Source organism: Candidatus Neomicrothrix sp., from assembly GCF_035329545.1.
GTDB lineage: Bacteria > Actinomycetota > Acidimicrobiia > Acidimicrobiales > Microtrichaceae > Microthrix > Microthrix subdominans.
In genome coordinates, this window is record NZ_DAOLGP010000005.1 from 115,549 (window position 1) to 166,484 (window position 50,936).

At 68.6% G+C, this 50,936-nt stretch carries 49 protein-coding genes; 10 read left to right on the forward strand and 39 right to left on the reverse strand.

Annotated elements, in window-relative coordinates; translation table 11 throughout:
• Positions 1-3: 3 nt before the first annotated feature.
• Both sucD and sucC read right to left on the reverse strand, forming a co-directional pair.
• Positions 4-900, reverse strand: coding sequence for a succinate--CoA ligase subunit alpha (gene sucD, locus PKD89_RS04690; protein WP_287390358.1), 897 nt, complete (start codon positions 898-900; stop codon positions 4-6).
• Positions 901-923: 23 nt separating this feature from the next.
• Positions 924-2,069, reverse strand: a complete 1,146-nt coding sequence (gene sucC / locus PKD89_RS04695; protein WP_289012310.1) for an ADP-forming succinate--CoA ligase subunit beta — start codon at positions 2,067-2,069, stop codon at positions 924-926.
• A 303-nt stretch (positions 2,070-2,372) separates the two neighbouring features.
• On the opposite strand from sucC, the gene PKD89_RS04700 reads away from it, so the two are divergent.
• Both PKD89_RS04700 and PKD89_RS04705 read left to right on the forward strand, forming a co-directional pair.
• Complete coding sequence (locus PKD89_RS04700) at positions 2,373-3,311, forward strand: type IV toxin-antitoxin system AbiEi family antitoxin domain-containing protein (protein ID WP_324332288.1); 939 nt, start codon at positions 2,373-2,375, stop codon at positions 3,309-3,311.
• A 321-nt stretch (positions 3,312-3,632) separates the two neighbouring features.
• Entirely contained in the window at positions 3,633-4,406 is a 774-nt protein-coding gene (locus PKD89_RS04705) for an SDR family NAD(P)-dependent oxidoreductase (protein ID WP_289010677.1), read from the forward strand.
• A gap of 97 nt (positions 4,407-4,503) precedes the next feature.
• Here the strand turns inward: PKD89_RS04705 and PKD89_RS04710 are convergent, their stop codons facing one another.
• A complete protein-coding gene (locus PKD89_RS04710) occupies positions 4,504-5,280 on the reverse strand; it encodes an alanyl-tRNA editing protein (protein WP_287390364.1) in 777 nt (258 codons plus the stop codon).
• Between the two features lie 179 nt (positions 5,281-5,459).
• Here PKD89_RS04710 and PKD89_RS04715 point away from each other — a divergent pair, with 179 nt between their 5' ends.
• Complete coding sequence (locus PKD89_RS04715; RefSeq protein ID WP_287380114.1) at positions 5,460-6,011, forward strand: hypothetical protein; 552 nt, start codon at positions 5,460-5,462, stop codon at positions 6,009-6,011.
• Positions 6,012-6,014: 3 nt separating this feature from the next.
• Here the strand turns inward: PKD89_RS04715 and PKD89_RS04720 are convergent, their stop codons facing one another.
• The 21 genes from PKD89_RS04720 to PKD89_RS04820 form a co-directional block, all read right to left on the reverse strand.
• Entirely contained in the window at positions 6,015-6,953 is a 939-nt protein-coding gene (locus PKD89_RS04720) for an LLM class F420-dependent oxidoreductase (RefSeq protein ID WP_287380112.1), read from the reverse strand.
• A gap of 68 nt (positions 6,954-7,021) precedes the next feature.
• Positions 7,022-8,593: a class I adenylate-forming enzyme family protein gene (locus PKD89_RS04725; protein ID WP_289010676.1), complete on the reverse strand. Its 1,572-nt coding sequence runs from the start codon at positions 8,591-8,593 to the stop codon at positions 7,022-7,024.
• Complete coding sequence (gene pcrA / locus PKD89_RS04730) at positions 8,590-10,920, reverse strand: DNA helicase PcrA (RefSeq protein WP_287380108.1); 2,331 nt, start codon at positions 10,918-10,920, stop codon at positions 8,590-8,592. Before pcrA ends, PKD89_RS04725 begins: the two co-directional genes overlap by 4 nt.
• 190 nt (positions 10,921-11,110) lie before the next feature.
• Positions 11,111-12,529 (reverse strand): NlpC/P60 family protein, encoded by a 1,419-nt coding sequence (locus PKD89_RS04735; RefSeq protein ID WP_289010675.1) that lies wholly within the window; start codon positions 12,527-12,529, stop codon positions 11,111-11,113.
• 392 nt (positions 12,530-12,921) lie between these two features.
• On the reverse strand, positions 12,922-14,169 hold the full coding sequence (locus tag PKD89_RS04740) for an NlpC/P60 family protein (protein ID WP_289010674.1): 1,248 nt from the start codon (positions 14,167-14,169) through the stop codon (positions 12,922-12,924).
• A 258-nt stretch (positions 14,170-14,427) separates the two neighbouring features.
• The gene (guaA, locus tag PKD89_RS04745; protein WP_287380103.1) at positions 14,428-16,005 is read right to left on the reverse strand and encodes a glutamine-hydrolyzing GMP synthase; all 1,578 of its coding nucleotides are present in this window, start codon (positions 16,003-16,005) and stop codon (positions 14,428-14,430) included.
• Complete coding sequence (locus PKD89_RS04750) at positions 16,002-17,135, reverse strand: GuaB3 family IMP dehydrogenase-related protein (protein WP_287380101.1); 1,134 nt, start codon at positions 17,133-17,135, stop codon at positions 16,002-16,004. The genes guaA and PKD89_RS04750 overlap by 4 nt, the downstream gene beginning before the upstream one ends.
• A 125-nt stretch (positions 17,136-17,260) precedes the next feature.
• The gene (locus PKD89_RS04755; RefSeq protein WP_287380100.1) at positions 17,261-17,650 is read right to left on the reverse strand and encodes a hypothetical protein; all 390 of its coding nucleotides are present in this window, start codon (positions 17,648-17,650) and stop codon (positions 17,261-17,263) included.
• 68 nt (positions 17,651-17,718) lie between these two features.
• Positions 17,719-18,504, reverse strand: coding sequence for a CoA pyrophosphatase (locus tag PKD89_RS04760; RefSeq protein ID WP_287390378.1), 786 nt, complete (start codon positions 18,502-18,504; stop codon positions 17,719-17,721).
• Positions 18,505-18,645: 141 nt separating this feature from the next.
• Positions 18,646-20,286 carry a chaperonin GroEL gene (gene groL / locus PKD89_RS04765; protein ID WP_287380096.1) on the reverse strand — a complete coding sequence of 547 codons (1,641 nt, stop codon included), beginning with the start codon at positions 20,284-20,286 and terminating at the stop codon, positions 18,646-18,648.
• A 33-nt stretch (positions 20,287-20,319) separates the two neighbouring features.
• Positions 20,320-20,610, reverse strand: coding sequence for a co-chaperone GroES (gene groES, locus PKD89_RS04770; RefSeq protein WP_012223985.1), 291 nt, complete (start codon positions 20,608-20,610; stop codon positions 20,320-20,322).
• 135 nt (positions 20,611-20,745) lie between these two features.
• Positions 20,746-21,783, reverse strand: a complete 1,038-nt coding sequence (gene tsaD, locus PKD89_RS04775) for a tRNA (adenosine(37)-N6)-threonylcarbamoyltransferase complex transferase subunit TsaD (protein WP_287380094.1) — start codon at positions 21,781-21,783, stop codon at positions 20,746-20,748.
• Positions 21,784-21,797: 14 nt separating this feature from the next.
• A complete protein-coding gene (rimI, locus tag PKD89_RS04780; RefSeq protein ID WP_287380092.1) occupies positions 21,798-22,328 on the reverse strand; it encodes a ribosomal protein S18-alanine N-acetyltransferase in 531 nt (176 codons plus the stop codon).
• A 68-nt stretch (positions 22,329-22,396) separates the two neighbouring features.
• Positions 22,397-23,515 (reverse strand): CHAD domain-containing protein, encoded by a 1,119-nt coding sequence (locus PKD89_RS04785; RefSeq protein ID WP_287380090.1) that lies wholly within the window; start codon positions 23,513-23,515, stop codon positions 22,397-22,399.
• Between the two features lie 23 nt (positions 23,516-23,538).
• Entirely contained in the window at positions 23,539-24,483 is a 945-nt protein-coding gene (ligD, locus tag PKD89_RS04790; RefSeq protein ID WP_425591230.1) for a non-homologous end-joining DNA ligase, read from the reverse strand.
• A 108-nt stretch (positions 24,484-24,591) separates the two neighbouring features.
• Positions 24,592-25,173 (reverse strand): SAM-dependent methyltransferase, encoded by a 582-nt coding sequence (locus PKD89_RS04795; protein WP_287380086.1) that lies wholly within the window; start codon positions 25,171-25,173, stop codon positions 24,592-24,594.
• A gap of 1 nt (position 25,174) precedes the next feature.
• The gene (locus PKD89_RS04800; RefSeq protein WP_287380084.1) at positions 25,175-26,077 is read right to left on the reverse strand and encodes a hypothetical protein; all 903 of its coding nucleotides are present in this window, start codon (positions 26,075-26,077) and stop codon (positions 25,175-25,177) included.
• A complete protein-coding gene (locus tag PKD89_RS04805) occupies positions 26,074-26,781 on the reverse strand; it encodes a PIG-L family deacetylase (protein WP_287390392.1) in 708 nt (235 codons plus the stop codon). Before PKD89_RS04805 ends, PKD89_RS04800 begins: the two co-directional genes overlap by 4 nt.
• Before the next feature lie 5 nt (positions 26,782-26,786).
• Complete coding sequence (locus PKD89_RS04810; protein ID WP_287380080.1) at positions 26,787-27,632, reverse strand: glycosyltransferase; 846 nt, start codon at positions 27,630-27,632, stop codon at positions 26,787-26,789.
• 81 nt (positions 27,633-27,713) lie between these two features.
• Entirely contained in the window at positions 27,714-28,235 is a 522-nt protein-coding gene (locus PKD89_RS04815) for a DUF3253 domain-containing protein (protein WP_289010673.1), read from the reverse strand.
• A 192-nt stretch (positions 28,236-28,427) separates the two neighbouring features.
• A complete protein-coding gene (locus tag PKD89_RS04820; protein WP_287380069.1) occupies positions 28,428-28,670 on the reverse strand; it encodes a CsbD family protein in 243 nt (80 codons plus the stop codon).
• A 189-nt stretch (positions 28,671-28,859) separates the two neighbouring features.
• On the opposite strand from PKD89_RS04820, the gene PKD89_RS04825 reads away from it, so the two are divergent.
• From PKD89_RS04825 to PKD89_RS04855, 7 genes are all read left to right on the forward strand, one after another.
• A complete protein-coding gene (locus PKD89_RS04825) occupies positions 28,860-29,114 on the forward strand; it encodes a DUF7218 family protein (RefSeq protein WP_287380068.1) in 255 nt (84 codons plus the stop codon).
• 118 nt (positions 29,115-29,232) lie between these two features.
• Positions 29,233-30,003 (forward strand): YihY/virulence factor BrkB family protein, encoded by a 771-nt coding sequence (locus tag PKD89_RS04830; RefSeq protein ID WP_287380065.1) that lies wholly within the window; start codon positions 29,233-29,235, stop codon positions 30,001-30,003.
• A 108-nt stretch (positions 30,004-30,111) separates the two neighbouring features.
• On the forward strand, positions 30,112-30,624 hold the full coding sequence (locus tag PKD89_RS04835) for a mycothiol transferase (RefSeq protein WP_287380063.1): 513 nt from the start codon (positions 30,112-30,114) through the stop codon (positions 30,622-30,624).
• The gene (locus PKD89_RS04840; RefSeq protein ID WP_287380061.1) at positions 30,624-31,505 is read left to right on the forward strand and encodes a YihY/virulence factor BrkB family protein; all 882 of its coding nucleotides are present in this window, start codon (positions 30,624-30,626) and stop codon (positions 31,503-31,505) included. Before PKD89_RS04835 ends, PKD89_RS04840 begins: the two co-directional genes overlap by 1 nt.
• Before the next feature lie 4 nt (positions 31,506-31,509).
• Positions 31,510-32,622 carry a DNA topoisomerase IB gene (locus PKD89_RS04845; RefSeq protein ID WP_289010672.1) on the forward strand — a complete coding sequence of 371 codons (1,113 nt, stop codon included), beginning with the start codon at positions 31,510-31,512 and terminating at the stop codon, positions 32,620-32,622.
• A 95-nt stretch (positions 32,623-32,717) separates the two neighbouring features.
• Positions 32,718-33,269: a type 1 glutamine amidotransferase domain-containing protein gene (locus PKD89_RS04850; RefSeq protein ID WP_287380056.1), complete on the forward strand. Its 552-nt coding sequence runs from the start codon at positions 32,718-32,720 to the stop codon at positions 33,267-33,269.
• Between the two features lie 73 nt (positions 33,270-33,342).
• Positions 33,343-33,657, forward strand: a complete 315-nt coding sequence (locus tag PKD89_RS04855) for a hypothetical protein (RefSeq protein WP_287380054.1) — start codon at positions 33,343-33,345, stop codon at positions 33,655-33,657.
• A gap of 56 nt (positions 33,658-33,713) precedes the next feature.
• Here the strand turns inward: PKD89_RS04855 and tsaB are convergent, their stop codons facing one another.
• The 15 genes from tsaB to PKD89_RS04930 all read right to left on the reverse strand — a co-directional run bounded on the left by tsaB (position 33,714) and on the right by PKD89_RS04930 (position 50,476).
• Positions 33,714-34,409: a tRNA (adenosine(37)-N6)-threonylcarbamoyltransferase complex dimerization subunit type 1 TsaB gene (tsaB, locus tag PKD89_RS04860; protein WP_287380052.1), complete on the reverse strand. Its 696-nt coding sequence runs from the start codon at positions 34,407-34,409 to the stop codon at positions 33,714-33,716.
• Positions 34,403-35,047 (reverse strand): tRNA (adenosine(37)-N6)-threonylcarbamoyltransferase complex ATPase subunit type 1 TsaE, encoded by a 645-nt coding sequence (gene tsaE, locus PKD89_RS04865; RefSeq protein ID WP_324332290.1) that lies wholly within the window; start codon positions 35,045-35,047, stop codon positions 34,403-34,405. Before tsaE ends, tsaB begins: the two co-directional genes overlap by 7 nt.
• Positions 35,031-36,245, reverse strand: a complete 1,215-nt coding sequence (alr, locus tag PKD89_RS04870) for an alanine racemase (protein ID WP_289010670.1) — start codon at positions 36,243-36,245, stop codon at positions 35,031-35,033. Before alr ends, tsaE begins: the two co-directional genes overlap by 17 nt.
• Positions 36,246-36,467: 222 nt before the next feature.
• Positions 36,468-37,955: a bifunctional ADP-dependent NAD(P)H-hydrate dehydratase/NAD(P)H-hydrate epimerase gene (locus PKD89_RS04875; protein ID WP_289010669.1), complete on the reverse strand. Its 1,488-nt coding sequence runs from the start codon at positions 37,953-37,955 to the stop codon at positions 36,468-36,470.
• A 187-nt stretch (positions 37,956-38,142) separates the two neighbouring features.
• Positions 38,143-38,724 (reverse strand): holo-ACP synthase, encoded by a 582-nt coding sequence (locus PKD89_RS04880; RefSeq protein WP_287380045.1) that lies wholly within the window; start codon positions 38,722-38,724, stop codon positions 38,143-38,145.
• A gap of 19 nt (positions 38,725-38,743) precedes the next feature.
• Complete coding sequence (locus PKD89_RS04885) at positions 38,744-42,223, reverse strand: SIS domain-containing protein (RefSeq protein ID WP_289010668.1); 3,480 nt, start codon at positions 42,221-42,223, stop codon at positions 38,744-38,746.
• Positions 42,224-42,379: 156 nt separating this feature from the next.
• On the reverse strand, positions 42,380-43,759 hold the full coding sequence (locus PKD89_RS04890) for a phosphoglucosamine mutase (RefSeq protein ID WP_287380042.1): 1,380 nt from the start codon (positions 43,757-43,759) through the stop codon (positions 42,380-42,382).
• A gap of 40 nt (positions 43,760-43,799) precedes the next feature.
• Complete coding sequence (gene rpsI / locus PKD89_RS04895; protein ID WP_287390421.1) at positions 43,800-44,192, reverse strand: 30S ribosomal protein S9; 393 nt, start codon at positions 44,190-44,192, stop codon at positions 43,800-43,802.
• Between the two features lie 23 nt (positions 44,193-44,215).
• Positions 44,216-44,680 (reverse strand): 50S ribosomal protein L13, encoded by a 465-nt coding sequence (gene rplM / locus PKD89_RS04900; RefSeq protein ID WP_287380038.1) that lies wholly within the window; start codon positions 44,678-44,680, stop codon positions 44,216-44,218.
• A gap of 162 nt (positions 44,681-44,842) precedes the next feature.
• Positions 44,843-44,974 (reverse strand): hypothetical protein, encoded by a 132-nt coding sequence (locus tag PKD89_RS04905; protein WP_324332291.1) that lies wholly within the window; start codon positions 44,972-44,974, stop codon positions 44,843-44,845.
• On the reverse strand, positions 44,946-45,920 hold the full coding sequence (gene purM / locus PKD89_RS04910) for a phosphoribosylformylglycinamidine cyclo-ligase (RefSeq protein WP_324332292.1): 975 nt from the start codon (positions 45,918-45,920) through the stop codon (positions 44,946-44,948). Before purM ends, PKD89_RS04905 begins: the two co-directional genes overlap by 29 nt.
• A complete protein-coding gene (purF, locus tag PKD89_RS04915; RefSeq protein WP_289010667.1) occupies positions 45,917-47,560 on the reverse strand; it encodes an amidophosphoribosyltransferase in 1,644 nt (547 codons plus the stop codon). The genes purM and purF overlap by 4 nt, the downstream gene beginning before the upstream one ends.
• 78 nt (positions 47,561-47,638) lie before the next feature.
• A complete protein-coding gene (locus PKD89_RS04920; RefSeq protein WP_287380033.1) occupies positions 47,639-47,899 on the reverse strand; it encodes a hypothetical protein in 261 nt (86 codons plus the stop codon).
• A 43-nt stretch (positions 47,900-47,942) separates the two neighbouring features.
• Positions 47,943-50,237 (reverse strand): phosphoribosylformylglycinamidine synthase subunit PurL, encoded by a 2,295-nt coding sequence (purL, locus tag PKD89_RS04925; RefSeq protein WP_289010666.1) that lies wholly within the window; start codon positions 50,235-50,237, stop codon positions 47,943-47,945.
• A gap of 116 nt (positions 50,238-50,353) precedes the next feature.
• Positions 50,354-50,476: a hypothetical protein gene (locus tag PKD89_RS04930; protein ID WP_287380029.1), complete on the reverse strand. Its 123-nt coding sequence runs from the start codon at positions 50,474-50,476 to the stop codon at positions 50,354-50,356.
• Between the last annotated feature and the right edge of the window lie 460 nt (positions 50,477-50,936).

Below are 50,936 nucleotides of genomic sequence, written 5' to 3' on the forward strand. Positions count from 1 at the left end.
GAGCTAGAGGTTCTTCACGATCTCGACCATCAGCTCGCCGCATTCGGTCGGGTTGGCCCCCACCTTGACGCCAGCGGCCTCAAGAGCCTCCATCTTGGCGGCTGCGGTGCCCTTGCCTCCGGAGACGATGGCGCCTGCGTGGCCCATCTTCTTTCCGGCGGGAGCGGTCTGGCCAGCAACATAGGCGGCCACCGGCTTAGTCATGTGCTCGGCGATGTACTCGGCCGCTTCTTCCTCGGCGGAGCCACCGATCTCGCCGATCATCATGACGGCCGAGGTCTGCGGGTCGGCCTCGAAGGCCTCCAGGCAGTCGATGAAGCTGGTGCCGGGCACGGGGTCGCCACCGATACCCACGCAGGTGGTGACGCCGATGTTCTGCTGCTGCAGCTCGTACAGCGCCTGATAGGTGAGCGTGCCGGAGCGGCTGACGATGCCCACCGAGATCTCGCCGTCGACCGGCGCCTTGGCGATGTGACCGGCGGTGATGCCGATGTTGGCCTGGCCGGGGCTGATGATGCCCGGGCAGTTGGGGCCCAGCAGGCGCACGTCCGGGTAGTCGCGCTTCAACTTGTTGTAGAACCACGCCTCGTCCTGGGCGGGGACGCCCTCGGTGATGACGATGATCAGCTTGACGCCACCCTCGGCGGCCTCCATCACGGCGTTCTTCACGCCGGGGGCCGGGATGAAGATGCACGAGGTATCGGCGCCGGTCGCAGCGACGGCGTCGGCCACCGTGGCGAAGATGGGGATGCCATCGACGTCGGTGCCCGCCTTCTTGGGGTTGGTGCCGGCGACGACGTTGGTGCCGTAGTCACGGTTCAGCAGGCCGTAGTACCGACCGGTTGAACCGGTCAGACCCTGGTAGACGACCTTGGTGTTGGAATCGACGAAAATGCTCATGGTGGGTTCAGGTCTCCAGTAGCTCAGGCGCTGGCGGCGAGCTCGACGGCCTTGGCGGCGGCGGACAGCATGGTGGGTTCCATCTGCAACTTGTCGCTCAGGTGTGGCTTGAGCAGCTCGCGACCCTCGTCAGCGTTGGTGCCGTCGAGGCGGATCACCATCGGATGGGAGAGGTCGATGCGGCCGGCTGCCTCGATGATGCCATTGGCCACCTCCTCGCCGCGGGTGATGCCGCCGAAGATGTTGATGAAGATCGACTTCACCCGGGGGTCGTTGTCGAGGATCGTCAGCGCCGCGACGAACTTGTCGGCATCGGCTCCGCCCCCGACGTCCAGAAAGTTGGCGGGTTTTCCGCCAGCCTGGTTGACGACGTCCAGCGTGCTCATCGCCAGACCTGCGCCGTTGGCGATGATGCCCACCGACCCCTCGAGGCCGACGTACTCCAGGCCGGCCTGGTGGGCGGCCTCTTCGCGCTCGTCGCGCTCCTGGGTGGCGGCGTAGGCATCCCACTCGTGGCGGAAGTCGGCGTTGCCGTCAAGGGTGACTTTGGCGTCGAGTGCATGCACCTCGCCGGTGGGCTTGAGGATCAGCGGGTTGATCTCCACCAGGTCGGCGTCGCCGTCGACATAGGCGGTGTACAACTTGGCGAGGATGTCGACCGCGCCCTCGGTGGCGTCCGGGTTGAGGTTGGCGGCAGCCACCCAGTCCCGGATGGTCGCCTCGTCCAGGCCGTCGACCGGGTCGATCCAGATCTTGGCGATGGCATCGGGGTTCTCTTCGGCAACCGTTTCGATCTCGACGCCGCCCTCGGCGGAGAGCATGCCCAGGTGGGCCTTCTTGGCACGGTCGAGGGTGAAGCTGGCGTAGTACTCCTCGGCGATGTCCGAGGCCACCTCGATCCACACGACGTTGACGGTGTGGCCCTTGATGTCCATGCCGATGATGTCGGAGGCATAGGTGCGGACCTCGTCGGCGTCGTTGGCCAACTTGATGCCGCCGGCCTTGCCACGGCCGCCCACCTGCACCTGTGCCTTAACGACCACCGGGTAGGTGTTCAGCCGTTCGGCTGCCGCCACGGCATCGTCGACGGTGGTGACCGCCTCGCCCGCCGACACCGGAATGTCGAACGAGCCGAAGAACTGTTTGCCCTGGTATTCGAAGAGGTCCACGGCCCGAGCCTCCCAGGAAGGCCTCATGAAAGGCAACACGGCCCGCGTTCCGGTCCCCTCCGGGGCCCACCCCGAAACGGCGACAAGGTGACGCTCAACCCCGAAACTGCGACAAGGTCACGCTCAACCCCGAAACTGCGACAAGGTGACGCTCAACCCCGAAACTGCGACAAGGTGTGGAGCGAAGGTGTGGAGGTGTGCCGGTGAGTTTCATCGGCACACCTCCACACCTCTGCTCCACACCTCCGTCAACGGGTGCGGCAACCCGTGGGCGAACGGAGCCCGCTGCCCCACCATGCAGAAGTGGCGACTGCATCGAGTCCGAACCTTGAGGCGGCGACCCGCGACCGACGCTGGGTCGCCCTCGCCCGGCAGTACCGGGTGTTCAGCGCTGCGGACGCTGAGCGGTTCGGCATCAGCGGCGACGCCCTCCGTCAGCGCGCCTCGGCTGGCGGCCTGCTGCGGGTGGGGCGTGGCTGGTACGCCATGGCCGACCGGCCGCTGACCTGGACCCACCGGATCGACTGGGCCACCCGAGCCACCGGGGGCGTTGCCTCCCACCGGTCGGCGGCGGTGCTCTGGAAGCTGGAGGGATTCCAGGCGTCGAAGCCGGAGGTACTGGTGCCGTTCGAACGGCGGGTCCGTCCCGAGGGCGTGAAGGTGCGACGAAGCCGACGCTGGGATCGTGGCGAGCACACGACGAGAGACCAAATCGGCGTCGTCGGCCCCGAGGTGCTCGTCGGCCAGCTTGCTTCGATGTTGCCCCGGGCCCGGCTTCGAGCGGTTGTCGATCAGCTCATCCGCGAGCACCATGCCTCGCTGACGTCGCTGGCCCGGTTTCATCACGAGACCCCTCCCGGGACCGCCGGGCGGACCGTCCTCGGCGAGGTACTGGGGGAGTATGCGGAGGACCAGCGGGTACCGATGAGCGACTTCAGCCGCATGGTGGCCGACCTGTTGGTTGGTGCGGGTCTGCCCGAGCCTCTGCTCGAGCATCAGTTTTGGGACGACGACGGACTCATCCAGATGGTGGACCTGGCGTACCCCGGCGTGCTGGCGATCGGTCTGGACTCCCTTGCCCACCACCTGGATCGTGCCACGTTCATCGGGGACCGGCGGGCGCGCAACCGCCTCGAATTGCTCGGCGTGAAGGTGCTGCTGTTCACATGGTGGGACTACACCGAGCATCCCGAACGCCTGGTGGCCCAGGTGCGCGCCGCACTTGCCACCACCTCCGCCTGACGGCTCCTCGCAAAACCTGACACCCCTCCTGGGCACCTGGGTTGCTCAGCTCGAAGACACGAGCCCCAAGCCCTGGGCCCCCAATCAGCCACGTCCCGGGTCCGAGCCCTCCAGAACCCAGGCCGCCCGAGCCCCTCTACGGCGGGCCGGGCGAACAGCATCAGAGGGAGCCAAGGCTCCGAGACGGCGGATACAGTCGGAGAAACCAGCCCGCCTTACCGGCGGATGTCACGCCTCGGCGTCTCGAACGCTCCACCCAGAGCTCCGGTTGCGGGCCGATCGACCCCAACCCTCCGCTCACCACACAAGCCAGGAACGCCCATGGAACTAACCGGTAGCCGAGTACTGCTCACCGGAGCCAGCGGCGGGCTGGGGCAGGCGATCGCTCGACGCCTGGGCCGCTACGGCGCTCAATTGACGCTGACCGCTCGCAATCGCCCAGCTCTGGACTCGCTGGCCGACGAGACCCGAGGCACCGTGGTGGAGGCCGACCTGTCCAAGCGCAGCGATGTGCAGCGGCTGGCCAAGATGGTCAGCGAGTTCGATGTCGTGATCGCCAACGCCGGAGTGGGCGGCGAGGCGAGCGGCTCCGAGCTGAGCGTCAAGGCGATCGACGGCGCGATCGACGTCAACCTGCGAGCGCCGATGGTGCTGAGCGGAGCCTTCGCCCAGGCCTGCATTGCCGCCGGTCGCCCGGGACAGCTCGTGCTGATCGGGTCGCTGTCAGGCATCGCCCCCACCCCCGACACCTGCCTGTACAACGCCACGAAGTTCGGCCTGAGGGGCTTCGGGCTGTCGCTACGCCAGGACCTGGAGGAGTACGGCATCGGTGTCACCGTGGTCGAACCCGGCTTCATCCGCGACGCCGGCATGTTCGCCAACAACGATGTCGAACTCCCGAGGGGCGTACGCACCAAGTCACCCGTCGAAGTCGCACAGGCGGTGGAGAAGGCCATACGAACCAACCCGGCCGAGATATTCGTGGCCCCGACCGAGTTGCGAGCAGTCGCCACGTTGGCCACCGTGGCCCCGGGCCTGTCCGAGGTCATCCAGCGGCGGGTCGGGACCAAGGAGATGCGCAACGGCACCAGGTAATCCTGTTGGCTCGGCCACCGCTGCAGCGCCCCAGCGGGAGTGACAGCGCCGGATGAACCAGTCAGGTCGGCCCGCACAACAGCGCCCAGCGGGAGCGTCACAGCACCTTGAGACGCAGTCGCTTGTTGCCTTTGCCCTTCGATTCGGTCTTGGTAATTTCGAAGCGTCCCACCTCGGCGGTGGAGGCCACGTGGGTGCCACCGTCGGCCTGCCGGTCGAGCCCGACGATGTCCACCACGCGCACCCGGGTAACCGAGGTGGGGATGAGGTTGACCTTGGTGCGGATCAGCGCCGGGTCGACGTCTGCCGCGGAGCGGTCGAGAAAGCTCACCTCGATGGGGCGATCGGCGGCCAGCTCGGCGTTGACCGCGTCGGTCAACTCGTCGCGAAAACCATCGGGCAAAGGACCGAACTCGAAGTCCATGCGCGCCGCCAACGGTTCCATGTTGCCTCCCGTGGCCGGCACCTGCCAGCGGTTCCAGACGACGCCGCCCATGACGTGCAACATGGTGTGGGTGCGCATCAACGCGTGTCGCCGGTCCCAGTCGAGCGTGCCCGTCACGGCCGAGCCGACGGTCGGCACCGGTGGGCCATCGACGCTCCCGGCCTTCTCCTCCTCACCTCTCGGCTCCAGGGTGTGCCACACGAACGGCCCGTCCTTGCGGACGTCGGTGACCGAATAGGTGGCACCATCGGCCGCGAGGATCCCGGTGTCGTGGGGCTGACCACCACCGGTGGCGTAGAACACAGTGCGGTCGAGTGCCACGCGGTCGTGGTCGACCGCAACCACCTCCGCATCCATCGTGCGCTGATAGGCGTCGCGCAGGTACAGCTGATCGGTTGCGATGGCGTCCTGGTGTGAGCGTTCGGTCATCTGTCCTCAGTAATGTCGACGGCACCGCCACCCTTGCAGACGGAGCGCACGCTGCGACGGCCCATCGAGCTCCCACCTCTGTCGAGTTCCACTGCCGAGTTCCACTGCCGAGTTCCGCGGCAGGGCACCAGCGGGCAGACTGGGCCGCCCGAACCCGCCCGCCGAACGTTGGGAGCAACATGCCGGTCGAGCAGCGCAGCACGTCCAACCAGTTCAGAACGGCCGGAATCGCTCTGTTGATGGTCGGCGCCGGACTGGCATTGGTCCTCGTGTTGTTCGGGCAGGGCGGCAGCGGCGAACCGGCCACGGTCAGCCTGGGCACCGACGAGTTTGCGCTGGGCCCCGCTGCAGAGCGGGCACAGGTGATCGCCAAGACGGGCCCGTTTCTCCTTCCCGACGTGTCGGGCCGAGGCCAGGACCGCCCCATCATGGTCAGCCACGAGGGCCCCGAGCCCGAGGTTGGCTGGGCGATCTTCGAGGCCAGGGCGCCGGGTGCCCCCGACGGCTGCTACCTCCGCTGGGACCGCGATGCCCAGGTGTTCGTCTCCGAGAACCCGGACGAGGGGTCGGTGTCCGAGGACTCGTCCGGCGAACGCTGCGACGACGCGACGTTCCCGATGAACGGAGCCGGGCTGAAGCAGCTTCCGTGGGAGGTCTCCGATGACGGCATCCTGTTCGTCAAGCTGGGTGATGATTCCGGCGACGAGGCCACCACGACCACCGCACCCTGAGCCCTACTTCGGGGGCGTGACCCCGGAGGGGAACTCGGCGGCGATCAGGTCGAGATGATCGAGGTCGGACAGGTCGAGCACCTGCAGGTACACCCGCTCGATTCCCGCCCCGGCGAAGCGACCCAGGGTTTCAACCGCCTCGGCGGGCAACCCCGCCACGCCGTTCTCGCGGAGCTCGCCGGGCTCACGTCCGATCGACTGGGCGCGGCGTTCGAACTCGCCCTCGTCACCACCGACGCACACGACCAGGGCGGCCGAGCGCACCAGGGTTGACGGGTCACGCCCGAGGCTCTCGCAGGCTCGGTCGACCCGCTCGTTGGCCGCGACCACGTCGTCGAGGCCCAGAAACGGGGTGTTGTACTCGGCCGCGAAGCGTGCAGCCAGGTTGGGTGTGCGCTTCGGCCCTGCACCGCCGACGATCACCGGCGGTGGGCTCTGCCACGGTTTGGGAAGCGCCGGGGATCCGGTCAGCGCATAGTGGTCGCCATGGAAGTCGAAGGTCTCCCCCGCTGGGGTGGCCCACAAACCGGTGATGATCTCCAGCTGCTCGGTCAACCGGTCGAAGCGCTCACCGAGCGACGGAAATGGGATGCCGTACGCGTCGTGCTCGTCCTCGAACCAGCCGCTGCCCAGGCCCAACTCCACCCGACCGCCCGACATGGCGTCCACCCCGGCGACCGAGATCGCCAACGGGCCGGGCAGGCGAAACGTGGCCGAGGTGACCAGCGTGCCCAACCGGATCGTCGAGGTGTCGCGTGCGAGGCCGGCCAGCGTGATCCAGGCGTCGCTGGGGCCCGGCAGACCCGAGCCGTCGCCCATCGCCACGTAGTGGTCGCTTCGAAAGAAGGCCCCAAAACCCAGGCGCTCCGCCCGGATCGCCACCCCGAGAAGGTCGTCGTAGGAGGCGCCCTGCTGAGGCTCGGTGAAAATGCGGAGTTCCATGTCTGCAACGTACCGTGACCATCTCCTGGCTGCGACGGCCGGCACGCCCGACCTCGGACCAGGGTCGATCAGTCGAGATCCAACAAGCGCTCGATCAGCTCGTCCCGCTGCAACTTGTTGGTACCGGTGCGGGGCAGATCGTCGACGAAGTACACCCGACGGGGGACCTTGTAGGTCGACAGCCGCTCCCCCACCCACGACAGAAGCTCATCGGGGGTCGACGTGGCACCTTTCGCCATCCGCAGGCCCACCACCGGGACCTCGCCCAAGGTGTCATCGGGAAGCCCGACCACCCCGGCCTCGACAACGTCGGGATGCTGTTCGAACACCCGCTCCACCTCGGGGGGATACACCGAGAAACCGCCCGACTTGATGACCACCTTGGCCCGGCCCTGGAACGAGAAGGTCCCCATCGGCCCCCGCCGCACAAGGTCCCCGGTCGACAGCCAACCACCGGCGTCGAGCACCGCCTCGGTGGCGGCACTGTCGTTCCAATAGCCCTCGAGCACGCCCGGGCCACGCAACAACAGCTGGCCCACTGCACCGACCCGCACCTCGTCCCCATCATCGTCGACCACCCGGAAGCGATAGCCGGGCATCGGGATACCCAGCTGGTCACCCAGGCCAAAGGGCACGAACGGCGGCGACAACTTGGCCGCCGCACCCCCGCCCGTCTCGACCATGCCATAGCCCTCGGCGAACGTCGCCTCGCCGATCGAACCCAGACCCGGCAAGGCAAAGGCGGCGCCCCGACGCTTGAACCGGTGCGCCAACTCCGGCGGCATCACGTCGGCACCCGACACCCAGAAACGGATCGACGACAGGTCGCGCATGTCGGCCCCCGCCTCCTCGAGCATGCGGTACATCGTCGGCACGCCGGCGAAGGCCGCAGAGCGGCGCTCCTCGATGTCGTCGAGGCATTCGGTCGGCCTGAAACGGGGGCGGAACCGCACGGGCACCCCGGCCGAGGCCGCCGCCGCCAGGGCTGCGAAGCCAAAGATGTGGGCCACCGGGAGAGCGATGAGCAACTCGGAGATCAGCAGGCCGCCGGGTAAAGCTGCCAGGCGGCTCAGCTCGCCGACCAACGCCCGGTGGGTGAGGGCAGCTCCCTTGGGGCTGCCGGTCGTGCCGGAGGTGTAGAACAGCGCCGCCACCCGCTCGTCAGCGCCACGGTCCTCGCCGAGGCCGGCGCTCACGCCCAGGTGCTCGGCCAGCACGTCGAGTTCGTCCACACCGCGGATCACGAGCGGCGCGTTGGCGTCCAGGACGACGTGGGCGATCTCGTCGTCGCGCATCGCATCGTTGACCGGCGCCGGGATGGCACCGGCCCGGGACACCGCCAGGGTGGCCAGGAACAGCTCGACCGAGTTGGGCATCGCCAGCACCACCCGGTCGCCGGAGCTGATCTTGTCGTCCTCGACCAGCGCCGCCGCCCAACGGTCAACCAACTTGGCGGCGCCGGCCACGGTCAGCTTGGTCGCCGGAACGCCCGTGCGGGCTTCGGCGGCCTGGTCGACCAGCACCGAGCCACCGTGGACGGCCGCGGCCCGTGCCAGGAGCGAGCCCAGCGTTTGCCTGGAGCGAACCATGGCGACACGCGCGGCCTGACGGCGCCCCATACGAATGATCGGCCCGATCATCGCCCCACCTTTTCCAGCGGGGCCCACGACAACAGCAGGCGCTTTTCGCCTTCGCTGGGAAAGCGGATCGTCGCCTCCGCCCTGTCTCCCCGGCCTTCGATGTCGAGGATGACCCCCTCACCGAAGGTGGCGTGCAGCACATCGTCGCCCACCCGCAAACCCGAATCGTCGCCCAACCGGGGGCCTTCGTCGGCGCCCGCTCGTGGACCCAACCCCGATCCGGCACCCACGCCGATGGAGCGCACCCCCACCACCCCCGACGATGAGGCCCGTTCTCGCCGCGCGTCCCTGCCGGCGAGGGAGGTCCGCCCACCTCCGGACCAGCTGCCCGACGTGCCTGGACGGCGGGAACCACGGGTCGAGGATCCCTCGGCATCCTCGATCAGTTCTTCGGGGATCTCGCCCACAAACCGGCTCGGGGGGTTGTAGTTGGTGGCTCCGTGCAACGTTCGACTCCAGGCGTTGGTGAGGTACAGACGCTCGCGCGCCCGTGTGATCCCGACATAGGCCAGACGACGTTCCTCCTCGAGCTGGGCCGGCTCGCCAATCGAGCGCATGTGAGGAAAGACGCCCTCCTCCATGCCGATGAGGAAGACGACCGGATACTCGAGCCCTTTGGCCGAGTGCAGCGTCATCATGACCATCTCCCCGGCGGTGGGATCGTCCTCGTCGGGCAGGTTGTCGGTGTCGGCAACCAGGCTGACCTGCTCCAAGAACTCGGGCATCGAGTCGTACTCCGCGGCGACGCCGACCAGCTCGGCCAGGTTCTCGAGGCGCCCCTCCGACTCGATCGTGTGCTCGGCCTCCAGCTCGGCGATATAGCCGGTGCGCTCGAGCAGGTCTTCGAGCAGCGGAGCCGGTGCCAACCCCCCACCCCCGGTGCCCGTGCCGTCGCCGTCGCCGTCGCCGTCGCCGGTCGGCGCCAAGCCATCGATGATCTCCAGAAACCGTTCGACACCCCGCTGCGCCCGGGACGACACCCCGGCGGCGTCCGCGTGGCGAAGCGCCTCGACGAAGCTCAGCGAATGGGCCCGTGCGTAGGCGTCGACCCGACCGATCGTCGTGTCCCCGATGCCCCGCTTGGGCACGTTGACGATGCGCTTGGCCGACACCTCGTCGGCCGGGTTGACAATCGTCTGCACGTACGCCAGCGCGTCTTTGATCTCACGTCGATCGTAGAACCGCGTCCCGCCGAGCACCCGGTAGGGCACCCCCTGGCGAAACAACGCCTCCTCGAGCACGCGGCTCTGGGCGTTGGCACGGTAGAAGACGGCAACGTCGGGGTAGTTCACCGTGCCCGAGTCGACCAGGCGGGCGATTTCCTGGGCGACGTAGCGGGCTTCGTCGCCCTCGTCGTCACCGACGTAGCGCACGATCTGGGCACCCCCCGACTCGTCGGTCCACAGATCCTTCGGGCGGCGAGACATGTTGTTGGCGATCACCGCGTTGGCAGCGTCGAGAATTTTCTGAGTGGAGCGGTAGTTCTGGTCCAGCACGATCTGGGTGACGTCGGGGAAGGCCGACTCGAACTCCAAGATGTTGCGCAGGTCGGCACCCCGAAAGGCGTAGATCGACTGATCGGAGTCGCCGACCACGCACACGTTGTGGTGGGCGCCCGCCAAGAGGATCACCAGCTCGTTCTGCACCCGGTTGGTGTCCTGGTACTCGTCGACCATCAGGTAGCGGAACCGTCGCTGATACTGCTCGAGCACGTCGGGCTCGGTGCGCAGCAGCTCGACGGTCACGCCGAGGAGGTCGTCGAAATCCATCGCGCCGGCAGCCCGCAGACGCGTCTGGTATTCGGCGTACACGTCGGCGACCTTGCGCTCCATGATGTGGCCGGCTTCCTCGGCCATTTGTTCGGGCGTGCGCAGCTCGTTCTTCGCCAGCGAGATCTGGGACTGGACCGAACGGGCGGGCATCCGTTTGGTGTCGATGTTGAGGTCGCGAAGGACGTAGCCGATCAGCCGGGTGGCGTCGGCCTGGTCGTAGATCGTGAACGAGCTCGGATATCCCAGCCGACTGCCGTCGCGTCGCAGGATGCGGACGCAGGCGGAGTGAAAGGTCGACACCCACATCTTCTGGGCGACCGGCCCAACGAGCGCGCCCACCCGGTAGCGCATCTCGTCGGCCGCTTTGTTGGTGAACGTGATCGCCAGGATCTCGAACGGCGACACGTTGTCCTGCTCGATCAGCCGGGCGATGCGGTGGGTGAGCACCCGGGTCTTGCCCGAGCCGGCCCCCGCCACGACCAGCAGTGGCCCCTCACCGTGCAGCACCGCCTCCCGTTGGGCTGGGTTGAGGCCGTCGAGGAGGTGGGGTGACATACCCGCCCATCCTATGGCGACCGACCGACAACTCACCGACGAGACCGCCACCGAAGCCGGGAGCCCGGAGGCACCCCCGAGCACACTCCACACTCCCCCGGTTGCCGGCGATGCCGGGAGCCCGAAGCAACCCCCAGCGCACTCCACACTCCACGGTTGCCGGCGGTTTGCCGGGCAGGTCGGGCTCCGCTCAGATACGCACGGCGATCGGGGTACCGTTGAAGCGGTAGATCGAGGCGACCTTGACCACGTCACCGGTGCGGGGTGCGTGCACGTATTGGCCGCCACCGATGTAGATGCCGATGTGGTGCACCGGCGAGCCGTAGGCGACCAGATCGCCCGGCACCAGCTCGCCGACGCTGATGCGGCGGCCCATCGCCACCTGCATGCGGGACGAGTGGGGTAGGCCACCGCGACCTGCTTGGGCGTACGCCCAGAGCACCAGACCGGAGCAGTCGAAGCCGCCGGGCGATTGGCCGCCCCACCGGTAGGGCGTGCCCCTCATCGAGAGCGCAGCCTGCACGGCCCGCTGCCCCGAGGACGAGGGCGGTGGTGGCGGTGGTGGCGGCGGTGGCGGTGCTACCGGCCTGGGCGTGGTGGGGGGCGGGGCCGTCGGACGCGTGGTCGTCGGACGCGGTGCCCGAGTGGTCGGGGCAGCCGTCGGCTTCGGCGCCGGGGCCACAGCCCTTGCCGCTCCCGCTCGCTTCGGGGCGCTGGACTTGGACGTCGGTGATGCCTTGGCGGCCGATCCCGCCTTGGGCTTGGCCTTGGCTTTCGCCGTCGGCGTGGGCGCAGGCGACGTATCGGCGGCGGACCCAGAACCGTCACCCGACGATGAGGCCGCCGACTCGCCATCCTCGGTCTCGGCGCTCTCGCCAGCCGCTGTCTCCCCTGCTCCGGCGGCGGTTTCGGCCTGGGCCTGGACCTGTGCGTCCGCCTCTGCCTGCGACTCGGCCTGAGCCTGGGCTTCCGCCTCGGCCTGTCGCCGCTCGGCCTCGGCCCGCTCGGCTTCGAAGCGCTGGCGTTCCTCGCGTTCCAACGCTTCGGCCAGGTCGCCCTTCACCTGAGCCTCGCTGGCAGCGAGTTCCCCCTCGACCGTCTTCATCTCCGCACGCGACGACTCGATGCGCTCGCGGGCCGTCGCCTTGGCAACGGCGGTCTCGTCGAGAAGCTCCTGCTTGGAGGAGAGGTCGGACCGGGCGGCTCGCCCCTCTTCAACCGCCTGTTCGCGGTTGCCCTGGGCCGTCGCCAACAACGTGCGCGAGCGGATCGCATCTGTCGGGTTGTCCTGGGCCGAGGCATTGCCCGTCCCCAGGCCACCGGTGAAGGCCCGCACTGCGTAACGCTTCACCTGACCCTGGGCGTCCTTCATCGACTTCTCAGCCGAGGACACATCCGCTTCGGTCACCTTGGACCGAGCCTCGATGTCGACCAGTTCGGCCTTCGCCAAGTTGGCCCGCTCCTCCAAAACCGAAATCTTCTCGCCCAGATCGGCACGCCGGGCGACGATGCGGTCCACCTGGGCGGCCAGCTCCCGTGAGTCGTTGCCCTGTGCCGAAGCCGGCGTGGCAACGATGACCACGGACGAGGCCATCAGGGTGGCTGCCAAGACGGTCAGCACACGTTTGAGGGAGGGACGATCGGGTGAGTTCACCCGCGACCGGGGAAGGGGAGCGTTCCGCCGCATCCGCCTAGCTTGCCAGACGATGACGATTGTTACAAGTAGGTGTCGAAATGTGCCGCAGTTGACACATCCGGCCGGCTACGGTCCGGGCCCCGACACCCGGTCCGTTCCATCGGAGAATGAACCAGGAGGTGGCGTGAACAGCGCCACGTGATCGCTGAGCGCATGACGGAAACTCGGCTCGGGAACGGTCGGGGAGGCCACACCGATTCCGACCGCTCAGGTCGGGCAGATCGAGTTCAGGTCGGCGCATATCGGGTTCGGGACGTCAGTCGCTTCGGCTCTCGGCCAGAGGCAGCACCGGGTCCTAGCGTCGATCAGATGCGAACCGCAATGGGCGCACCGTTGCTCCGGTAGATCGAAGCAACCTTGACCACGTCGCCGGTGCGGGGTGCGTGGACGTACTGGCCGCCACCGATGTAGATGCCGATGTGGTGTACCGGCGAGCCGTAGGCCACCAGGTCACCCGGCACCAGTTCACCGACGCTGATGCGCCGACCCATGCCGACCAGCGCTCCCGAGGAGTGGGGCAGGCCACCACGGCCGGCCTGTCGGAAGGCCCAGACGACGAGCCCGGAACAGTCGAAGCCACCGGGACTTTCGCCGCCCCAACGGTAGGGCGTGCCGCGCATGGAGAGGGCCGCTGCGACGGCACTTCCACCGCCGGACGGGGGGCTCGGCGGGGGCGCCGGAGCAGAGGGGGCGACGGCGGCCGGGGCGGGCGCCGGCGCACGCGCTGCGCTGGAGCGGCCGGAGGATCCACCCGACGAGGGGGCTGCTGCGCTGGAGGATCCACCGGTTGCGCCGGACGACCCACCGGACGGGCCGGAGGACCCACCCGAATCCGCGGCGCGAACGGCCTGCCGCTGGACAGCAGCCGCAGCGGAGGCTTCGGCTTGGGCCGCCGCCTCGGCCTTGGCCTTGGCCTCCGCCTCGGCCTGACGACGCTCTGCCTCGGCTCTGGCCGCAGCCTGACGGGCGGCCTCTTCGCGCTCAAGCGCCTCCTTGAGGGCGCCCTTCACCTGCTGCTCTTCCTTGGCCAGCGTGGACTCGGTTTGCTTGGTCTCCTCACGAGCCTTGTCGGCCTTGGCCTTCTGGGCCGCGATCTCCTCTGAGGTGTCATCGAGATAGCTCTGCTTGGTGGCGAGGTCGCTGCGCGCAGCGCGCACCTGGTCGATCGCCTCCTCGCGGTTACCGCGAGCGGTTTGGAGCAGCGTGCGACGCACGAGGGCCGAGTTGGGGTCGACCTCGCCGCCCATCATCTCGGTGCCCGGGCTGGCGGTGAAGGTCTTGATCGCGTAGGAGCGCACGTCCTTGCTGGCGCCGGCCATCTCACCCTTGGCCGAGTCCACATCGGCCTGGTTTGTGGCGGCCCGCTTCTCGAGGTCGGCCAACTTCAGCTTGGCCTGGTTGGCCTCTTCATCGAGGATCGACAGCTTGTCGTCAAGCTCGGAGCGGCGGGCCTGAATCCGGTCGACCTGAGCGGCCAGATCCGAGGAATCCTGCGCTCCCACCGACCCGGAGGCGAGGAGGGGGATGACGGGGACCGTGATCGCTGCCAACATGCCGGCCATCGCACGTCGCGTCGAGAAGCGAGGTGCTGAGGGGATGCGTGCAGAGATCTGGCCATGGGGAGGGGGGTTCCAGCGCATGAGCTACAAAGATTACCAAACGTTGCTGTTTGTTACAACCACGTTGCGAGATTCGGGTGAATCGGTGAGAAACGTCATACGGGCGACACAACGGTCATGCGACCGGCTCACAGCCGATGGCCGACCAGCTGCCCGATCCCGGGGCTTTCCGCGGCGCTTGGGCCGCCCGACTCACTCCCACTCGATCGTGGCCGGCGGCTTGGAGGTGATGTCGTAGGCGACCCGGTTGATCCCGGGCACCTCGGCGATGATCCGACCGGAGATCCGGTCGAGCACCTCGGCAGGGATCCGGGCCCAGTCGGCGGTCATCGCGTCCTCTGATGTGACCGCTCGCACGATGATCGGGCTGCCGTAGGTTCGTTCGTCGCCCATGACGCCCACGCTGTTCACGTCGCCGAGCAACACGGCGAACGCCTGCCAGATCTCGCGCTCCAGCCCGGCGATGCGCAGTTCCTCCCGCACGATGGCATCGGCGGCCCGGACGAGTGAGACCCGCTCGGGCGTCACTTCGCCCACGATGCGGACACCCAGGCCCGGTCCCGGGAACGGTTGGCGCCAGACGATCTCGTCGGGTAATCCGAGTTCCCGTCCCAGCTCACGCACCTCGTCCTTGAACAGGCTGCGCAGCGGCTCGACCAGGTCGAAGTCGAGATCGTCCGGGAGGCCGCCCACGTTGTGATGGCTCTTGATCGTGGCGGCGGTGGCCGAGCCCGACTCGATCACGTCGGGATACAGGGTGCCCTGAACGAGGAACCTGGCGTCGACGACACCGCCGCGCGCCTCTTCGAAGACCCGGATGAACAGCTCGCCGATCGCCTTGCGCTTGGCCTCGGGGTCGATCACCCCGGCCAGCCGCTCGAGGAAGCGCTCCCCCGCCTTGGCATGGATCAGCTCCATGCCCTGATGGCGACGGAAGGTCTCGACGACCTGCTCACCTTCGCCCTCCCGCATCAGCCCGTTGTCCACGAACACGCAGGTGAGCTGATCGCCGATGGCGCGATGAACCAGCGCGGCGGCCACCGCCGAGTCGACGCCGCCGGACAGACCGCAGATCGCACGGCCGTCGCCCACCTGGGCCGTGACCGCAGCGGCGGCCTCGTCGATGAAGTTGGCCATCGTCCAGCGATGCCCGCAGCCGGCGAGCGAATGAACGAACCGTTCGATGATGCGCTGGCCGTGCGGGGTGTGGGCCACCTCGGGGTGATACTGCACCGCCCACATCGACCGGGCGGCGTTTTCCATGGCGGCCACCGGAGCGCCGGGGCTCGAGGCGGTGGCCACGAATCCCTCGGGCGGCGACACGATGGCATCGAAGTGGCTCATCCACACCGTCTGCGTGGCCGGCAGGTCGGCGAACAGCTCGGAGGCCGCTCCGCCCTCGTCGCCGGGATCATGCACGGTCAGCTCGGTTCGGCCGTATTCGCTCCGACCCGAGCTGTTGACCTCGCCGCCAAGGTCACGGGCCATCAGCTGGGCGCCGTAACAGATGCCCAGCATCGGGATGCCCAGGTCGAAAATGCCGGGATCGACCCCGGGCGCGCCGTCGACGTGCACCGACTTCGGCCCGCCGGAGAGGATGATCGCCGCCGGCGCCCGTTCGGCCAGCTCGGCTGCGGAGATGTCGTGGGCGACGATCTCGGAGTACACCCGGGTCTCGCGCACCCGCCGTGCGATCAGTTGGGCGTACTGGGCGCCGAAGTCCAACACCAGCACCTCGTCGTTGCCGATCACCGCTTCGGGGATGCTCATCGGTCGAGCCCCGCTTCGACGAGCAGGTCGGCCTTCTGGAAGTCCTTGCAGGTGGCATGCCCGGCGAAAGCCATCGATCGGGCGAGGGCACCGACCAGGTTGGTCGTCCCATCGGCGCTGACCGCGGGGCCGTGCAGCACCTCGGCCAGCGTGCCGGTGGTCGCCACGTGTTCGGGTCGGCTGCGGGGCAGCGTGGGATGGTCGCTGCGGTGGGCCCAGGTCCAACCGCCGGCCGGCGCCTCCTCGGCTGCAGCAAGCAGGTCGCCGAGCACGACGGCGTCGGCGCCGCAACACACCGCCGCCGCCAGGTCTCCCGAATTGCGAACCCCGCCATGGGCGATGACGTGGCAGTACACCCCGGTCTCGTCCAGGTGGCGGATGCGAGCGGCGCGGGCATCCGCGATCGCAGTGGCCGAGGCCGCCCCGATGCCGAGCACGTCGCGGGTGGGCCCGACACGGCCGGATCCGACCCCGACGAGCACACCGGCGGCGCCGGTGCGCATCAGGTGCAGCGCCGCCGAGTACGAGGTGCACCCGCCGACGATCGCCGGTACCTCCAAGCGCCGCAGCACCCGCTTGAGGTTCAACGGCTCGCCGTCGGCCAGGTGCTCCGCCGAAACGACGGTGCCTTCGATCACCAACAGGTCGGGCTCGGCGGCGAGCAGATCGTCGAGAGACCCCTCGACCCGGCCCGGGGTGACCGCCAAGGCCACGGTGGCCCCGCCGGCGCGCATCTCGGCCACCCGCTCCTTGATCAGCTCGGGTCGCACCGGCTGACGACCGAGCTCACGAATCCGGGTGAGCACCCGGTCGGCGGCCCCGTCCTCGAGCGGATCGACGGCGGCAATATCGGCCAGTGCGGCGGTCGGGTCATCGTGACGGCACCACACGCCCTCGGAGTGCAGCACTCCCAGCGCGCCGGCCCGGGACATCTCGATGGCGCTTTGTGGGCTGACCACACCATCGGAGGGATCGGCGACGATCGGAGAGTCAAAGCGCAAGGCATCGATCTGCCACGACGTGTCGACCTCCGCCGGTGTTCTCGTGCGTCGGCTGGGCTGGATCGACAGGTCGGCCAGCCGGTAGCCGCGCCGGGCCGACTTGCCCATCCCAATCTGCAATTCGTTCACCTGGACGCTCCCCGGTTTGGGTGGGATGGCGGCACCAACTCCGGCCGCCGAAAGGCTCCGACCCTACTCGCTGCGCCAAATACCGCACTGGTCGTCCGCAGCCGACCGGCGCCGCGCGGTGCCGCCTACGGGCGAAGCGACCGAAGGAGCTGCTTGGCGATCGTGGAGTTCATCTCCCAGGCGGCCTTGCGACCGGCCTCGGTGACCTGGCGCACCACGCTGCCGCCCGTCGCCTCCTCGATGCCGTCCAGGCTGCTCATCAGCGCATCGGCCGATGCGTCGGTCGCCTTGTACCCCATCGTGGTGAGCGTCTTGATCAGGTCGGACTGGGCGATTGGCCCCGGGGCGGAAGAGGCGATGACCCGAAGGGCCTCCTTGGTCACCTCCGCACCCTGGGTGATCGCCTCGGCCGGAGAGAGCTGACCGGTGGGGTCCCCCTCGAGCGACGCCAACCAGCGGCGCACCTTGACCACGATCTCACCGTGGGTCTCACCTTCAAAGGTCAGGGTCGGCATGGTCGCATCCTCCAGGTGGGCCGTAGGCCGGACGGAGCCCGCCGACCCGGCTGACCAGCGAAACTACCTCACAGCCTGCCCGACTGCGGGGACGGGTCGGTTCGAGGCCGCGTTGATGGTTGGCGCTGCGTTTCGGACGGCGGCAGCCACAGCGGTGAGTCCTGCCGGGGTTCGACCGGCACGCCGAGCAACCGGGCGAGGAGGTCCCGCAGCATCGCGGCGGTCGCACCCCAGATGACGTCGGGTCCGAGGTCGAAGAACGAGATCGGCCACGAGGTGCCCCCGAAGTCCCAGCGCTCCTCCCAAAACACACCCGGGGTGACCAGGTGGGCCAAGGGCACGTGCAACACCTCCTCAACCTCGACCGGGGACGCCGCCCACACCGGCGGGCGGTTCTTGGCCAGGGCGACGTAGGGCACGATCCAGCGGCCCGACGACGCGGTTCTCAGCGGAAAGAGGCGACCGACGATGTCGACGTCTTCGTGTGCGAGCCCGACCTCCTCGGATGCCTCCCGCAGCGCGGTTCGAACCAGCGTCTCTCCCGGATCCTGGGCCCCACCGGGCAGGCTCAGCTCGCCCCGGTGGGTGCGCATCCGCTCACCGCGACGGGTGATCACCACCTCGAGTCCGCCCTGAGCATCGGGCTCCAAAACCGCCAGCACGGCCGCCGCGCCCTCGTGGGCGGGGGGTACTGCGGGCGCCTGTTCAAGCACGCCGTCGCCCAGCCGGCGGCGCACAGCCCGAGCGCTCAGCGAGCGACGGTCCGGGGCGAGATCCGCCCACGGTGCCGCCGCCCCCGGCGTCCACAGTTGCGGCCGGGGCAGTTGTTGTCGTGCGGTACGCCCCGGGCTCACGCCGGCGAGCCTACCCAGGCCCACCGATGCCGTGACCTCCCCCAAAACGCGAAATCGGGGAGCGCCCGATGTCGGACGCTCCCCGATTTCATCGACCTCGATCGTTGTCCGCAGAAGCGGAGAACGGGCAAGGTCAACCGATCACATCATGCCGCCCATGCCGCCCATGCCGCCCATGTCGGGGGCACCGCCGCCGGCACCACCCTCTTCGGGCTTGTCGGCAACGAGGACCTCGGTCGTGAGCAGCAGCCCGGCGATCGACGCTGCGTTCTGCAACGCGGCGCGGGTCACCTTGGCGGGATCGATGACGCCGGCCTTGACCAGGTCCTCCATCTCACCGGTGGCTGCGTTGAGACCGATCGGGCCCTTCTCGGCCTGCACACGCTGAACCATCACGGCGCCCTCGAGCCCCGCGTTGTCGGCGATCAGCCGGGTCGGGGCCTCGAGTGCACGGTGCACGGCGAGTGCGCCGGTGCGCTCATCGCTGTCCATCGACTCGGCCGCCTCGGCGACCTTGGCGCGGGCACGCAGCAGGGCGGTGCCGCCACCGGCGACGATGCCCTCTTCGATGGCGGCGCGGGTGGCCGACAGCGCATCTTCGATGCGGTGCTTCTTTTCCTTCAGCTCCACCTCGGTGGCGGCGCCAACCTTGACGACGGCCACGCCGCCGACCAGCTTGGCCAGACGCTCCTGGAGCTTCTCGCGATCCCAGTCGGAGTCGGTCTCTTCGACCTCACGCTTGATCTGGGTGATGCGGCCTTCGACGTCCTCGGAGGAACCGGCGCCGTCGACGATGGTGGTGTCATCCTTGGTGATGACCACCTTGCGGGCGCTGCCCAGCAGCTCGAGGGTGGTGTTCTCCAGCTTGAGGCCGACCTCTTCGGCGATGACCTGACCGCCGGTGAGGGTGGCCATGTCCTGGAGCATCGCCTTGCGGCGCTCACCGAAGCCGGGAGCCTTGACGGCCACCGAGGCGAACGTGCCACGGATCTTGTTGACGACCAGGGTGGCCAGGGCCTCGCCCTCGACGTCCTCGGCGACGATCAGGAGCGGCTTACCGCCCTGCATCACTCGCTCGAGCACGGGGACCATGTCCTGCACCGAGGAGATCTTGCCGTTGACGAAGAGGATGTAGGGATCCTCAAGCACGGCCTCTTGACGCTCGGGGTCGGTGACGAAGTACGGCGACAGGTAGCCCTTGTCGAACTGCATGCCCTCGGTGAAGTCGAGCTCCATGCCGAAGGTGTTGGACTCCTCGACGGTGACCACGCCGTCCTTGCCCACCTTGTCGATGGCGTCGGCGAGGACCTCACCGATCTGGGCGTCGGCTGCCGAGATGGCGGCAACCTGGGCGATCTCGCCCTTGGAGTCGATCTCCTTGGCCTGCTCGGCAATGCCGGCGACCGCTGCCTCGACACCGGCCTCGATGCCGCGCTTGAGCCCCATCGGGCTGGCGCCGGCGGCCACGTTGCGCATGCCTTCGCGCACCAGCGCCTGGGCCAGCACGGTGGCGGTGGTGGTGCCGTCACCTGCGACGTCGTTGGTCTTGGTGGCCACCTCCTTGACGAGCTGGGCGCCCATGTTCTCGTACGGGTCCTCGAGCTCGATCTCGCGAGCGATCGACACACCGTCGTTGGTGATGGTCGGCGCACCGAACTTCTTGTCGAGCACGACGTTGCGGCCCTTGGGGCCGATGGTCACCTTCACCGCGTCGGCCAGCGCGTTCACGCCGGCTTCCAGCGAGCGACGGGCCTCGTCGTCAAACTTCAGAATCTTTGCCATGTGTTGTTCTCCTCAGATCTTGTGTTCGTTGGTTCAGGCGTCGATGACGGCGAGTACGTCACGTGCGGACAGGATCAACAGATCGTCACCGTCCACGGTGATCTCGGTGCCGCCGTACTTCGAGTAGACGACGGTGTCGCCGGTCGAAATGTCCATGGGGACGCGGTCGTTATCGTCGCCGATACGACCTGGGCCGACGGCCATGACCGTGCCCTGCTGGGGCTTCTCCTTGGCGGTGTCGGGAATGACCAGGCCGCTGGCCGTGGTCTCTTCGGCGTCGTCAGCTTTGACGACGATCCGGTCCTCGAGGGGCTTGAGCTTCATGCAATGCCTCCGTTTGTCGGCCCCGGCATCTCCGGAGCTGGCACTCTTGATTGACGAGTGCCAGTTCTAGCACTCGATCGAGGCGAGTGCTAGTCCCCGCGGCGACGTGGGCGTTGTCCGGCGGACGTGGTGGGCTCAGACGGGAAGCCGCAGGCCCGGCACGGCGGGTAGGTCCAGCCCGGAGGGCCCGTCGCTGCGGAAGCGATGCCAGCCGGCAGCAGCGACCATCGCTGCGTTGTCGGTGCAGTACGTGCGACCGGGCAACGAACACCCGAGCCCGGCCAACTCGGCGTCGAGGGCGACCCGTTGGCGCAGCGGGGTGTTGGCCGCCACGCCACCGGCCAAGGCCACGCTGGCCACGTCGTACTCGGCGGCCGCCCGCTCCAGCTTCAGTGCGAGCACGTCGACCGCAGCGGCCTGAAACGAGGCGGCCACATCCTCGGTGGCCGCCTCCGGGTAGCGCCTCACGTGGTTGATGACCGCTGTCTTCAACCCGGAGAACGAGAAGTCGAACCCGGAGTGGACCATCGCCCTCGGAAAGTCGATCGCCTGGGGGTCGCCCGAGCGGGCGATCTCCTCGATCGCCGGACCGCCCGGATACCCCAGACCAAGGAAGCGGGCCACCTTGTCGAAGGCCTCTCCCGCCGCGTCGTCCACCGTGCCGCCGACCAGCTCGTACTCGCCCGGGGCCGCCACCGCCACCAGTTGGGTGTGTCCGCCGGACACCAACAGCACCATCTGAGGAAACGCGATTCTGCCGTGTTCGAGCTGGGCCGCATACAGGTGGGCCTCGAGGTGGTTGACCCCGATCAGCGGCAGGTCCCAGGCCAGCGCCAGCCCCTTGGCCCCCGATAATCCGACGAGCAACGCGCCGATCAGCCCCGGCCCGTGGGTGACCGCCACCGCGTCAAGATCTGCGCCGGAGACGCCGGCCTCCACCATCGCCTGGGCGACGACCGGGATGAGCAGTTCGAGGTGGGCCCGGCTGGCGATCTCGGGCACGACACCGCCGAAGCGCGCGTGCAGGTCCACCTGGGAGGACACGACCGAGGACAACACGTCCTCACCAAAGGCCACCACCGCCGCTGCGGTCTCGTCACAGGAGGTTTCGATGCCGAGGATCAGGCCCCGCGTCGCTCCCGTTGGTCTTTCCTGCTCGCTCACGGGGCTCACTGGTCGCTGCTCGCTCACGGGTCCAGTGTCGCGCGAACGCGCTCGAGCCTGTGCTCGTAGGCGGGTCGATCGATGCCCCTCACCCACAGGATCAGTGCATCCTCGGTCGGCGAGCGGTAGTAGCGCGGGCGCACCCCCTCGGGTGCGAATCCGAACCGGCGATACAGCGTCTGGGCCGGTTCGTTGGAGGCACGCACCTCGAGGGTGACGTCGAGGATCTGCGACTCGGCGGCGAAGCCGAGCAGGCCGAGCAGGAGCCGGGCACCAATCGAACGGCGTCGAAACCGCTCATCGACGGCCATGGTCGTGATGTGGCCTTCGTCGGCCACCTGCATCAGCCCGCCAAAACCGACAACCTGAGGGCCGACCATCGCCACCAGATAGTGACGCGAACTCGGGTGGAGGAGCTCGTTGGCGAACAACTCCCGGCTCCAGGGGTGACCGTTGGTCGCCTCCTCGATGCGCAGCACCGAGGAGAGGTGCCGGCGTCGCATCGGGCGGATCCGAAGGGCATCCGGTGACACATCGACCAGGGGTTCACTCACGCGGCCAGGTTCCCACGTCGGCGATCACCAGCGGGGCACCTCCGCGCCGATCGCGACCGGACCGGGGTTCAATCCGACGAAACGCCCGGGTCGACGCCTTCGGCACGCAGCGCCGCCACCAGCCGGTCACGGTGCATCGTCGAGCGACCGGGCAATCCGACGCTCCGGGCGGCGATGCGAAGCCTGGCGACGGTGCACTTCTCCCAGGCATCGTCGGGCGGGAACAGCTTGGCCAGCTCACCTGCGGCGCCGTGCGGCGGCCGTTTGCGAAGGCTCCAGTAGACCCCGAGACGCTCGGCGAACGCCTCGGAACTTTCCGCATACAGCAATTCGGCCAGGGCGGTGCTTCGCCGTTCAAGCGTCAAGCGGTAGCCATCGAGGAGCGCGAAGGCGGCCGCCACCATCTGGTCCCCCCCGAAGGCGTCCGGTTCGTCGAGCATCATGTCCCGCAGCACCGCCAGGTCGTGAGCATCGCCCAACCCATCGGTCAGGGCATGAAACAGCCCGGCTGTCGGAGCGAGCACGGACGGGGCCGTTTCATCGAGCAACCGCAGGTGGTACCAGGTGTACTTGGCCCGCTTTCTCAGCTCGTGGAAGCGTTCGGGCGCCCCTCCTTCCTCGATCGCACTCAGGGCCACCAACCCGCGTCGATAGGTCTTGATCACCCCGCCCGCCGCTGCGTTCCAGCCGGAGCCCTTCAACTTCCACCCATCGATCCCCTCGGCACCGTGCTCGAGGAGCTCCAAGGCGCGCTGCACCTCGGCCGAACCGCCGGTCACCGAACGGGTGGAGTCGTCTGCGCGGCGCACCAGCTCGCGCCACGCCACTCCGAGCCCGCCGGCGGGAACGCCCTCGGGGTCGGCGGCGATGGCGTCATCGAAGGTGGCGAGCAGCGCATGAGCATCGCGATAGGGCGACAGAAGCCGGGCCGCATCGCGAAACGTGTTGTTGGCCGGCCGATAGGCACGCCCCATCGACGGCCGCACCATGCGGAGGAGGCCACGCAGCTTCTTGATGTGCTTTCGACATTGATGGATCGACCCTTGGGCGTTGTGGGTATCGATCCCTCGCAGCTGGGCGATCGCCTGCTCGACCTGCTCGTGGGCGATCCGGCGCACCGCCGCTTCCAACTTCTCGTCGGCCTGGATGCGATACTCCGCAGCCGATACCTCGGGATATGTAGTCATCGAGCCCCCTCCGGCAGCTGAATCTATCGAGCCGAAGCCGGCAACTCGCGCATCACTTCGCCTGGCGCCTTATCGTCGCGCAGGCCAAGGAACCGGGGGTGGCGCAACCTGCCCGCCGAGGTCCATTCGGTGAACCCCACCTCGCACACCAGGTCCGGATCGGTCCAAGTGACGTCGCTCCTCTCGGGCGCATCGACGAAGGGTGAAGTCGAGCGCTTGCGGGCCTTGAGCAGGCTCCAGAGGCGGTGCAGCGTCGCGTCGTCAAAGCCCGTACCGACACGCCCGGCGTACGCAAGGCCCTCGTCGGTCATGTGGCCGACCAGCAGCGCTCCCAACCCCATCCGGGTGCCCTTCGGTGCGGTGAACCCGCCGATGACCAACTCCTGACGAGCGACGCACTTCAGCTTCAGCCAGTCGGGCGACCGTCGACCCGGCCGATAGCGGGAGTCGGCCCGCTTGGCGATCAGGCCCTCCCAGCCGCGGTCGCATGCGTCGGCCAACAGTCGCCGACCCGTGCCGCTGTCGTCACCGTTGAGGTGTTCGCTGAGGCGCAGCGGATCGTCGAAGTCGAACGCTTCGCTCAGCAGCTTCGTGCGGTCGCGTAGCGCCAGATCGATACAGCTGTGACCCTCCAGGTGCATCAGGTCGAACAGGTACAAGAACACGCCAACCCCGCTGTGGCGGATGCGGGCGGGATCGCTCAGGCCCGAGCGTCGCTGTAGTCGGGCGAAGCTGGTGGCATCGCCGTCGAAGGCCACCACCTCGGCGTCGGCCACAAAGCGGTCATGGCGCTGACCGACCAGCGCCTCGACCACCTCGGGGTAGGCGGCGCTGCGGTCGTGGCCATTGCGGGTGAACAGCCTGACCGTTTCGCGGTTGCGCACCGCGATCAGGCGGATACCGTCCAGCTTGCGCTCGTACACCCAGTGCTCGCCCTCGATGGGGCGCTCGGCAGGGGTGGCCAGCATCGGCTGGACAAAACCGGGATCGTCCACCTCATCCACCCCCGCGAACTCGGTGAGAGCGATCCCGGGTGCGGTGGTCCCTCGTGGTTGCTGCGCTCGTGTCGACGTCGGTCACTCCCGGCCCCACACCCGCATCACGAACTGTTCGTCCACCGCCGCGAACAAGGTTTGGAGGAACGGGATGCCGTCGATCCAACGATGCGCCTCGTCGCCGCCGAGCGGGTAGTCGGTGCGACCGGTGTAGTGGACCGCCACCAGGTGGCCTCCCGGTCTGAGCCAGTCCGCCAACCCCACTTCGGCCGCATCACAACCTCGCTCGGTCAGGTAGTAGGCCACCTCGGACCACACGACCAGGTCTCCCGTTCCCTCCGGCCACCACATGGGGAATTCGGCACATGCCAGCGTGACGTGGGGTGAAGCGGTCAACCGTCGCCGGGCGCGCTCGACGGCATCTTCGACGAAATCAAAGGCGATGAGCTCGTCGCAGCGCGGCGCCAACAGCTCGGTGAAAGCCCCGTTGGAGCATCCCGGCTCGACAGCGCGGACATAACGCTCCCGAGGGAGTGCCGCCAGCGTCAGGGCGTACTTGCGACGCTCATAGAACCGAGAGTCAAAGCCCCACGGGTCGGCGTCGGCCCCGTACATCGAGTCGAAATAGCGGCGGTCGTGTGAGAGCCCGTGGTCGGTCGCCACTTCAGAGCCCTCCGAGTTCGGCCAATTCCCGGTCGCCGTGCTGCTGGCGCACGTAGAGCATCAGGTCGCTCACCCGTTGAGCCAGGTGTCCGTCGGAAACGAACGGGCGCGGTCCGAACGCCCGGCTGAATGCGTCCACCGAACGAGTGGCCGACCGTTCGACCAGATGGCGCACCACGTACGCCCGACGGCGCGCCGCCACTTGGTCGGTCGGGTGATCGTCGATGTCTCGGCCGGCGTCGCGCAACAACGTTTGGCACAGCGCCGCCTCCGCCCTCAACACTCCGCGGGCCACCAGCTGATGCTGGTCGGTCACGGCTTTGGCATCGGCATACGCACCAAGCCCCGCAGCGGCGCCCGCCCAGCATGCGGCCGGCCCGATCGCCCCGTTCCAAAACCCGGGCCGCTCGAGATACCAGGCGTCGTCCCCGACCACGATCTCGACAGGGTGCTGGGTGTAACCAACCGTTCCCGTCGCCGTGTCGAACATTGCCGGGGTCGCCCACCCGGTAACGTCCGATATCACGGTCGGACCCGACGCCTCAACGTCGACCAAGAGTTGCTCACCCCGTTCCCCCACCACAGCGACCAGCGCACGGTCAACGATCCCCAGGCCCGAGCACAAGGATTTCGTGCCGCTCAGCGTGCCCGAGCCGTCCAAGCGCAGCTCGTAGCGAGGATCGACCGACGCCCATACCCCGTAGATGGCGCCCTTGACCGGATCCCGGCCTCCCTCCCTCAGGATGGCGACGGCATCGGCGTGTGCTTCGGCCAAACGGGCCACGCTGACCGACCCACCGAGCGCCCAGTCGAACATGGTCAGCCAACGTTCCGCTGTGCGGCCCGCCCCCAGATCGGCAATCGGTTGCGCGCACAGCGCTTCGAGGTCGGCGCGGACGGTCATAGCGGGTCGTCTCCTTCGTTGCTGAGGATGAAGTATTCCGACGGCCAGTCGAAGGGGCCCAGCACACCCGAGTGCAGCACCGGGGTTGATGCGCCATCGCCGGCGACCTGGCTGTGGTGGTGGCTCAGCGCGCAGCGCCGTCGCTCCACCTCCCGGCGCGACAGGGGAAGCTCGCGCAACCGGCTCACCATCTCCTGCGGCTGGCGATGGTGCCAGGCCCAGAACAGGCCCTCGGCCAGCGCCGCACCACAGCGGCCCGCCGCCTCGTGCGCTGCTCGCCCCACCGCCTCGTGGTCGCAGTGATGGTCCAAGCGCCACGGCGCCACGACCAGCGAATCGACGGTCACGTGTTCGGCGATGGCGGCGACGAGAGATGAGTGATGGTCCTCGACCCGACCGTCCGGGAGTCCCAGGCGGAGGACGGGCAGCTCCTCGCCCGCCAGGGCTCTCAGCGCCTGGCGCTGTTCCCGACGCCGTTGACGGGCGAGCCCGTCCGGGTCGCCTGGATAGGCCGCCTCCCCATCGGTCACCGCCAGCACGATGACCGGCACCCCCGCCCTGGCCTGATGGGCGATCAGGCCGCCGCTGAGCAGCGTCTCGTCGTCGGGGTGAGGGGCCACGACCACCGTGAGCTTCCGAGGTGGCTCCCACCGTTGCGCATCGGTGCGCTGTGGCGCCCAGCGGCCGAGGTCGGGAAGCTCCACTCTGGTCACGATGCCGACCTCGCTGGGGTGAGCTCATGACACCCCGCGTGATCAACGTCCTGGCAGCCGCATGGGTGCGCCGGCTGGCGGCTCGGGAAGGCGCTCTGGTCGAGGCTCACCAGATGGCCGGCAAATCCGTCCGGGGCCCGGCCGTGCATGCGAGCGCTGGTGGCGACCCGGCTCTCGGCCGACGACAGCACCCGAGCGTGTGTCTTCAGCCTCCGCCACAGGTCCCCGTCCTCGGCCGAGCAACGCTCGCTCCAGCCGCCCACCTCCAGATACGTCGAGGCCCTCACCCCCAGATTGCAGCCATGGATATGGGGATGAGGTGTACCCGGCGGCCAGCGGTAGGCGCGTTCAAAACGCGCCGCCACCGTCGGGCACCAGTCATCGTCCTCGAGCAGGGTCACCGTGCCGGCGACCGCGTCGTAGCCGCTGTTGGCGAGGCGCAGTTGGGCGGTCAACCAGTTGTCCGGCACGACGGTGTCGGCGTCGGTGTTGGCAATCCAGACGCGTCGAAGGTCCTCGTGCCCCTCGATCGCCGACGCAACGCCGCGCTGGCGGGCACGCCCGACCGACCTGACCTCCACCTCCTCGAGCACATCCTGCCCGCCGGTGAGAAAGCATCGGGCCACCTCGGCGGTGCGGTCGGTGCAGGCGTCGGCCACCACCACGCAACTCGTCGACACCTTCTCGCTCACGCGACGCCGGGCGAGCGACATCGATGCCAGCAGGCGCCCCAATCGAGCGGCCTCATCATGGGCCGGAATGACCACGACGACGTGGGCGATGTCGTTCACCGCCGTGTTCTTCGTCGACATGTCCGTCGGGCCCGGCTTGTCCAGCAGCACCGACGTTCGATACCCGGGGTGGCGTCGTTGAAACGCCGCGTATTCAACACACGTCGGACGCCGCCCTGTGGTCGTCCGCAGTCACCCGGTTCGACGAATCCTGATCGGCCCTTTCCATGCCCGATCGGGATCGAGCGGTTTACCGCGTTGGCTCACCTCGACGACGTTGTCGTAGGCCAGGGTGCGCACCTCGTCGCGGACCATCCCGAGGATCGACCGCCATGAGGGACCTCCGATCGCCCGTGCCACGTCGGATGGACAGATCGTGCGATCGGGCGCTCGTCCTCCGCTCAGCGCACGAACGGTGGCCCGGGCACGCCGACGACGCCCGCCCTCGCTCGGTGGTTCCCACCAGGGTTCACCCCGTTCCCCCAGGGCGAATTTGGCGTCGTCAACCTGCGCCCTCGCGAGTCGCTCTGCAGCGTCGTCACCGGCGCGCCGAGCGGACCCGACCCCCCGCCGGGCGGCCATCAAGTTGTTGACCAGTTCTTGGCGAAGCGGTTCGGGGATGGACGGGTCCGTCGCCCTCCATCGACGGCCGTCGATAACGATCCGGCGCCCGCCCTCGGTGGGGTCGACCTGCGCTGCGGCCTCAGCCGTCACGGTGTGCCTCCTCGGTCATGGGCCCCATCGTCGACCACTACCCCGAGGTCCAACGCCGGAAACCGGCATCGCTTCCCCCGTCGAAGAGCCGATTCACCCGAACGCTGCGCCGACGCGACAACGCCGGCCGGTCCCGAAGGATCGACCGGCGTTGGCACATCTCGAACCGACAGGCGATCCGAGTGTAGGACCTCAGTCCTGGTTGGCCTTCTGGCGGGCCTCGGCAGCCTCGGTCTTGGCGTCGGCCTTGCGGGCCTCGGCCTGCTTCTCGGCCGCCTCGCGCTGGGCCTCGGCCTTGTCCTGCTGGGCCTCACCCTCGTGCTTCAGGTCCTCGTTGCCGAGGACCGAGCCAACGGCCTCTTTGGCCTTGCCCTTGGCGTCTTCGAAGAAGCCCTTGGCGCCCTTTTCTGCTGCGGAATCATCGTGGTCTGCCATGTCTGGCTCCTTTGTGTCGGGGATGTTGTCAGTACCCGATCACGGTGGAGCTAAACCAGCCGTGGCATCCGCCACACCTGCGGGCCTCCGACGGGTCCGGGAAATGGCATGAATGGCGGCGTGAACCTGCGGTTAGGCCGTCGACGGTTCGGGTAAAGCTCTGCCCACCCCCGCATGAGGAGTTGAGACATGGCCAAGGACCACGGGCCCAGCATCAAGGACGACGAGCAGTACGAGGCGCTGCGCGACCAAGGCGCCAGCAAGGAAAAGGCCGCTCGCATCACCAACATCGACCGCACCACCGCCGCCAAGCGGGGTGGCGAGTCGCCGAGCTACGACAACTGGACCAGAGACGACCTGTACGAACGAGCCCAAGAGCTGCACATCGACGGCCGCTCAAGCATGGCTATGGACGAGCTGATCGACGCACTGCGGAACCACTAGATCGCTGCGCTCCGGACTCGCTGCCCGGTGTGCCCCGATCTGCCTCCTCTCCATCCGCGTCAACGACCTTCCTGTTGCCGCAGCCATCACCCCAGCCACCACAACAACGAGGTCATGCATGACAACCGAACGAGGTCGCGACGCGACGTCACCGGCCGAACTCCCCCCTTCCGGTTGGAAGGACATCGCCCTCCGCGTCAAAGACGAGTTTCTTGAGGATCACGTCACGTTGACCGCCGCCGGTGTGGCCCCTGTGGTGGGCATCGCCGTGGCGCTGTGGACGGCATCAAGCGGGTTCGCCCACCTGATCGAAGCCTTGAACATCGCCTATGACGAGACCGACGGCCGAACCTTTGTGAAGAAGCGGGCGCTTGCTCTGGCGATGACCCTCGGAGCACTGGTACTGACTGCTGCCGTCGGCGCCGTGCTGACCCTGGCCGGCTCGTCGGCGATCACCGGGGTCGCTTCCATCGGGGCTCAGATCGTCGGATGGCTGGCCGTCGCAGCCCTGATCACCTTCGGGCTGACCGCGTTGTATCGCTACGGGCCCGACCGTGACGAGCCGAAGTGGCGATGGGCCTCCTGGGGCGCTGGTCTCGCTGTGGTCTCAGCGGTGATCGTGTCGATCGGTTTCAGTTTGTACGTCGCCAACTTTGCCTCGTACAACGAAACCTACGGGTCGTTAGGAGCGATCGTGGTGACCCTGATGTGGCTGTACCTCGTCGCGATCGTTGTCATCGTCGGCGCAGAGCTCAACGCCGAAATGGAGCCCCAGACGCTGCGGGACAGCACACGTGGTCACGCCAAGCCCATGGGCCGCCGCGGCGCGCACGTCGCCGACTCGGTCGGCCCGTCTTCTTCTCAAGACCGCCATGATCCAGCCCCTTGATGCGTGCCATCAAGGGCCGGCGCGCTGGCAACCTCCGGGGTTGGGCGGATGCCGAACGGGGTACAACCCCTGCCGAACCGAAGTCGACCTCACGGAAGGCACCAGATCGTGAACACAAACGGACTGCTCATCGAGTTGTACGAGCGAATCCCCCCGCTGGTCGTAGCCGCCTGCGACGGCCTCGACGAACGATCGCTCACCACCCAACCGGCCGGTGGTGGCAACACGATCGGCTGGCTGCTCTGGCACCTCAGCCGAGTGCAGGACCACCACCTGAGCGAACTGCTCGGCGAGGCCCAACTGTGGCAACGCAGCAACTGGGGTGAGCGCTTCGGTCTCGACTCCGACCCGAACAACACGGGCTACGGGCATTCCCCAACCGAAATGGTTGCGGTTCGTGCGGTAGGCCCAGACGCCATCGTCGACTATCACGATGCGGTTTGGCAGCGGACGCGCGCCTACCTGGGTTCGCTCAACGCCGCCCGGCTGGACGACGTGATCGACGACGCTTGGGACCCGCCCGTCACCCTGGGCGTGCGGCTGGTCAGCGTGGCCGACGACAGCCTTCAGCACGTCGGGCAGGCGGCCTACCTGCGGGGCTTAATCGAGCGAGCCGCGTAGTGAACCGACAACCGGCGCCAGCCGGGGCACACGGGTCGGACAGCCGGTGGCGCCGACTCAGGCAACTCACCATCGGCGTCTACGAGCGATTCGTCGGGGATCACGTAACCCTCACCGCCGCCGGCGTCGCATTCTTCGGCTTCGTGGCGCTGATCCCGCTCATCATCGCCGGGGTCTCGCTCTACGGTCTGGTCTCGGACCCAGATCAGGTCAGCGACCTCATCGCCCGGCTCGGGCCGGGGGTGCCCGACGCCGTGACCAAACTGATCGAACAACAACTCAACTCGGTCGCCTCCGCCTCCTCAGGGGCACTCAGCGTGGGCCTGGCCGCCGGTGTGCTCGTGGCGCTGTGGACCGCCTCGAGCGGCATCTTCCATCTGGCCGAGGCCCTCAACATCGCCCACGACGTCTCCGACGATCGGCCCTTCTGGCGCAAACGCGGTCATGCGGTCGCGCTCACTTTGGCGCTGCTCGCTGTCTTGGGGCTCATCACCATTGTGCTCTCTTTCTCAGCGACCGCCTTCAGCGGCCCGGCCTCGGTGGCTGTGCGGATCGGCGGCTGGTTGGGAGCCGCCGCCATCATCACCGTGGCGCTCTCGGTCTTCTATCGGGTGGGCCCCGAACGCTCCAAACCGCCGCGCCGATGGATCTCTTCGGGCGCTGGTTTTGCCGTGGCGGCGACAGTGATCGCCTCGCTTGGCTTCAGCGTGTACGTCAGCCGCTTCGGTTCCTACAACGAGACCTACGGTTCCCTGGGAGCCATCGTCGTCACGCTGTTGTGGATGTACATCTGCTCGATCGTCATCATCGTCGGTGCGGAGATCAACGCCGAGCTCGAGCGGCCCCGGGACGCAAAGCGCTCGTTCGGCACCGAGCGCTGAAGCCATGGCCGTCCGCCTCCCGAAGGAACTGCTCGAAGATGATCCGGCCGTGCTGGCACCACAGGCCGGGCTCGTCCACGTCACCGACGACCAAGCGGGCTGGACCCGCCGCGTGTGTGGGCGGGGCTTCAGCTATCGCACCGCCGACGGAACGACGCTCACAGGCGGGCATCGCTCCCGGCTGGAATCACTGGTGATTCCGCCTGCATGGCAGGACGTCTGGGTCTGCCCGGACGAGACCGGATACCTCCAGGTCACCGGCATCGACGACGCCGGACGCAAGCAATACCGCTATCACCCCGATTATGCGTCGCTGATGGATCGTCGCAAGTTCGAGCGCCTGGGCCACTTCCCCCGGGCGATCCCGGGCCTGCGCACCGCCGTAGCCGCCGAACTCGCCCAACCGCTGGGCAGCCGACGTTTGGCGGTCGCCACCGCCGCCGCCCTGATCGATCGGCACCTGCTGAGGGTGGGCAACGAGGACTCGGCCGACGACGGTCACCACGGGGCCACCACGTTGATGGTCGACCACCTCCGCAACGGCGCTGAGGACGACAACGATGGGGAGGAGGCCGGCGAGGACGAGCACGCGGGCGAGCCCACGGCAGTCGCCCGGCTGGACTATTACTCCAAAAGCGGTCAGCGGCGCAGAATCAAACTCGACGACGACCTGGCTCGGTTGCTCGAGCGCTTCGCTGCGGGCAGCGAGGACGACCGGCTGCTGTGGTTCGTCGACCCCGACGACCCCGTGCGGGGTGATGAACCCCGCCACGTCAGCGCAGCCGAGGTCAATGAGTTCGTGCGCCTACACACCGGCCCCGGATTCTCCACCAAGGACTTTCGCACCTGGGGAGGATCGGCGGTCGCGTTGGAGGCCCGGGTCACCGGCGCCGACGAGGTCGAAGCCGTGGACGCCGCCGCCGCTGCCTTGGGCAATACCCGAACGGTCGCTCGATCCTCCTATGTACACCCCCGGGTGCTCGAGGCCGGCGCCGACGAACTCCGATCGGCCTGGTCGGCGTCGCGGGGCTCGGCGGTCAGGAGCCGGGGCGAGGCCGCGCTGGCCCGGTTGCTTCAGAGCGCGGGCTCGACCGCTGCCACCAGGACGTCCGGATGATTGCCCTTGAATCGTCATCGGTCGCGCGCCATGGTTGATCACGGCTCTCTCGGGGTACGCCCGCTGAGCCCGCTCGTCGACGAAGGGAACGTGCCATGGCAGGACTGACCGGCAAGAAGGTCGCATTTCTCGTCGCCAACGAAGGCGTCGAACAGGTGGAGCTGACCGATCCATGGCAGGCGGTCGAGGCCGCCGGCGGCACCCCGGTGCTCATCGCTCCCGACACCGGCGACGTTCAGGCCTTCAAGCACCTCGACCGGGGCGACGTTTTCGATGCGTCCGTGGCATCGGCTGACGCCAGGGTCGACGAGTACGCCGGGCTGGTGCTGCCCGGGGGCGTCGCCAACCCGGATCAGCTCCGTACCGACGCTCCTGCCGTTGCCTTGACCAAGGCGTTCCTCGAAGCCGGAAAGCCGGTGGCGGCGATCTGTCATGGCCCGTGGACTCTGATCGAGGCGGGCGTCGTCGTCGGCCGCGAACTCACCAGCTGGCCCAGCCTTCGCACCGACATCGAGAATGCCGGGGCAGCATGGGTCGACCAGCCCGTCAAGGTGTGCAACTGCGGTCCCGGCGTACTGGTGACCAGCCGAAACCCCGATGATCTGCCCGGCTTCAACCAGGCGATCATCGAGGCCTTCGCCGACTGATCGACCAACTCCCGTGACGAGATTCCGCCATGACCCCCTGTCTCTCCCGACGAGGGAGGGATAGCTTCAACACATGGCGATGGAAACTCTCTCTGAAGCGATGACCCGTCTGGTACAGGACGGGTACACCGAGGACGTATCCGCCCACGACGACGGCAAGCTTCACTGCTCCGGGTGCCATTCGGCATGCGATGCGACCAACATCGGCATCGACCATGTGGTGCGCTTCGAGGGGGACAGCAACCCCGACGACGAGGCCGTGCTGTTCGCCCTCGACTGCGGCGCGCACAAGAGCCTGTACGCGGTGGCCTTCGGACCCGAAACTCCGCCCAACGACGTCACCGCTGTTCGGGCCCTCTCCAAGCGTCACCGCCACGCCGCCGGCTAGGTCGTCGGGCCGATCCTGACGTCCTGCCGCTGTTTCTTGGGCCGACGAAGCGAGCCTCAGCCGTTGCGTGTGACCCAGTTGATCTCGGCGTCGGGTCGGCGCAGGTAGATCGGCTCCACTTCGCTCTGGTTGACGAACTCCTCCCGCATCGCCCGAGGGTGGGCCAGCTGCACCAGCGACGAGGCCGACGGGTGGGACAGCGCCGGGTCGGCCAGCTCGAAACCGCCGATCTCGCCGAGCACGTCGGCGTAGCGATGGGCCCCGTCGCCCACCCCGAGGGTTGGTTCCGGATCAGCGGTCAGCTCTGACGCCAGGTCGTCCGGTGAGCTGATCTGGTAGTCGTCGATGCGCTGCACTCCGCCCGGCACCGCGCGGTAGATCGCCCAGTACACCTCACCGCGTCGGGCATCGATCACCGACACCACCCGTCGGCCGGTGTAGCGCAGCGGGAAGGCGACGAGATCGAGGCTGGGCACGCCGACCATCGGGATCCCCAGAGCGTGCGCCATCGCCTTGCCGTGGGCGAGGCCCACCCGAAGACCGGTAAAGAGCCCGGGGCCCACGTCCACCGCCACCGCCGCCAGGTCCTCCGGGGTATGACCGGACTGGCCCATGAGAAACTCGATGGCCGGGCCGAGCGTCTCCGCATGGCGGCGACCACCCCGCAGGTGGGTCTCGGCGAGCACACCGCCATGGTCGACCAGCGCAGCCCCCACCCGGTCGGTTGCGGTTTCGATGCCCAGGATCAGCACGGCTCCTCGCCCTCCAGGGCAACGCCCCTGTCGTCGAGCGCCTGCGCCAGCGCCCGGTCAAGGCTCTGGTGGCGCCGCCGCTCGGTGCCGAGCAACTCGAGGGTGACCACGCGTTGATCGAGAGCGTCGCTACCGGCGGCGTCCGGTTCCCCGTCGTCGTCAACCGGCGCGAGCTGCAAGGTAACCACCAGCCGAGACGGCCCCAGCAAGGTTTCGATCGCCTCCCCCCACTCGACCAGGGTGACCGCCTCGCCGTCGAGCAACTCGTCGAGCCCGAGGGCTTCGGCCTCGTCGAGCGTCCCCAACCGGTAGACGTCGAGATGGTTGATCACCAACGTTCGTTGGCTCCCTTGGGTGTGTTGGGTTCCGTCGTACTGCTGGAGGATCGCAAAAGTCGGGCTGGTCACCGGGTCGGTCACCGCCAGCTCGAGGGCCAGGCCCTGGGTGAAGGTGGTCTTGCCGGCACCGAGATCACCGCTGAGCACGACGACGTCGCCCGGCTCCAGCCAACCGGCCAGCGACGCCGCCACCGCCTTGGTGCCCTCGGCCGACAGGGTGCGCAACCGACGCGACGACTCCGCCGGTGGCCCTGAGAATGCCTGGTCGCGCTGGGTCACCGCCTCAGGATAGTTCCCCATCCGAGGCGACCCCGAGGTAGCGGCGCCGCAGACGCGCCCCAAGGCGGGTCACGATCTCGTAATTGATCGTGCCCATCCAGCCCGCCCATTCGGTGGGGCTGATCGCGACGCCGGTCTGGCTCTGGGAGGCGACCGGCTGAGCGCCGAGCAACACCACCTCGTCGCCCACCCCGACCGATGGTCCGTCGGTGCAGTCGAGCACGAGTTGGTCCATCGTGACCGCACCGAGGATGGGCCGCCGAACGCCCCCGACCAGTGCGCTGACTCCCGGCTGCCCGCTCGTCGCGGCGCGTCCCGCCCGTGGGTCCAGGCCGATCCCACGGGGGACGCCGTCGCCATAACCAATGGGTACAACCCCGAGCATCGTGGGCCGATCGGTCACCCGGTGGTGGCCGTAGCTGACGCCCTCCCCCGCCGGCACCGCTTTCACCAGGCTCACCGCGCTGAGTACCCGCAGCGCCGGCCGCAACCGTCGCACCACCTCGTTGCTCTCCAGCTGAGGCGACGGCGCCAGCCCGTACAGCGAGATGCCACAACGCACCAGGTCGAAGCGGGCGTCGGGCCTGGTGATCGTCGCCGCCGAGTTGGCGGCGTGGATCATCGGGATCTCGTTGCCGGTGAGGTCCAGGCTGGTTAGCGCCTCCTCGAATCGGGCGAGCTGAAGGTCGGTGGTGGGCTCGGTCGGCTCGTCCGCCCGAGCGAAGTGGGTGGCCACCGCCACCGGTTCGATCCCTGGGAGTCGGGCCGCCTCGGCGCGCAACGAGGCCAGCTGACGAGGTTCGACGCCGGCGCGTCGCATGCCCGAGTCGACCAGCAGGTGAACCCTGGTCGACGGGTTGCCACCCCCGAGCTGGCGATGGGCGGCGGAGATCGCACGGAGCTCGGCGACCGAGGACACCATCAGCTCCAGCCGGTGGGTCACCGCATCGCTCATCGAGTCGTCCGCCTGCGGGCCGAGCACCAGGATCGGCGCATCCAGCCCTGCAGAACGCAGCTCGGCCCCCTCCTCCACCATCGCCACGCCCAGCATGTCGGCCCCTCCGGCCAGCGCCGCCCGAGCCGCCGGAACTGCGCCGTGCCCGTAGCCGTCGGCCTTGACGACCGCGCACAACCGGGCGGGCCTGGCCACCTCCGCAAGCACGGCGGCGTTGTAGGCGATGGCATCGAGGTCAACCTCGACGAAGCTCGGACGCGTCACGTCAGGGCCCCCTACCCCAAGTCGGGAGGGGGAACGCCCACCAGACGGCACGCTGGGCTCCCGAGTTCCAGGCCACACCCCAAGTCGGGAGTGGAAACGCCCACCAGACGGCACGCTGGGCTCCCGAGTTCCAGGCCACACTCCAAGTCGGGAGCGGAAACGCCCACCAGACGGCACTCCGGGCTCCCGAGTTCCTGCGCTCCTCGCGGGTTGAGGAGCCCCTCACGGGTGGTACCCGTCGGTGACGAGCTCGTCCAGCGTGGCGGCGACCAGGTCGGGCAGGTCGCTGGCCCGAAACCCGAGCTCCGGGCCCCGCATGGCTGCCCGGCCGTGAACGTGGGCCGCCAACGCAACGCTCATCAGCGGATCGGCACCGTCACGGGCCAGGGCGGCCCCCACGATGCCGGCCAACACGTCGCCGGTGCCGGCGGTGGCCAGGCGCTGGTCCCCGCTGGTGCTGATCGCCACCCGCCCGTCAGGCCCGGCGACGACGGTGGTCGGACCCTTCAACAGCGCGATGCAGTTGCCCCGTCGGGCCAGCCGAAGTGCCGCCTCCAGACGGTCGCTTCCTGGCGGGTCCCCCATCAGCGCGGCGTATTCGCCATCGTGCGGGGTGAGCACGGTCGTGGCCTGGCGCCTGGCGCAAGCGTCCAGCAGCCGTTCCCCGCCGCCGCCGAGCGCATCGGCGTCCAGCACAGCTGGTGCGTCGCTGAGCGCCAGCAACTCGATCACCCCGTCAAGCACGCCCTCATCGCGCCCCAGCCCGTTGCCGATGACCAGCGCCCCAACCCGCTGTTCTGCGGCCACCGTCTCGGCCCAACTCGATCCGACGCCGCCGTCCCCGTTCAGTTGTCGGGTAACCGCCTCCACCGGTAGCGGAGCTGCGGGCAGGTGGCCGTGTGGGCCGGGGACACCGGTCCCGTCGGTCCGGATGCGAGAGTCCTCGCCAACGGAACGCTGCGACGACGGCGCCGGCGGTGCGCTGACCAGCACATATCCGGCGCCGGCGCGGCTGGCTGCCTGGGCGACGAGGGCAGCGGCGCCGGTCATGCCCGGTGAACCACCGATCACCCAAACCGCGCTCTGCCACTTGTGCGCACTGGTCGATCGACCAGGCCAGTGACATGCCACGTCGTCGTCGGTGACCAGTCCCCTGGTCAGCCGTGAGCCCGAGCCCACCTCGGCGTCGACGCTCAACCCGATGCCGGCCACCTCGACCGCGCCGCAGTACTCAGGTCCTTCGCCGAGGATCAGCCCGCTTTTCAGCGCAGCAAAGGTGATCGTGGCGTCAGCCCGCCAAGGTCGACCCCGCAGCTCCCCGGTCAAACCATCGAGGCCAGAGGGGATGTCGACCGCCAGCACGGGGACACCCCCGGGCGCCGGCGGAGGTTCGTAGGGGCGGCTCAAGCCGGTGCCGAACGCGGCGTCGATCAGTAGGTCGTGGGCGACCGCCGTCGGCACGGGCTGATCGTGTGTGCCCACGCTGACACGGACACCTCGGCGGCGCAGCAACTCGGCAGCCACCCGACCGTCCGCACCGTTATTGCCGGGCCCGGCCATGACATGGACACGACGCCCGTAGGCGCCGCCGAGCATTCGCAACGCCTGACGCGCCACGGCGGCGCCGGCACGTTGCACCAGCTCGTCCATTCGATCGGCAGCGGCGGCGTCGACCGCCGTCATCTCCTCGGGCGTGAGCACCGGTTCCATCTCCAGAGCTTGCCACCTCGACCAACTCGGGAGCCCAGACAACCACCAGACCGCGCCCTGCACTCCCCAGTTCGCCCCACGCCAAGTCCCGGCCCCGAACCCGGGAGCCCAGACAACCGCCAGACCGCGCCCTGCACTCCCCAGTTCGCCTGCGACCGAGGCCGTTGGGGCCTTGTGGGGAGTCGCGCTATCGGGCGGCCGGCCTCGCCCCGCTCGTTGCATCGAGCGCGATGACGACGGTCTGGGCCACCGTGTCGGTGTGGGTGGCCGAGACCAACCACGAGGCGATGCCGGCGGCCTCGGCCAGCGGCACGGCCGCACCGTTGAGGCTCAGCGCCGGGGCACCCGACTCGCTGCGGTGGAGCTCGATGTCGTGAAACCCCACCGGACCCAGCCCACACCCCAACGCCTTGGCCACCGCCTCCTTGGCGGCGAAACAGATGCCCAGGTGGCCGATTTCGTCGCCGCCTGTGGCGGCGTCGACCAACTCGGTGGTGGTGAAACAGCGCTCCCGCATGGCCGGGGTGCGTTCGAGCACCACAGCCAACCGTTGCACGTCGACAGCGTCGATGCCGACCGCCACCGCATTGGCGGGGACACCCCCGCCGAAGTGCACCGAGACCGCGCCATGGACACCGTCGAGCCGGGGCTGCGACGACGCAGCGCCCTCATCGGCGTTGTCATGGCCATCCCCGCCGGGGTCGGCGTCAACGGCCGGAATGCGCTCGGGCATCGGGCCGTTGGACGCCACCCAGTGGATCGGGCTCATCGCTGCGGCACGGCCTGCGCTAGCCGCCCGCCGGTGCACTGCGCCAGCGCTCAGCCAGCTCCAAGACCGGCAGTGCCAACAAGTCGATGACGGGCTGTTCGGCCAGCAGGTCGTCGCGGAAGTGCTCCTCGGTCTCGGTGACCGCGTCGCTCAACCCCTGATACCGCCTGCGATAGCCCTGGAGCACGTTGCGGGCTGTCTTCGCGTCCAGGTGGCCGGCCAGCTCGACGTGCAACAACACGAGGCCGGTGGTCACCCCATTCTTCACCTGGGGGGCGATCAACACCGAACGGCCGTCTTTGCGACCTCGGGTGACCAGCAGCTCCTGCTCGCGGACCACCAGGTGCTTGGTTCCCCGAAGGCGGGGGTCACGCTCGAGTCGGGAGGTCAGCGCTGCGGCCACCCCGCCCTTGTCGAGCACGGTGGCTGTCGGCGTGTCACTGTCGGCGTCGGTAACGTCGTAGCGCACGAAGCCGCGCACCTCGGCGACCGCCGGCGACAGATCGGCCAGCGTACGCAGCGTCCGGTAGCTGATACGGTCCCGGTTGGCACCGGCGGCGAACAGCTCCTTGACCAAGGGGATCTCGAGCACCGACTCGTCGCTGCGGCTGATGCCCACGGTGACCGTCTTGGCCTGGTGCTTGATCGCATCGATCGGACGGGTCAGCTCGTCGATCGCATCGTTGAGCGCAGACGTCAGGTCGTCGATCAGCACTCCCGGGGTGCCGATCTTGCCCAGCTCCACCTGGTAGGCGTCGAGGGGCGCAATACCCAATGTGAAGCGGAATGCGGTGGCCACCCGATGGGCGGTCGACGCCTCCATGTGGCCGTTCAGCTCGCCGGCCCGAAGCGCCGCAAACCAGCTGTTCGCCGGCGCCGCCAGCTCGTCGCGCAGGCCTGCGAGGAGCTGGCCAGCATCCTCGCCAGCGGCCAGGGCCCCCTCGACGACCACCCGGGCCTCACGCAGGATTCGGGCCTGGGCGTCGATCGCCAGGGCCGCTTCGTAGCCAAACAAGTGCCCGGCCATGGCGGAGAGGATGAACGCCAGGCGTGGATGCGTCTCGGGAACGGAGATCACGTGGGCCGCAGCCGTGAACTCGCTGGCCCCTTCGGTGGCGATCACGATCGGGGCGGCCTTATGAGCCCGGAAGATGGCGATTTCCTTGCCGACATCGTCGGCGGTGGAGCCGACCAGCCCGGCGGCGCAGACGAGGATCAACGGCTCGGACGACAGGTCGATGTGCTTCTTGTCCTCGGTGGCGTCACACGCGATCGACTTGTAACACAGCTCGGAGAGCTTGATCCGCACCTCGCGAGCCGAGATGATGTTGGGCCCGTTGCCGACCAGTGCCCAGTAGCGCCGCGACACCGCATACCGCTGGGCGGCCTCGGCGGCCTGGGGCCGCACCTCGAGGGTGGCCTTCAACACGGCGGGCAGCACGGCCAGCGCGGCCAGCACCTCCTGCTCCTCGGGATCGTCGGCGGTGCGGGCTCCCGGGATCTCGGCGGCGATGCCGTAGGCCAACAACATGCCGGCGGCGATCTGTGAATAGAACGCCTTCGTCGAGGCGACCGACATTTCGACGTCGCGACCATCGGCGGTATAGAGCACGCCGTCGGCCTTGTCGGTCAGGTCGCTGTTTCGCCGGTTGACGATCGCCACCACCTTGGCCCCCCGGCCCCGAGCGAGGTCGACGGTGCGGTTGGTGTCGGTGGTCGTCCCCGACTGGCTGATCGCCACGATCAGGGTGGTCGACATGTCCGAGCGCAACTGGAAGCCCGACAGCTCGGTGGCGGGCAGGGCATCGACGTCGATGTCGTTGTCTGCGAGCAGGTTGGACAGCTGAAACGCCAGGCTCTGGCCGGCCACGGCGGCGGTGCCCTGCCCGATGACCAAGACCCGGTCGATCGTGCCGTCGGTCAGCGCTGCACGCACACCCTCGGGCAATGTGGCGTCGGGGAGGCGCACGTCGTAGCCACCATCGGGACGTTCGAGCAGCTTGCCCCGAAGGGTCTTGGCGAAGGACGATGGGGCATCCCCCAGCTCCTTGAGCAGGAAGTGGGGGAAGTCGCCACGGTCGATGTCGCGCGTGGTGACCTCGCCGGAGACAACGTCACCCTCAGCCACCGGCAGCTCGGTGCCGTCGTAACCCCAGCGGGTGATGCCAGCCAGGCTGCCGGCGGCGGACGCATCCAGGCGCACGATCTGTCCGCGGGTGGCGTTGGCGTTGGCCGGGTCGCTCGGGGTCTCGCCGTCCATGCGCACGTAGCTGGCGGTCTCCTCGATCACCCCGTAGGGCTCCGAGGCGATGACGAAGGCATCGTCGGCCAGGCCGACGTACAAGGCCTGGCCCGAGCCCCGAAGGGCGAGCATCAGCTCGCCTGGACGAGCGGCGCTGTTGGCGGCGATCGCCACCGATCCCTCCATCGGCGCCACCGCATTGCGGAACGCCACCTCGCTGTCCTGGCCTTCGGCCAGACGGCGGCTCCACAGCACCGGGATGACCTTGGCATCGGTCGTTACCTCGGCCGGCAGCTGCAGCGTCTCAGCCGCCGCCAGGTCGGCGTGGTTATCGACGTCGCCGTTGAGCACCGCCGTGGTGAAGGGCCGGGTGTCCCCGCCGGTCGAGCCCCGCTGCAGCGCGCTGACCGCTGCGAGTTCCTCACTCGACTGGGGGTGGGCGTTGGCCTCGGAGATGATGCCGACCGACGCCCAACGGGTGTGGCCGAGCACCATCGTCCAGGCGTGGGGCGATTCCAGCGCCAGGTGCAACAGTTCGTCGCCCAGCACCGCCGAGCGGATCGCGGCGGTGTTGTCGCCCAGCTCGCCGATCTCGGCGGCCGCCTTGTAGACGAACGACAGGGCCCCTTCCGGCGTGCGGACGGCACCGGAGCCAAAGAACGGGTAGCGACGCTCGTCGAGCAGCGCCTGCACCTGGGGTGACTCGAGATCGAGGCCGTGGCCGGTGACGAGCAGCTGGATACCGGCCGAGTCGCGGCCGCGCACCTCGAGGCGGTCGAGCGCCGACAACGCCTGATGCACCGATAGCCCGGCGGCGAGCGCCCCATCTGTCGGGTCCAGGCCCATCAGCTCGACGATGCCTTCGGCGGCGCGCAAACGGTCGTGGGCGATCGCCCAGGACGGATCGCGCAACGCGATCAGCTGGGCGTTGATCGCCTCGACCCGGTCGGCGGGCACGAGCCCCTCTGCCTCGGCCGCCTCGATCCGGTCGGCCAGCGCGTCGAGCCGCTCGCACGCCAGCTTCAGCTCGGCCGACTGTTGTGGCTCGGCGAGCAGCGCTGCGGCGCCGTTGAGCCCGCGCAGCGATTCGTCGACGAAGCCGGCGGCTTCGATGGCCTCGCCCAGCATTTTCCAATTTGGGGTCTCGCCGTCACCGGCGAGACGGTCGGCGGCGTTGGTCAGCTGGCCGACCAGCGGGGTGAGGTCGATGGGCTGCACCGCAGCCGGTCGACGCAACAGGGCGATGATTCCACACATCGAGGGCAACTCCTTGAGCCGAGATAGGTTCGGCGAGTGGGGTGATCATGATGGTGTTGGCGTCCGCAGGGACTGGCGGAACCATCATGGCGATCGGTGGCAGTGCCCTGACAGTGTAGAAGGTTGCGGCTCTGGGGAGCCGCCCCGGCCTGAGTCCTACGCCAACGCGGCGCGTGCGACCTCGGTGGCCAGCTCGTCGGCCACCTCGGCGGCAAGCTCGGCGGTCGGTGCTTCGACCATCACCCGAACGACCGGCTCGGTGCCCGAGGGACGGATCAACACCCGACCGTCGTCGCCCAGACGGGCCTCGGCGCGGTCGACCGCATCGCCGATGCGCTCCAGCAGGTCCGGAGGCCGAACGTCGAGCGAGACGTTGCGCAGCTTCTGGGGCAAACGCACCATCGCTTCGGCGGTCAGCTCGCCCAGCGGCTTGCGCCGGTCGGCCATCACCCGCAGCAGGCGGATGGCGGTGAGCAGGCCATCGCCGGTGGTGGCGACGTCGGCAAAGATCACGTGCCCGGACTGTTCGCCGCCAAGCACCAGACCCTCGCGTGCCATGGCATCGACCACGTAGCGGTCACCAACCGGCGTGACCACCACGCCGATGCCGGCCGCCTCCATCGCCTTGCGGAAGCCCAGGTTGGACATGACGGTGACCGCAACCGCCGAATTGTCCAACTTGCCGGCCCGAGCCATCTCAAGCGCGCAGACGGCGATGATTTGGTCGCCGTCGATCTCGTTGCCGTGCTCGTCGACGGCCAGGCAGCGGTCGGCGTCGCCGTCGAGGGCGAACCCGACCGCACCGTCGAGGTTCATCACCGCCTCGCGCAGCGGGCCCAATGCGGTGGATCCGACGCCGTCGTTGATGTTGGTGCCGTTGGGCAGGTCGCCGATCACCCTCAGCTCGACACCCAGGCGCCGCAGGGCCCGGGGCCCGATGGCCGATCCGGCGCCGTGGGCGGCGTCGAGCACCGCCACCATGCCGTCAAGTGCCCCGTCGCCGCCACCGGCTTGCACCAGCTCGGCCACGTAGTCCTCGGCCACCTGAGGTTCCCACTCGATGCGGCCCACCTCGGCGCCGGTCGGCGGCGGGATCTCCTGCGCCATCTCGTTGGGGCCGACCACGCGAACGCCGCGGCCGGTGGTGAGGATGGCCATGATCGTCGACTCGATCCGGCTCTGCTCGGCATCGGACAGCTTCTGCCCGCCGGGACCAAACACCTTCAGGCCATTGTCCTGGAACGCATTGTGCGACGCCGACACCATCACGCCGGGGCAGTTGCGCACTCGAGCCTCACGGGCGACGGCCGGCGTCGGGATCACCTCAAGCTCGATGGCGTCCGCCCCGGCGGAGGCGACCCCGGCGGAGACCGCCGCGGCCAGCATGGAACCCGACCGCCGGGTGTCGACGCCGATCACCACCTGAGTGGTGTCAAACGCGTCGACGACGGCTGCGCCCAGTGCCAGCGCAAAGGTGGGGGTCAACTCGGTGTTGGCCACGCCCCTTACGCCGTCGGTTCCAAAGCGCAGGCTCATGACCGAAGTGCCCCACCGCGTTCGGGGGCGCCCACGTCCATCAGCGCTTGGAGTACTGCGGCGCCTTGCGAGCCTTCTTGAGGCCGTACTTCTTGGATTCCTTCTCGCGATCGTCGCGGGTGAGGAAGCCGGCACGCTTGAGCGACTCGCGCAGGTCGGCGTCGAGCGCCACCAGGCCCCGGGCGATGCCGAGGCGCATCGCGCCGGCCTGACCGGTCGGGCCGCCACCGTGGATGGTGGCGTCGATGTCGTAGTTCTCACCCATCTCGGTGAGAACCAGCGGCTCGGCCAGCACCATGCGGTGGGTTTCGTTGGGAAAGTACGCCTCAACCGGACGATTGTTCACCGTGATCTGGCCGGATCCATGACGGACCCGGACGCGGGCGACGGCGCGCTTGCGTCGGCCGGTTGCTTGAACGAGGGGGTGTCCCATGATGGTGCTCCTGTGGAGGGTGCTCAGCGCGCCCGGGCGTGTTCGATGGCCAACGGTTGAGGCTTCTGGGCGGCGTGGGGATGCCCACCCTGATCCTGAAATTCGGTGGATGTGTAGACCTGCAGCTTGCTCAGCATGCGTCGGCCCAGGCTGTTCTTGGGGATCATCCCTCGAACGCTGCCCCGCACTGCGTCGGCCGGATCCTTGTCCATCATCGCGGCGTAGGTGGTCTCCTTGAGGCCGCCGGGGTAGCCGGAGTGGCTGTACATCGGCTTGCGCTCGGCCTTGTTGGAGGTGAGCACCACCTTGTCGGCATTGATGATGATCACGTGATCACCGACATCGGCGTTGGGGGCGAAGGTCGGCTTGTGCTTGCCGCGCAAGATGGTGGCGACCTCGGTGGCCATGCGGCCGAGGACCAGGCCGTCGGCATCGACGACATGCCAGGCTCGCTCGATGTCGGCTTCGTTGGGGGCGTAGGTGCGCACCGGAGGTTCCTTTGCGGATGGGGAACGGTGGGGAGAGAAAACGGGTCGGCGCAGGAGGAGCGCCAGGAGGCCACGTGGGCGACTCGCCATGGTAGACCCAGATCGGCGCGATTCACCAATGATCGGCGGAGATCGCCCGGGGACCGGGTGCGATCGGTTCGCTCAGCGGTCGGAGTCGAAGCGCACGCGGACGTCACCTTCGGCGGGCGCGACCTCGCCGATGACGCTGGCTTCCACCCCAACGCTGCGGGCGGCGGCGATCACCTCATCGGGCTTGGGCGTGGCGATCACCATGCCGATTCCCCCGCCGCAGTTCGTCCTCGGACACGGCGCCGCGTCGGGCGATCTCGGCGACGATCGGGGGGCGCTCCCAGGCGGTGTCGTCCAGGTGGGCTGCGAGGTGCTCGGGCAACGCCCGCGGCAGGTTGCCCACCAGCCCACCGCCGGTGATGTGGGCCACCGCATGCACCGGGGCCTCAGCCAGCATCGCTTGCACCGCCGGCGAGTAGATCACCGAGGGGCACAGCAGCTCGTCTGCGACGGAGGGCCCTTCGGGTGCGCCGGGGTAGGCCGGAGCGGCCAGCGAGGCCCGCGGGTCGTCGGCATCGATCAGCACCGACCGGGCCAAGGAGAATCCGTTGCTGCGCAGGCCGGGCGACCGCAGGCCGACCAGCGAGTCGCCGGGGACGACGGCATCGCCGGTGATCATCTCGTCACGTTCGACGACGCCGACGGCAAAACCGGCGACGTCGAGCGCATCGGGGTCCATCGTTCCGGGGTGTTCGGCCATCTCGCCACCGATGAGCGCACAACCGGCGATCTCGCAGCCCTTCACCAGGCCGGACATCAACAGCTCAACCCGGTCGGGGTCGAGACGACCGACCGCCAAATAGTCGAGGAAGAACAGCGGCTTGGCGCCCGAGCACACCAGGTCGTCGACCACCATCGCCACAAGGTCGAGGCCCACGGTGTCCCAGCGGTCGGCCAGACGCGCCACCTCGAGCTTGGTGCCCACCCCGTCGGTCGATGAGACGAGCACGGGCCGTCGATAGCCGGCGGGCATTTCGAAAAGGCCACCGAAGCCGCCGATGTCGGCGATCACCCCGGGGGTGTGCGTCCGGCGCAACATGGGCAGGATGCGACGCACCGCCTCCTCCCCAGCGTCGAGGGAGACGCCCGCCGCCGCGTAGGTGGCGCCGCCGGAAGGATTCGCTGTCGGGTGATCGTTCGAAGCGCTCACCGACCGGCACCAATCGATGCCGGGGTGCGGTCTCCTGCTTCTTGACGGCCGGGGGTTGCGGCGTCTCCATCAGTCCCGAGCAGAGAGGCCTGCGACGGCTGCGGGGCCTTTGGGGCCTCCAGCACGTCCTTGCCCAGGTTGACCGGGATCTCCACCGGATACTCCCCGGTCAGACATGCGGCACAGAACTCGTCGGCCGGGTCTCCGTCGCTGCCCGCGGACGGCCCGACCGCCGCCAGCAACTTGTCGAGCTCGAGGTACACCAGGCTGTCGACCCCGAGATACTCCTCGATCTCCGGCACGGTCATCTTGGCGGCGAGCAGGGTGTCGCGAGCGCCGGTGTCCATGCCGTAGAAGCACGGCCAGCGATAGGGCGGCGACGACACCCGCAGGTGTACCTCGGCGGCGCCGGCGGCGTAGAGCATGGCCACCATCGCCTTGGTGGTCGTGCCCCGGACGATCGAGTCATCGACGACGATCAGGCGCTGGCCCTTGATATTTTCCCGCAGCGGGTTGAGCTTCATGCGCACCCCGAGCGATCGCACCTCTTGGGACGGCGCTATGAACGTTCGACCGATATAGCGGTTCTTCACCAGGCCCTGCCCATAGGGAATGCCGCTCGCCCGGGCATATCCCTCCGCCGCCGGCATGCCCGACTCGGGCACGCCCATCACCATGTCGGCCTCCACCGGCTGCTGAGTGGACAGCACCTCGCCCATGCGCACGCGGGCCCGGTGAACGCCCCGTCCACCCAAGAAGGTGTCGGGCCGGGCGAAGTACACGAACTCAAACAGGCACAGCGTCGGGTTGATGCGATCGTCGTCGAAGGGGAAGCGGCTGCGCGGCCCGGCGTCGTCGATGACGATCACCTCGCCGGGCTCGATCTCCCGAACGAACTTGGCGCCGACGACGTCGAGCGCAGCCGTCTCCGATGCCAACACCCAGTCATCGTCCAACGCGCCGAGCACCAGCGGGCGGAACCCGTTGGGATCGCGCACGCCGATCACCCGGTCGGTGTCGCACAACACCAGCGAGAACGCTCCCTCGAGGCGGGGCACCACATGGGCCACGGCCTCGATCAGCAGTTCGTCCTCGGCCACCCCGCGCTCCCAGCCCACCCCGAGTTCATCGGCGAGCAGTTCGGCCATCAGGTCGGTGTCGGAGGTGATCGTGCCCGGCAGCACCGCCGTCTCGGCGGCGAGAGCGCCCGAGTTGGTCAGGTTGCCGTTGTGGCCAAGCGCAAAGTGGACCAAACCGGTGGACCGGTACACCGGCTGGGCGTTGTGCCACTCGCTGGACCCGGTGGTCGAGTAACGGGTGTGGCCGATCGCCAGATCCCCGTCAAGCGCCGCCAGCGTGCGATCGTCGAATACGTGGGACACCAGACCCATGTCCTTGACCACGGTGATGTGCTCGCGATCGCTGACCGCCATGCCGGCCGATTCCTGGCCGCGGTGTTGCAGCGCGTAGAGCCCCAGGTAGGTGAGATGCGAAACGTCGCGCCCGGGACCACGAATGGCGAAGACCCCGCAGGCCTCCTTGGGCCGATCGTCGTCGAGGTCGGCCCCGTTGGCGTCGGACGCGCTGGCGTCCCACGATTCGGGTCCGTCGATGAGGGCCAGATCATCCGGAGGAAACACCGCGCTCAGTGTGTCACGGGAACGCGGTCGACACCATGTGGAGCACCAGGTCGACGGTCGTCTGGCCGGCGCGGTGGTTCAGGGGCCGGGGGCGACGGCGACAGCCGGGCCGGCGCCCGATCCTGGCGACTTGGCACCCGGGTCAGCGATGGCCAGACACAGCACGATCAGCGACGGGATCAGGATCATCGCAAGGAAGACAAAAGGTGTGAGGTCGCGAACCGAGCGCTTCCGCTTCGAGACCGGCGGCCGGTCCGCGAGATGGTCGCCGACCCCGCCCGACAGGGAACGACCCGCTGCGCCGATCGGAAGCGGTGCGGTGACGTTGGGCACGGTCATGGGCGGTCCTTTGACGTGCTGGGGACGGAGCTCGACGGGCGGTTCACTCCGACAGATTGCCGGAGCCGAGTGCCGCTGGCAATCGGCTGCGCCACTCGTCACGAAGTGTCTGCAAATCCACGGTAACCACCTGTCCCAACCGAAGGACGGACCCCCCGGCATGGCCAAGGGTTACCGCATCAACGCCGACGGCGTGCGCACGGTCCAACACCCCATCCAGCTCGTCCTCGGACACAGCGACGACCATGCGGCCGGCCGACTCGCCAAACCATCCACCCGTCGTGTCGGGGATTGTCGAACCGGTCCGGTCTCCGCCATCGTGGCCGTCGGTCTCGAGGCCGACGTCGCCGGCCACCGCCATCTCGGCCAGCGCCAGGGCCAGGCCACCCTCGGAGACGTCGTGGACGGCCAGCGCGGTGCCATCGGCCACCAACGAGCGGGTCAGCTCGGCCACCGTCTTCACCGCCGCCAGGTCGGGCTCGGGCACGCGACCGCCCCGAAGCCCCTGATCCCAGGCCCAGCGCGAGCCGGCCAGGCCCTCGGTGGGCGTACCGAGCACCATCACCGTCGTTCCCTCGGCCAGCGTCAGGCCCGGCGGCACGGCGCTGAGGTCGTCGATCAGGCCCAGCGTGGTCACCACAGGGGTCGGGTCGATGTTCCGTCCGCCGGAGGTGTTGTAGAGGCTGACGTTGCCGCCCACCACGGGCAGGTCCATCGCCGTGCAGGCCCCGGCCATGCCGTCGACGGTGCTGCTCAGCTGCCACATCACCTCGAAATGTTCCGGGTTGCCGAAGTTGAGGCAGTTCACCAGCGCCAGCGGTCGGGCGCCGACCGCAGCCAGGTTCATCACCGACTCGGCGACCACCATGGCGGCGCCCCGCTCGGGGTCGCTGGCGGTCCAGCGGTGGTTGCCGTCGGCGCTCAGGCCGAGGCCACGGCCGGTGTCGGCGCCGGTGCGCGGATCGCGCAGGCGTAGCACGGTGGCGTCGCCCCCGGGGCCGACCACCGTGTTGAGAAACAGCTGGTGGTCGTACTGGCTCGACACCCACGAAGTGTCCATCACCATGCCGAGCAACACGTCGGTCTGGTCGCCGGTCGCAGCAACATCGGGCTCGTCGGCCCAGCGCTCGTCCAGGTCCTCCGGCGGCGCCAACGGCCGCCGCAACAGCGGCGCGTCCTCGTGCAGCGTGGTCGCCGGCACCTCGGCCAACACCTCGCCGCCCTCCTCATCGAACACCCGCAACAGGCCAGTGTCGGTCACGGTGCCGATCGCCGATGCCCGCACCTCCCAGGCGTCGGTGATCGCCAACACCGCATCGAGGTTTTCCGGCTCGACGATCGCCAGCATGCGCTCCTGGCTTTCGGAGGTGAGCACCTCGACCGCGCTCATGTGCAGCTCCCGCTGGTGCACGGCCGATACGTCGACGTCCATGCCCATGTTGGCGTTGGCCGCCGTCTCGGAGGTGGCGCAGGTCAGGCCCGCGCCGCCCAGGTCCTGGATGCCGACGACCAGGCCGGCGTCGAGCAGGGCCAGCGTCGCCTCGATCAGGCGCTTCTCCTCGAAAGGGTCGCCCACCTGCACGCTGGGGCGCTTGGCCTCGTCGCCCTCGGCAAACTCGGCCGAGGCGAGCACGCTCACGCCGCCGATGCCATCGCGGCCGGTGGAGTTGCCCAGCAGCACCGCCAGGTTGCCCTCGCCGGAGGCCTTGGCCAGCACGAGGCGCTCGGTGGGCAGGATGCCCAGGCAGAACACGTTGACCAGCGGGTTCTCGGTGTAGGTCTCGTCGAACACCACCTCGCCGCCCACGGTGGGGATGCCGACCGAGTTGCCGTAGCCGGACACGCCCGACACCACGCCCTCGGCGATCCAGCGGCTGCGGGCGTCGTCGAGCGGGCCGAAGCGCAGCGGGTCCATTAGCGCAATCGGGCGAGCGCCCATGGTGAAGATGTCGCGCACGATGCCGCCGATGCCGGTGGCAGCGCCCTGGTAGGGCTCGATGGCGGACGGGTGGTTGTGGCTCTCGATGCGCAGCGCCACGGCGATGCCGTCGCCCACGTCGACGACGCCGGCGTTCTCGCCCGGGCCGACCAGCACCCACGGGGCCTCGGTCGGGAACCGGCCCAGGTGCACCCGGGAACTCTTGTAGGAGCAGTGCTCGGACCACATCACCGAGTACATCGCCAGCTCGAGGTGGTTGGGTTGCCGGCCGAGCAGTTCGCCGATCTGGGCGAACTCGTCGTCGGTGAGCCCGAGCGCCTGATGGAGCGGCGGCTCGGGGCTACCGCTCTCGGCGTCGAGGTCGGCTGCCTGGGGGGAGGGGTCGCTCACACGACCCATCCTACCGATCCGCCCGCACAGGGCTCCCGAAGGCTGCAGCGCAAAGTGGAACGGTATCGGCCTCAAGGGTTCTCGCCGTGGGGCACCACGTCGATGGTCCGCCATGGCGGTTTGGCTCAGAGTCCCGTTTTGCAGTCGTCGGCTGCTGCGTCGAGTTCGGCGGCGGTGACGTGGCGGCCTTTGATGGTGACTGCTGTGCCGTCGGTGTCGTAGAGGTACCCGTTGGTGTCGGCCAGCATCGTTTCGTTGGGGGAACAGCGGAGCTTCGGGGGTCGGCCTGGGTGCTCTTGGCGCGGTGGTGCTCATAGGTATCAGGCCCGTGTGCCCGGGCATGGCCTCATGGAGCGGATCTTTCGGTAGGCATTATCCGTCACGACGGCGCAGCCGGTAGCGGTCAGCGCATCGAGCTGCAGGGAAGCATCTCGATCGGCCATCGAGACCTGCGCATATCGAGAAGGTGACCGCCCATCGAGCGACCGTCTCAATAACGGTGCTTGACCGGTCGGCTGAGACGCTGATTCCGAACACGAGTTCTGAGACACCACCCGGCGCCGTCCTGTCCGTTTCGACAGTCACCAGCGCTGGTGTTCACAAACGGTCGTATTTGAGACGGCCGGATTCCGGCCAGTGAGCGATTACGAGGCGCTGCGAGATTGACCGGCGGCGACCGACTTCGCCGGGTACCGAGTGGTCGCTCGT

Bases quoted from the DNA above. Each gene is read 5' to 3' on its own strand.
- sucD (WP_287390358.1), bottom strand. From the start codon at position 900: ATGAGCATTTTCGTCGATTCCAACACCAAGGTCGTCTACCAGGGTCTG.
- PKD89_RS04705 (WP_289010677.1), top strand. From the start codon at position 3,633: ATGGAACTAACCGGTAGCCGAGTACTGCTCACCGGAGCCAGCGGCGGG.
- PKD89_RS04710 (WP_287390364.1), bottom strand. From the start codon at position 5,280: ATGACCGAACGCTCACACCAGGACGCCATCGCAACCGATCAGCTGTAC.
- PKD89_RS04715 (WP_287380114.1), top strand. From the start codon at position 5,460: ATGCCGGTCGAGCAGCGCAGCACGTCCAACCAGTTCAGAACGGCCGGA.
- PKD89_RS04720 (WP_287380112.1), bottom strand. From the start codon at position 6,953: ATGGAACTCCGCATTTTCACCGAGCCTCAGCAGGGCGCCTCCTACGAC.
- PKD89_RS04725 (WP_289010676.1), bottom strand. From the start codon at position 8,593: ATGATCGGGCCGATCATTCGTATGGGGCGCCGTCAGGCCGCGCGTGTC.
- pcrA (WP_287380108.1), bottom strand. From the start codon at position 10,920: ATGTCACCCCACCTCCTCGACGGCCTCAACCCAGCCCAACGGGAGGCG.
- PKD89_RS04740 (WP_289010674.1), bottom strand. From the start codon at position 14,169: ATGTTGGCAGCGATCACGGTCCCCGTCATCCCCCTCCTCGCCTCCGGG.
- guaA (WP_287380103.1), bottom strand. From the start codon at position 16,005: ATGAGCATCCCCGAAGCGGTGATCGGCAACGACGAGGTGCTGGTGTTG.
- PKD89_RS04755 (WP_287380100.1), bottom strand. From the start codon at position 17,650: ATGCCGACCCTGACCTTTGAAGGTGAGACCCACGGTGAGATCGTGGTC.
- groL (WP_287380096.1), bottom strand. From the start codon at position 20,286: ATGGCAAAGATTCTGAAGTTTGACGACGAGGCCCGTCGCTCGCTGGAA.
- groES (WP_012223985.1), bottom strand. From the start codon at position 20,610: ATGAAGCTCAAGCCCCTCGAGGACCGGATCGTCGTCAAAGCTGACGAC.
- PKD89_RS04785 (WP_287380090.1), bottom strand. From the start codon at position 23,515: ATGACTACATATCCCGAGGTATCGGCTGCGGAGTATCGCATCCAGGCC.
- ligD (WP_425591230.1), bottom strand. From the start codon at position 24,483: ATGCTGGCCACCCCTGCCGAGCGCCCCATCGAGGGCGAGCACTGGGTG.
- PKD89_RS04800 (WP_287380084.1), bottom strand. From the start codon at position 26,077: ATGACCGTCCGCGCCGACCTCGAAGCGCTGTGCGCGCAACCGATTGCC.
- PKD89_RS04820 (WP_287380069.1), bottom strand. From the start codon at position 28,670: ATGGCAGACCACGATGATTCCGCAGCAGAAAAGGGCGCCAAGGGCTTC.
- PKD89_RS04825 (WP_287380068.1), top strand. From the start codon at position 28,860: ATGGCCAAGGACCACGGGCCCAGCATCAAGGACGACGAGCAGTACGAG.
- PKD89_RS04830 (WP_287380065.1), top strand. From the start codon at position 29,233: ATGACAACCGAACGAGGTCGCGACGCGACGTCACCGGCCGAACTCCCC.
- PKD89_RS04845 (WP_289010672.1), top strand. From the start codon at position 31,510: ATGGCCGTCCGCCTCCCGAAGGAACTGCTCGAAGATGATCCGGCCGTG.
- PKD89_RS04850 (WP_287380056.1), top strand. From the start codon at position 32,718: ATGGCAGGACTGACCGGCAAGAAGGTCGCATTTCTCGTCGCCAACGAA.
- PKD89_RS04855 (WP_287380054.1), top strand. From the start codon at position 33,343: ATGGCGATGGAAACTCTCTCTGAAGCGATGACCCGTCTGGTACAGGAC.
- tsaE (WP_324332290.1), bottom strand. From the start codon at position 35,047: ATGGGGAACTATCCTGAGGCGGTGACCCAGCGCGACCAGGCATTCTCA.
- PKD89_RS04875 (WP_289010669.1), bottom strand. From the start codon at position 37,955: ATGGAACCGGTGCTCACGCCCGAGGAGATGACGGCGGTCGACGCCGCC.
- PKD89_RS04880 (WP_287380045.1), bottom strand. From the start codon at position 38,724: ATGAGCCCGATCCACTGGGTGGCGTCCAACGGCCCGATGCCCGAGCGC.
- PKD89_RS04885 (WP_289010668.1), bottom strand. From the start codon at position 42,223: ATGTGTGGAATCATCGCCCTGTTGCGTCGACCGGCTGCGGTGCAGCCC.
- PKD89_RS04890 (WP_287380042.1), bottom strand. From the start codon at position 43,759: ATGAGCCTGCGCTTTGGAACCGACGGCGTAAGGGGCGTGGCCAACACC.
- rpsI (WP_287390421.1), bottom strand. From the start codon at position 44,192: ATGGGACACCCCCTCGTTCAAGCAACCGGCCGACGCAAGCGCGCCGTC.
- PKD89_RS04905 (WP_324332291.1), bottom strand. From the start codon at position 44,974: ATGGTGATCGCCACGCCCAAGCCCGATGAGGTGATCGCCGCCGCCCGC.
- PKD89_RS04920 (WP_287380033.1), bottom strand. From the start codon at position 47,899: ATGACCGTGCCCAACGTCACCGCACCGCTTCCGATCGGCGCAGCGGGT.
- purL (WP_289010666.1), bottom strand. From the start codon at position 50,237: ATGGGTCGTGTGAGCGACCCCTCCCCCCAGGCAGCCGACCTCGACGCC.
- PKD89_RS04930 (WP_287380029.1), bottom strand. From the start codon at position 50,476: ATGCTGGCCGACACCAACGGGTACCTCTACGACACCGACGGCACAGCA.